General features: G+C 63.8%; 54 protein-coding genes, 2 tRNA genes and 1 riboswitch (2 of these 57 running past the window's edge). Of the genes, 20 read left to right on the forward strand and 36 right to left on the reverse strand.

The genetic code is table 11. The features are described 5' to 3' along the window. The 5 genes from ACTG4K_RS05745 to ACTG4K_RS05765 form a co-directional block, all read right to left on the reverse strand. Positions 1-480, reverse strand: the beginning of a protein-coding gene (locus ACTG4K_RS05745; RefSeq protein WP_439113241.1) for a quaternary amine ABC transporter ATP-binding protein. The gene continues 624 nt to the left of window position 1, outside the view; the window shows 480 of its 1,104 coding nt (coding positions 1-480); the start codon lies at positions 478-480; the stop codon falls past the left edge of the window. Between the two features lie 176 nt (positions 481-656). Beyond that, on the reverse strand, positions 657-1,544 hold the full coding sequence (locus tag ACTG4K_RS05750) for an ABC transporter permease (protein WP_439113242.1): 888 nt from the start codon (positions 1,542-1,544) through the stop codon (positions 657-659). A 109-nt stretch (positions 1,545-1,653) separates the two neighbouring features. Further along, positions 1,654-2,694, reverse strand: a complete 1,041-nt coding sequence (locus tag ACTG4K_RS05755; RefSeq protein WP_439113243.1) for an ABC transporter substrate-binding protein — start codon at positions 2,692-2,694, stop codon at positions 1,654-1,656. A 289-nt stretch (positions 2,695-2,983) separates the two neighbouring features. After that, positions 2,984-3,649, reverse strand: a complete 666-nt coding sequence (locus ACTG4K_RS05760) for a glutathione S-transferase family protein (RefSeq protein WP_439113244.1) — start codon at positions 3,647-3,649, stop codon at positions 2,984-2,986. 21 nt (positions 3,650-3,670) lie between these two features. Then, the gene (locus ACTG4K_RS05765; RefSeq protein ID WP_439113245.1) at positions 3,671-4,417 is read right to left on the reverse strand and encodes an HAD family hydrolase; all 747 of its coding nucleotides are present in this window, start codon (positions 4,415-4,417) and stop codon (positions 3,671-3,673) included. Between the two features lie 19 nt (positions 4,418-4,436). Here ACTG4K_RS05765 and hemH point away from each other — a divergent pair, with 19 nt between their 5' ends. Continuing rightward, positions 4,437-5,528, forward strand: a complete 1,092-nt coding sequence (gene hemH, locus ACTG4K_RS05770; protein WP_439113246.1) for a ferrochelatase — start codon at positions 4,437-4,439, stop codon at positions 5,526-5,528. 170 nt (positions 5,529-5,698) lie between these two features. Here hemH and ACTG4K_RS05775 read toward each other — a convergent pair whose 3' ends face one another. The 11 genes from ACTG4K_RS05775 to ACTG4K_RS05825 form a co-directional block, all read right to left on the reverse strand. Continuing rightward, a complete protein-coding gene (locus ACTG4K_RS05775; protein ID WP_439113247.1) occupies positions 5,699-6,175 on the reverse strand; it encodes a GFA family protein in 477 nt (158 codons plus the stop codon). A gap of 175 nt (positions 6,176-6,350) precedes the next feature. Beyond that, on the reverse strand, positions 6,351-7,223 hold the full coding sequence (locus tag ACTG4K_RS05780) for an alpha/beta fold hydrolase (protein ID WP_439113248.1): 873 nt from the start codon (positions 7,221-7,223) through the stop codon (positions 6,351-6,353). Between the two features lie 48 nt (positions 7,224-7,271). Further along, a complete protein-coding gene (locus ACTG4K_RS05785) occupies positions 7,272-8,414 on the reverse strand; it encodes a branched-chain amino acid ABC transporter permease (RefSeq protein ID WP_439113249.1) in 1,143 nt (380 codons plus the stop codon). A gap of 115 nt (positions 8,415-8,529) precedes the next feature. Next, the gene (locus ACTG4K_RS05790; protein WP_439113250.1) at positions 8,530-9,516 is read right to left on the reverse strand and encodes a branched-chain amino acid ABC transporter permease; all 987 of its coding nucleotides are present in this window, start codon (positions 9,514-9,516) and stop codon (positions 8,530-8,532) included. Then, the gene (locus ACTG4K_RS05795) at positions 9,513-10,331 is read right to left on the reverse strand and encodes an ABC transporter ATP-binding protein (RefSeq protein ID WP_439113251.1); all 819 of its coding nucleotides are present in this window, start codon (positions 10,329-10,331) and stop codon (positions 9,513-9,515) included. Before ACTG4K_RS05795 ends, ACTG4K_RS05790 begins: the two co-directional genes overlap by 4 nt. Next, a complete protein-coding gene (locus tag ACTG4K_RS05800; protein WP_439113252.1) occupies positions 10,328-11,095 on the reverse strand; it encodes an ABC transporter ATP-binding protein in 768 nt (255 codons plus the stop codon). Before ACTG4K_RS05800 ends, ACTG4K_RS05795 begins: the two co-directional genes overlap by 4 nt. Before the next feature lie 137 nt (positions 11,096-11,232). After that, positions 11,233-12,423 carry a substrate-binding domain-containing protein gene (locus ACTG4K_RS05805; protein WP_439113253.1) on the reverse strand — a complete coding sequence of 397 codons (1,191 nt, stop codon included), beginning with the start codon at positions 12,421-12,423 and terminating at the stop codon, positions 11,233-11,235. Positions 12,424-12,589: 166 nt separating this feature from the next. Next, on the reverse strand, positions 12,590-14,086 hold the full coding sequence (locus ACTG4K_RS05810; protein WP_439113254.1) for a sigma-54 interaction domain-containing protein: 1,497 nt from the start codon (positions 14,084-14,086) through the stop codon (positions 12,590-12,592). A 91-nt stretch (positions 14,087-14,177) separates the two neighbouring features. Then, positions 14,178-15,671, reverse strand: coding sequence for a tripartite tricarboxylate transporter permease (locus tag ACTG4K_RS05815; RefSeq protein WP_439113255.1), 1,494 nt, complete (start codon positions 15,669-15,671; stop codon positions 14,178-14,180). A 30-nt stretch (positions 15,672-15,701) separates the two neighbouring features. Continuing rightward, complete coding sequence (locus ACTG4K_RS05820; RefSeq protein WP_439113256.1) at positions 15,702-16,238, reverse strand: tripartite tricarboxylate transporter TctB family protein; 537 nt, start codon at positions 16,236-16,238, stop codon at positions 15,702-15,704. A 77-nt stretch (positions 16,239-16,315) separates the two neighbouring features. Next, positions 16,316-17,275 carry a Bug family tripartite tricarboxylate transporter substrate binding protein gene (locus ACTG4K_RS05825; RefSeq protein ID WP_439113257.1) on the reverse strand — a complete coding sequence of 320 codons (960 nt, stop codon included), beginning with the start codon at positions 17,273-17,275 and terminating at the stop codon, positions 16,316-16,318. Positions 17,276-17,439: 164 nt separating this feature from the next. On the opposite strand from ACTG4K_RS05825, the gene ACTG4K_RS05830 reads away from it, so the two are divergent. Genes ACTG4K_RS05830 through ACTG4K_RS05840 form a run of 3 tightly spaced genes read left to right on the forward strand, consistent with a single transcriptional unit; the run spans position 17,440 to position 20,087 of the window. After that, positions 17,440-18,129 (forward strand): response regulator, encoded by a 690-nt coding sequence (locus tag ACTG4K_RS05830; RefSeq protein ID WP_439113258.1) that lies wholly within the window; start codon positions 17,440-17,442, stop codon positions 18,127-18,129. Further along, positions 18,129-19,601 carry a sensor histidine kinase gene (locus ACTG4K_RS05835; RefSeq protein ID WP_439113259.1) on the forward strand — a complete coding sequence of 491 codons (1,473 nt, stop codon included), beginning with the start codon at positions 18,129-18,131 and terminating at the stop codon, positions 19,599-19,601. The genes ACTG4K_RS05830 and ACTG4K_RS05835 overlap by 1 nt, the downstream gene beginning before the upstream one ends. A 39-nt stretch (positions 19,602-19,640) precedes the next feature. After that, positions 19,641-20,087, forward strand: coding sequence for an RNA-binding S4 domain-containing protein (locus ACTG4K_RS05840; protein ID WP_439113260.1), 447 nt, complete (start codon positions 19,641-19,643; stop codon positions 20,085-20,087). Positions 20,088-20,092: 5 nt separating this feature from the next. Here the strand turns inward: ACTG4K_RS05840 and ACTG4K_RS05845 are convergent, their stop codons facing one another. The 3 genes from ACTG4K_RS05845 to ACTG4K_RS05855 form a co-directional block, all read right to left on the reverse strand. After that, on the reverse strand, positions 20,093-21,004 hold the full coding sequence (locus ACTG4K_RS05845) for a DMT family transporter (RefSeq protein ID WP_439113261.1): 912 nt from the start codon (positions 21,002-21,004) through the stop codon (positions 20,093-20,095). Between the two features lie 166 nt (positions 21,005-21,170). Then, positions 21,171-21,263 (reverse strand) — tRNA-Ser (locus tag ACTG4K_RS05850). Between the two features lie 33 nt (positions 21,264-21,296). Beyond that, entirely contained in the window at positions 21,297-21,635 is a 339-nt protein-coding gene (locus tag ACTG4K_RS05855) for a hypothetical protein (RefSeq protein WP_439113262.1), read from the reverse strand. Positions 21,636-21,733: 98 nt separating this feature from the next. Between ACTG4K_RS05855 and ACTG4K_RS05860 the strand changes: the two genes are divergently transcribed. Next, positions 21,734-22,132 carry a hypothetical protein gene (locus ACTG4K_RS05860; RefSeq protein WP_439113263.1) on the forward strand — a complete coding sequence of 133 codons (399 nt, stop codon included), beginning with the start codon at positions 21,734-21,736 and terminating at the stop codon, positions 22,130-22,132. A 96-nt stretch (positions 22,133-22,228) separates the two neighbouring features. On the opposite strand, the gene hrpA is transcribed toward ACTG4K_RS05860, so the two are convergent. Continuing rightward, positions 22,229-26,119, reverse strand: a complete 3,891-nt coding sequence (hrpA, locus tag ACTG4K_RS05865; protein WP_439113264.1) for an ATP-dependent RNA helicase HrpA — start codon at positions 26,117-26,119, stop codon at positions 22,229-22,231. A 90-nt stretch (positions 26,120-26,209) separates the two neighbouring features. On the opposite strand from hrpA, the gene argA reads away from it, so the two are divergent. Together argA and ppk2 are read left to right on the forward strand one after the other, a co-directional pair. Next, positions 26,210-27,550, forward strand: a complete 1,341-nt coding sequence (argA, locus tag ACTG4K_RS05870; protein WP_439113265.1) for an amino-acid N-acetyltransferase — start codon at positions 26,210-26,212, stop codon at positions 27,548-27,550. A gap of 120 nt (positions 27,551-27,670) precedes the next feature. Beyond that, positions 27,671-28,951: a polyphosphate kinase 2 gene (ppk2, locus tag ACTG4K_RS05875; protein WP_439113266.1), complete on the forward strand. Its 1,281-nt coding sequence runs from the start codon at positions 27,671-27,673 to the stop codon at positions 28,949-28,951. A gap of 18 nt (positions 28,952-28,969) precedes the next feature. Here ppk2 and ACTG4K_RS05880 read toward each other — a convergent pair whose 3' ends face one another. The 6 genes from ACTG4K_RS05880 to ACTG4K_RS05905 form a co-directional block, all read right to left on the reverse strand. Beyond that, the gene (locus ACTG4K_RS05880) at positions 28,970-29,494 is read right to left on the reverse strand and encodes a disulfide bond formation protein B (RefSeq protein WP_439113267.1); all 525 of its coding nucleotides are present in this window, start codon (positions 29,492-29,494) and stop codon (positions 28,970-28,972) included. A gap of 1 nt (position 29,495) precedes the next feature. After that, positions 29,496-30,578, reverse strand: coding sequence for a sulfate/molybdate ABC transporter ATP-binding protein (locus tag ACTG4K_RS05885; protein ID WP_439113268.1), 1,083 nt, complete (start codon positions 30,576-30,578; stop codon positions 29,496-29,498). A gap of 22 nt (positions 30,579-30,600) precedes the next feature. Then, positions 30,601-31,512 (reverse strand): sulfate ABC transporter permease subunit CysW, encoded by a 912-nt coding sequence (cysW, locus tag ACTG4K_RS05890; protein WP_439113269.1) that lies wholly within the window; start codon positions 31,510-31,512, stop codon positions 30,601-30,603. After that, entirely contained in the window at positions 31,509-32,399 is an 891-nt protein-coding gene (gene cysT / locus ACTG4K_RS05895) for a sulfate ABC transporter permease subunit CysT (protein WP_439113270.1), read from the reverse strand. Before cysT ends, cysW begins: the two co-directional genes overlap by 4 nt. Then, positions 32,400-33,398 carry a sulfate ABC transporter substrate-binding protein gene (locus ACTG4K_RS05900; RefSeq protein ID WP_439113271.1) on the reverse strand — a complete coding sequence of 333 codons (999 nt, stop codon included), beginning with the start codon at positions 33,396-33,398 and terminating at the stop codon, positions 32,400-32,402. A 106-nt stretch (positions 33,399-33,504) separates the two neighbouring features. Then, positions 33,505-34,515 carry a sulfate ABC transporter substrate-binding protein gene (locus tag ACTG4K_RS05905; protein WP_439113579.1) on the reverse strand — a complete coding sequence of 337 codons (1,011 nt, stop codon included), beginning with the start codon at positions 34,513-34,515 and terminating at the stop codon, positions 33,505-33,507. A gap of 128 nt (positions 34,516-34,643) precedes the next feature. Here ACTG4K_RS05905 and ACTG4K_RS05910 point away from each other — a divergent pair, with 128 nt between their 5' ends. Both ACTG4K_RS05910 and ACTG4K_RS05915 read left to right on the forward strand, forming a co-directional pair. Then, positions 34,644-34,922: an oxidative damage protection protein gene (locus ACTG4K_RS05910; RefSeq protein ID WP_439113272.1), complete on the forward strand. Its 279-nt coding sequence runs from the start codon at positions 34,644-34,646 to the stop codon at positions 34,920-34,922. Positions 34,923-34,952: 30 nt separating this feature from the next. Beyond that, positions 34,953-36,170, forward strand: a complete 1,218-nt coding sequence (locus tag ACTG4K_RS05915) for an FAD-dependent oxidoreductase (protein WP_439113273.1) — start codon at positions 34,953-34,955, stop codon at positions 36,168-36,170. Between the two features lie 10 nt (positions 36,171-36,180). Here the strand turns inward: ACTG4K_RS05915 and ACTG4K_RS05920 are convergent, their stop codons facing one another. Continuing rightward, positions 36,181-36,975 carry a hypothetical protein gene (locus ACTG4K_RS05920; RefSeq protein WP_439113274.1) on the reverse strand — a complete coding sequence of 265 codons (795 nt, stop codon included), beginning with the start codon at positions 36,973-36,975 and terminating at the stop codon, positions 36,181-36,183. A 179-nt stretch (positions 36,976-37,154) separates the two neighbouring features. Between ACTG4K_RS05920 and ACTG4K_RS05925 the strand changes: the two genes are divergently transcribed. From ACTG4K_RS05925 to ACTG4K_RS05975, 11 genes are all read left to right on the forward strand, one after another. Continuing rightward, positions 37,155-37,946 (forward strand): sulfite exporter TauE/SafE family protein, encoded by a 792-nt coding sequence (locus ACTG4K_RS05925; RefSeq protein WP_439113275.1) that lies wholly within the window; start codon positions 37,155-37,157, stop codon positions 37,944-37,946. A 30-nt stretch (positions 37,947-37,976) separates the two neighbouring features. Beyond that, entirely contained in the window at positions 37,977-39,746 is a 1,770-nt protein-coding gene (locus ACTG4K_RS05930) for a nitrite/sulfite reductase (protein WP_439113276.1), read from the forward strand. 22 nt (positions 39,747-39,768) lie between these two features. Then, positions 39,769-40,179 carry a DUF934 domain-containing protein gene (locus ACTG4K_RS05935; protein WP_439113277.1) on the forward strand — a complete coding sequence of 137 codons (411 nt, stop codon included), beginning with the start codon at positions 39,769-39,771 and terminating at the stop codon, positions 40,177-40,179. Between the two features lie 12 nt (positions 40,180-40,191). Further along, positions 40,192-40,938, forward strand: coding sequence for a phosphoadenylyl-sulfate reductase (locus tag ACTG4K_RS05940; protein ID WP_439113278.1), 747 nt, complete (start codon positions 40,192-40,194; stop codon positions 40,936-40,938). 19 nt (positions 40,939-40,957) lie between these two features. Beyond that, positions 40,958-41,902 (forward strand): sulfate adenylyltransferase subunit CysD, encoded by a 945-nt coding sequence (cysD, locus tag ACTG4K_RS05945; protein WP_439113279.1) that lies wholly within the window; start codon positions 40,958-40,960, stop codon positions 41,900-41,902. A 117-nt stretch (positions 41,903-42,019) separates the two neighbouring features. Then, positions 42,020-43,324, forward strand: a complete 1,305-nt coding sequence (locus ACTG4K_RS05950; RefSeq protein WP_439113280.1) for a sulfate adenylyltransferase subunit 1 — start codon at positions 42,020-42,022, stop codon at positions 43,322-43,324. A gap of 106 nt (positions 43,325-43,430) precedes the next feature. After that, positions 43,431-43,760 carry a ferredoxin FdxA gene (gene fdxA, locus ACTG4K_RS05955; RefSeq protein WP_439113281.1) on the forward strand — a complete coding sequence of 110 codons (330 nt, stop codon included), beginning with the start codon at positions 43,431-43,433 and terminating at the stop codon, positions 43,758-43,760. Positions 43,761-43,765: 5 nt separating this feature from the next. Continuing rightward, the gene (locus ACTG4K_RS05960) at positions 43,766-44,866 is read left to right on the forward strand and encodes an NAD(P)/FAD-dependent oxidoreductase (RefSeq protein WP_439113282.1); all 1,101 of its coding nucleotides are present in this window, start codon (positions 43,766-43,768) and stop codon (positions 44,864-44,866) included. Between the two features lie 102 nt (positions 44,867-44,968). Then, positions 44,969-45,071: riboswitch (TPP riboswitch) on the forward strand. 75 nt (positions 45,072-45,146) lie between these two features. Beyond that, positions 45,147-47,348 carry a TonB-dependent siderophore receptor gene (locus ACTG4K_RS05965; protein ID WP_439113283.1) on the forward strand — a complete coding sequence of 734 codons (2,202 nt, stop codon included), beginning with the start codon at positions 45,147-45,149 and terminating at the stop codon, positions 47,346-47,348. A gap of 55 nt (positions 47,349-47,403) precedes the next feature. Continuing rightward, positions 47,404-47,479 (forward strand) — tRNA-Asn (locus tag ACTG4K_RS05970). A gap of 375 nt (positions 47,480-47,854) precedes the next feature. Beyond that, entirely contained in the window at positions 47,855-48,019 is a 165-nt protein-coding gene (locus ACTG4K_RS05975) for a helix-turn-helix transcriptional regulator (protein WP_291468173.1), read from the forward strand. 235 nt (positions 48,020-48,254) lie between these two features. Here the strand turns inward: ACTG4K_RS05975 and ACTG4K_RS05980 are convergent, their stop codons facing one another. The 9 genes from ACTG4K_RS05980 to ACTG4K_RS06020 form a co-directional block, all read right to left on the reverse strand. Further along, a complete protein-coding gene (locus tag ACTG4K_RS05980; RefSeq protein ID WP_439113284.1) occupies positions 48,255-49,556 on the reverse strand; it encodes a L,D-transpeptidase family protein in 1,302 nt (433 codons plus the stop codon). Continuing rightward, positions 49,553-50,881 carry a peptidoglycan DD-metalloendopeptidase family protein gene (locus ACTG4K_RS05985; protein ID WP_439113285.1) on the reverse strand — a complete coding sequence of 443 codons (1,329 nt, stop codon included), beginning with the start codon at positions 50,879-50,881 and terminating at the stop codon, positions 49,553-49,555. Before ACTG4K_RS05985 ends, ACTG4K_RS05980 begins: the two co-directional genes overlap by 4 nt. Before the next feature lie 39 nt (positions 50,882-50,920). Next, positions 50,921-51,559, reverse strand: a complete 639-nt coding sequence (locus tag ACTG4K_RS05990; protein WP_439113286.1) for an SCO family protein — start codon at positions 51,557-51,559, stop codon at positions 50,921-50,923. A 1-nt stretch (position 51,560) separates the two neighbouring features. Then, entirely contained in the window at positions 51,561-52,253 is a 693-nt protein-coding gene (locus tag ACTG4K_RS05995; protein ID WP_439113287.1) for a DsbA family protein, read from the reverse strand. After that, positions 52,250-52,666, reverse strand: coding sequence for a disulfide bond formation protein B (locus tag ACTG4K_RS06000; protein WP_439113288.1), 417 nt, complete (start codon positions 52,664-52,666; stop codon positions 52,250-52,252). The genes ACTG4K_RS05995 and ACTG4K_RS06000 overlap by 4 nt, the downstream gene beginning before the upstream one ends. Next, the gene (lspA, locus tag ACTG4K_RS06005) at positions 52,663-53,169 is read right to left on the reverse strand and encodes a signal peptidase II (RefSeq protein WP_291096429.1); all 507 of its coding nucleotides are present in this window, start codon (positions 53,167-53,169) and stop codon (positions 52,663-52,665) included. Before lspA ends, ACTG4K_RS06000 begins: the two co-directional genes overlap by 4 nt. Positions 53,170-53,278: 109 nt before the next feature. Further along, positions 53,279-53,620 (reverse strand): hypothetical protein, encoded by a 342-nt coding sequence (locus ACTG4K_RS06010; protein WP_439113289.1) that lies wholly within the window; start codon positions 53,618-53,620, stop codon positions 53,279-53,281. Positions 53,621-53,682: 62 nt separating this feature from the next. Beyond that, positions 53,683-54,072 carry a DUF3703 domain-containing protein gene (locus tag ACTG4K_RS06015; protein WP_439113290.1) on the reverse strand — a complete coding sequence of 130 codons (390 nt, stop codon included), beginning with the start codon at positions 54,070-54,072 and terminating at the stop codon, positions 53,683-53,685. Positions 54,073-54,153: 81 nt separating this feature from the next. After that, positions 54,154-56,330: the 3' portion of a heavy metal translocating P-type ATPase gene (locus ACTG4K_RS06020; RefSeq protein ID WP_439113580.1), read on the reverse strand. 109 nt of this gene lie beyond the right edge of the window; 2,177 of the gene's 2,286 nt are visible here — the last part of the coding sequence; the start codon falls outside the window, past its right edge; it ends in the stop codon at positions 54,154-54,156.

Below are 56,330 nucleotides of genomic sequence, written 5' to 3' on the forward strand. Positions count from 1 at the left end.
TTTCTTGTGCTTGATGCCCTGCACCTGCAAGCCGTATTCGGCGTTTTCCAGCACGGTGTAGTGCGGGAACAGCGCAAAGTTCTGGAACACCATGGCCGTCTGCTCGCGCCGAAAGCGCAGCAGCTCGCGCTGGTTCATCTTCACCACGTCCACCTCGCGCCCATCCACAGGCACCAGCAGCTCGCCTGCCGTGGGGTCGATCAGGCGGTTGATGTGGCGGATCAGCGTGCTCTTGCCCGAGCCCGACAAGCCCATCACCACCTGAATGCCGCCAGACGGCATGTCGATGTTGATGTCGCGCAGGCCCAGCACATGCCCGTGCGTGTCGCGCAGCTCCTGCTTGCTCATGCCTTGCTGCACGGCCTCCAGAAACTTGTCGGGCGTGGGTCCAAAAATCTTGTAAAGATGGCGAATGGAAATGCCCGTGGGCGCAGCCGGCAGGCTGGCCGACAGCGCGGCGGTTTGAAGGGGGTTTTGCATCAACGATGGCTCCGATCAGAAAAGGGCGGGGCAGTCCAGCTGGGTGGCGCGCAGCGGCACGGGGGCACAAACGCTTCCGACGCGACATGCACCACCCAGAGACGCCGCCGGGCTGGCTTCGCCAGACGGCAGGTGTCGCCCCCTGGGGGGGTGACGCCAAGCGGCGCGGGGGGTTCTCACTGGTGCACCACCTCAAGGTGCCGCTGCAGCCGCTTGCCGTAGGCCTGCGACACGCGGTCAAAAATGATGGCGATGCCCACAATGGCCAAGCCATTGAGCACACCCAGCGTGAAGTATTGGTTGGAAATGGCCTTGAGCACCGGCTGGCCCAGGCCCTGCACGCCGATCATCGAGGCGATGACCACCATGGCCAGCGACAGCATGATGGTCTGGTTGACACCCGCCATGATGGTGGGCAGCGCCAACGGCAACTGCACCTTGCTCATTTTTTGCCAGGTGGACGCACCAAAGGCATCGGCCGCCTCCAGCAGGTCTTTGTTCACCAGACGGATACCCAGATTGGTGAACCGGATCACCGGCGGAATGGCGTAGATCACCACCGCGATGAGCCCCGGCACGCGGCCAATACCCAGCAGCATCACCACAGGAATCAGGTACACAAAACTGGGCATGGTCTGCATCACGTCGAGCGACGGGCTGATGAGCTTTTGCAGGCGGTCCCAGCGGCTCATGGCAACGCCAATGGGCAAGCCCAGCGCCAGAGCCACCAAAGTGCAAACGAAGATCATCGAAATGGTCTTCATGGTGTCGTCCCACATGCCAAACAGCCCGATCAGCAGCAGGGTGAGCACGGTGCCGGCAACAATTTTCCAGGAGCGCGAGGCCAGCCAGGCAATGAGCGCGATCACGCCGACCACGATGGGCCAGGGCGACTGGGTCAACAGCCGTTCGGAAAACAGCAGAAAGTCGCGCAGCGGATCAAACAGCCGCTCCAGCGGCTCGCCGTAGGCTCGGGTAAAGCTGCGAAAGCTGCCGTCGATGGCGCGGCGCATGGCGCTGAGCGTCTCGGAGCCCAGCGAGGGAAATTCATGGAGCCAGGACATCGTCTCTCCTAGGACTAAAGAAAAACGGCGGCGCGGCGCTTTTCAAAGCATCGGCCGCCGCATGGGCGCAGCCCGCAAAAGGAGCTGCGCCACCGGACGTGGGGCCGTTTTACAAAGCGGCCTTGATCTTTTCAGCCGCCTCGGGCGACACCCAGGTGGTCCAGATTTCAGGCTGGGTTTTCAGGAAGTGGGCGGCACCGTCGGCCCCCGTGGCCTGGTTGTCGCTCATCCAGGCCAGCAAACCGTTCACCGTGTCATTGCCCCAGGCACGCTGGTTGAGGTAGGCCACAGCCGGGCCGCCTGCTTTTTGAAAGCGATCGGTCATCACAGTGAACACTTCGGCACGGGCCCAGTCGGTCTTGACCGGGTTGTCGCATTCGGTTTTGCTGTTGCACGCCTCGAACGCAGCCTTGTCGTGCGGCACGCCGGCGTCGAGCTTCACCATCTGGTATTTGCCCAGGATCGAGGTGGGCGCCCAGTAGTAGCCCAGCCAGCCTTCTTTGCGCTCGTAGGCTTTGGCAATCGAGCCGTCCAGGCCAGCGGCCGAACCGGTGTCCAGCAACACGAACCCTTTTTCAGCCGCACCCCAGGCCTTGAAGGCGTTGCCCGTGGTGATCTGGCAGTTCCAGCCGGACGGGCAGTTGTGCACCGCACCCTTGCCTTTGTTTTCCGCCGAGGGGAACAGTTCGGGGTGCTTGAGCGCGTCGTCAATGGTCTTGATGGCGGGATTCGCATCGGCCACGTACTGGGGAATCCACCAGCCTTCGACACCACCGTCCGTCAGCGAGCGGGCCGCGTAGTGCAGCTTGCCTTCGGCCACGGCAGCGTCCAGCGGCTGCCGCACGGCGTTGATCCAGGCCTCAGGCGCCACGTCGGGCTGGCCCTTTTCCATCATGGCGGTCAGCGTGGGCATGGTGTCACCGGGTACCAGCTCCACCTCGCAACCGTAGCCTTTGGCCAAAATGATGCTGTCAATGTTGGCCAGCACTTCAGCCGACTGCCAGTTCATGTTGGCCACCGTGACCTTGCCGCAGACGGCAGACGCGGCCGATGGCTCAGCCACGGCTGGGGCTTCGTCTTTTTTGCCGCAGGCGGCCATCAGGGCCGCTGAAGCGATCAGGGCAAAAGCCAGTTGGGGGGTGGGTTTCATGGTTTTCTCCGGTGTCGGTGTGAGGAACCCACCGACGCGCGGCGCCGATGGGTGCGATAAGCACACCCAACGACCTGGAGAAAACGAACGCTGCTGCAAACAAGGTGACCAGCCGCTCAACCAACAGGGCGTTGGATTGAACTTAGCCAGCTAATATAGCTTTTCATCTAATTCGCACGCAAATACTGCGGCTTTTCATATAATGATATCCGAGTCTTTCACTCGACATCTGCCAGCCAATCCGCTAAGCAAGTGCCGGGTACAGCCGCGCTGAACCCGTATTGGGCCGTCAGGCCTGCCCCAAAGCCTTCACCGCCACTTGCGCGGGCCGCTCCATGCAGCGCACGATCCACTGGTGGGTGAGCGGGTGCGCGGTCATGAGGGCGTGGGATGGGCGCGCCCAGTTGAGCACGCTGGCCACGCACAGGTCGGCCACGGTGAAGCGCTCCGCGGCGAGGTAGGCCGCACCTGCGCCCTGCTGGCGTCCCAGGTGCTGCTCGATCACACCGAACGGAACGGCCAGGCGGCGCTCGGCGGCCTCGGCCAGCTCGGGCTTGCGCCGCTCAGCGGGCATGACCATGCGGTGCATGAGCACGGTCAGTGCGTCGGCCTCAGCTTCGGTCACCACCCAAAAGCTCCAGCGCAGGGCCTCGGCATCTTCGCGCGGGTTGGCCGGGGTGATGCTCACCCCATCGGGCTGGCCGTGGTGGCGCGCAATGTACAGCGCGCAGGCCATGCTTTCCCACACCACCACCTCGCCGCCCTGCTCGGCGGGCCGCTGGTCCACCACCACCGGAATATGGCCATTGGGGTTGAGCGCCAGAAACGCGGGCGTGCGGGTGGCGCCGCCCTGGTAAGGCAGGTTGACGTGTTGAAAGTGCAAGCCAAGCTCGGTGGCGGCCCACAGGGGGCGCACAGCGCGGGAGGCGGGAATACCGTAAATGGTGAGGCTCATGGTGGGGTCCTGAAATGAAAGTCAACCCAACTGGCGGCACAGCGCCAGCAAGTCGGCCACGGTGGTGTGCGGCTGCTGCGGCCCATGGCTCCAGGGCTGGCCTTCGCGGTTCAGCCAGGCGGCCTGCATACCGGCGTTGAGCGCGCCCACACCGTCCAGGTGGGCGTCATCGCCAATGTGCAGCACCTGCGCGGGGCTCACGCCGGCGGCTTCGGCTGCGGCGTGGAAAATGCGCGGGTCGGGCTTGCCCACGCCAAATTCGCGCGCACTCAGTGCCGCTCGAAAATGCGCGCCCAGCCCCACTCGGTGCACGTCGGCGTTGCCATTGGACACCGCAACCACCGGAAAACGGCTGCTGAGAAAGGCCAGCGCGGGCAAGGCATCGGCAAACAGTTCCACCCGCTGGCGCTCGGCAAAAAACACCTCAAAAGCCGGCTCGGCCAGCGCCGGGTCGTCGCCAGCGCGCTGCAACACCAGCCGAATCGACTCGCGGCGCAGCGCGCTCATGTCGTGCGCCAGGTCGGGCCGCGTGGTGTTCATGTGGTTGCGCACCTCGCGCAGCGCGCCCGGTGTGGCGCACAGCGCGGCGGTGGCGGGCGCGTATTCGGCCAGCCAAGCCTGCAACACGTTTTCAGCCCTGGCAATGGTGGGCCAGATGGGCCAGAGGGTGTCGTCCAGGTCGAGCGTGACGGCGCGTATGCGCGACACATCCAGCTCGACTACGGCCGAGGCGGCGGTGCTTGGGGGAGTGGCGGTGGGGGTCTTCATGTCTGCGGGAGAATAGCGCATGGCATTTCACAAAGAACCCCCCTTTTCGCATGGTCAAGCCGCGCGCACGGCCATTGTGCTGTGCAACCTGGGCACCCCCGACGAACCCACCGCCCCGGCCGTGCGCCGTTACCTGGCCGAGTTTCTGGGCGACCACCGCGTCGTCGAGATTCCCAAGCCCATCTGGTGGCTGATCCTGCACGGCATCATCTTGCGCGTGCGCCCCAAAAAGTCGGCCGCCAAATACGCCACGGTGTGGACGCCCGAAGGCTCACCGCTGAAAGTGTGGACCGACAAACAGGCCACGCTGCTGCGCGGTTACCTGGGCGAGCGCGGCCACCAGGTCACGGTGCGCTACGCCATGCGCTACGGCAACCCGTCCATTCCCGCCGTGCTCGACGAGCTGAAGGCCCAGGGCATGACGCGCGTGCTGCTGGTGCCGGCCTACCCGCAATACAGCGGCACCACCACCGCCAGCGTGTTTGACGGCGTGGCACTGTGGGGGCTGAAGGCCCGCCAGCTGCCCGAAATGCGCTTTATCAACCGCTACCACGACGACCCAGGCTACATCGACGCGCTGGCCAAAAAGGTGCAACACCACTGGCTGCACCACGGCCAGAGCGAGCAACTGGTGATGAGCTTCCACGGCGTGCCCCAGCGCACCCTGGAGCTGGGCGACCCCTACCACTGCGAATGCCACAAGACCGGCCGCCTGCTGGCCGAAAAACTCGGCCTGTCCAAAGACCGCTACAAGGTCACGTTCCAGTCGCGCTTTGGCAAGGCCAAGTGGCTGGAGCCCTACACCGAACCGACGCTGATTGCGATGGGCCAGCAAGGCGTGAAAAGCGTGGACGTGGTGTGCCCCGGCTTCACCAGCGACTGTCTGGAAACGCTGGAAGAAATCAACATGGAAGCCCGCGAGGCGTTTTTGCACGCGGGCGGCCAGCAGTTCAGCTACATCGACTGCCTGAACGACAGCCCCGACTGGATTCGCGCCCTGACCGATCTGGTGGAAAACCACCTGCAAGGCTGGCCCACGAAACAGGCCGACGACCCGATGGCGCTGAACGCCAGTCGGGAACGGGCATTGGCGATGGGTGCGAAGGATTGAGGGGGTTGGGGTGGCAGGCTCCACCCCTTAAAACCACGTATCTCAGCAAGCTGCCGAACCGATCGACAACGGTTGCGTTTGTTGACCTGATGCGGTTGGCTGACTGCTGACGGCCATCGGCTGACCTTCACGAGCAGTGATGAGTGACAGCGTCAGACGGTCAAAGAAATTTAGTTGGATGAAGTTCTCGCTGCATCATCAACGGCTGACCAAGCACAAATCAGGTCGTCAAATGAATCAGGGTTGCGGGAGTACTGCAGAGTGTCGTTGTCGATTTGAAACCACTTCTGCTTGCTCTCAACCCAAATATGCCCAGCCGGCTTCAAACGAGTAGTGTCGCGTAAGGTGCCTGGTTTGATACTCAAGAGATGCGTCTGTCCGAGAGCCTTGTGGAACAAGCGAGAACCGCAGTCGGGGCAAAACTGGCAAGACATTCGTCGCCCCGAAGGCATCGTGCGTATCCATTCTTTTGGTGCACCCGACAAAAGCTCTACCGAAGGTTCTTTGACCCAAAGTGCCATGCCAAATGCGCTACTGGATTGACGCTGACAGTCAGTGCAATGACACGCAAACAGAGTCGCAGCCACACCCGTCACTCGATAGGCCACGGCGCCGCACTGGCAGTGCCCTTCAAACGTTTGTGTCATCAAATTTTTTGATTGAATAGTTACCGAATCATGTCATTTCCAGAACGGATAGCCGGGTGTGGGAAAGAGCAGTCTCCGCACCATTGATGGCGTATTTACTCAAGTCGCAACCGACCGCTCCGGGCCGAGATGTACCCCTCAAGCGCACCGCGACGATCAGCCCTCAAACCAACCCTCACCGCCCCGTCAAAAACCGCCCTACCAGCTCCAGCTGGTCCGGCACATTCAGCGCCGGCGCGTGGCCGCAGCCCGCAATGGTGACCACCAGCGCGCGCGGGCCGCGGTAGCGCATGGCTTCTGCGGTTTCGGGCAGTAGCAGGTCAGAATCCGCACCGCGCAGGCACAGCACCGGGGCCGTGATGCGCTCGAAGTCGTCCCACAAGTCGTAGTCGGCCGGGTGGTGGGTGAACTGCATCACCATGGCCGGGTCGTAGTGCGGCGTCACGCGGCCGTTGGGCAGGCGGCGCATCGAGCTTTCGGTGAGCAGGCGCCATTGCGCATCGGTGAGGAAGCCGTAGGGCTTGTAGACGGTGCGGAAGTACTGTTCCAGCTCGCTCACGGTGTCGAACGCGGCCGGGCTGCCGGCGTAGCTGCGGATGCGGTCGATGGCCACCGGGTTGGGCTGGGGGCCGATGTCGTTGATGACCAGTCGCTCGATGCGCCCTTGCAGCGCCCCGCCCGCGCACACCATGCCGATGGCCCCGCCCATGGAGGTGCCCACCCAGTGAAACCGGGCCAGGCCCAGCTGGTCGGCCAGGGCTGCGGCCAGGCGGGCGTAGAAGGCCAGGCAGTATTCCGTTTCTGGCAACGGGCTCCATTGCGAAAGGCCGCGGCCAATGGTGTCGGGGCAGATGACGCGGTAGCCCTGCCCGGCCAGGTGGGCTGCCAGCGCGTCCATGTCGCGCCCGGTGCGGGCCAGGCCGTGCCACGCCACCACCACCGGGCAGGCCGGGGGTTGGTCCACCGCAGCGGGCGCCCAGTCCATGAAGTGGATTTCGCGGCCTTCGCAGCTCAGGTAGCGCGACTGTGGAATGGCGGGGATGTTCATGGTGTTCAGACCCGGTGACTGGAAAAAAGCCGCGTGTGAGCAAATGGCTCAGTGGCGCCGCACGGTGGGCGGCACAGCGCCGGCCGGCCCACCTGCGGGCTGGGCACGCAGCAGGCGGGCGGCCCGCTCCCTGAGCTTGCCCACCACACCGGTGGGAAAGTAATACACCGACAACACGAACAGCACGCCGAGCCAGAGCAACCAGCGATCGGGCGTGAGCAAGGCGGGCAAGAGCGGCAAGCCTTCGGCGACACCACCGGCCAGGCGCAGCAGGTCTTGCAGGTAGCTTTGCGCCAACACAAACAGCACGCTGCCAATGACCGCGCCGTACATCGTGCCCATGCCGCCGATCACGACGATGAGCAGGATGTCGAGCATGATTTCAAACGAGAGCGAGGTGTCGGGCCCGTTGTAGCGCAGCCAGATCGCCAGCAAACACCCGGCCAGCGTGGCAAAGCTGGCCGACAACACGTTGGACAGCGTGCGGTAAACGACGGTGCGGTAGCCCAGCGCTTCGGCGCGAAAGTCGTTTTCGCGGATGGCCTGCAACACCCGGCCAAACGGCGAGTTCACGATGCGCAGCAGCGTGAGAAAAATGGCGCACACCACCCCGAAGAGCAGGTAGTAGGTGATGAAGCGTCCGTTCAGGTCGACCTCGCCCAGCGGGGTTTGCAGGGGCTCTTCCATCAGCGCAAAGCCTGGGGTCAGCAGCTCGGGCACCGAAAAGCTCAGGCCGTCTTCACCGCCGGTGAAGTCGGACAACTGGGACGCCAACGTGAGGAACGCCGTGGCCACGGCCAGCGTGATCATGGCGAAAAAGATGGCTTTGACCCGCAACGAAAACAGCCCGATCACCAGCGACAGCACGAGGGACACCAGCAGCGCAGCCACTACGCCAAAGCCCAGCGCGGCCCAGCTTGGGCTCTCGGCCGCGTTGAGGGAAATGGCCACGCCATAAGCGCCGATGCCGAAAAACATGGTGTGGGCAAAACTGACGATGCCGGTGTAGCCCAGCAGCAGGTCAAAACTGGCCACCAGCGCAATGAAGATCAGCACCTTGGCGGCCACGTTGAGCGCCTTCACACCAGGGAACAGGAAGGGCGCGAAGGCCAGCCCCAGAAACAGGACCAGCAGCAGAGCCGCCAGCCAGCGGCTGCGCGGCAGGTCGTTAGAGAGCAAACGGTTCAGCATGGTCAAACCTCGGAGATCGGGGAAGCTAAGCCCAGGGCAGCCGTGGATCCGGCTTTGCCGGGCCCAGGCTGCGCCCCCTGGGGGGTGATGCCGCAGGCGGCGCGGGGGGTGTTCATCACCGGCTGGTGACCGGGTACACGCCTTGTGGGCGCCACAGCAAGATGGCCACCATGAGCGCGATGTTGGAAAACAGCGCCACTTTGGGGAACAGGAAGCCGGTGTAGTTGGCCATCAGCCCCACCAGCAGCGCGCCAATGAGGGCGCCCAGCGTGGAACCCAGACCGCCGATGATGATGACGATGAAGATGAGCACGTTGACCTGGTGCCCCATTTGCGGGATCACGGTTTCCTGGTACAGCCCCCACATCACGCCGCCCAGCCCGGCCAGTGCGCTGCCCGCAACGAACACCCCCACAAAGAGGCGCTTGATGCGGTAGCCCAGCGACTCGACCATTTCACGGTCTTGCACACCCGCCCGGATGAGCAGGCCGACCTTGGTGCGGTTGAGCGTCCAGACCATGGCGGCAAACACGGTGCCGCCGACCAGCACGGCGAGCAGCCGGTATTTGGCCACCGCCGCGTCACCCAACAAAATGGAGCCGCGCAAGGCCTCGGGCAAGGGCAAGGGAATTTGCTCGGGGCCCCAGAACACTTTGATCAGCTCTTCGCCAATGATCATGCCACCCATGGTGATGAGGATTTGCTTGAGGTGCATGCCGTACACCGGGCGGATGATCAACCGCTCGAACGCCAGCCCCAGCGCTCCCGCCACCGCCATGGCCACCAGCATGGCCGGAAACAGCGCCATCAGGTTGAGCCACAGGCTGTCGGCCGTGGTGTAGCTGCCCATACTGGCCAGCACGGTGGTGGCCACAAAGGCACCGAGCGCAATGAACACGCCATGACCGAAGTTGAGCACGTCCATCAGGCCAAACACCAAGGTGAGGCCCGAGGCAATGATGAACACGATCATGCCCATGGCCAGGCCGGCCACGGTAAGCGTGAGCCAGGTGGAGGCGCTGCCCGTGAGCGGCAACGCGATCAGCGCGAGCGCCGGCACCAGTGCCATGGGCTTCCAGTCGAGGTCTTTGAGTTGGATCATGCGTGACTCCCCAGGGAAAGGCCAAGCAAACGCGACTGCATCGCTTCGTCGGCGGCCAGCTCGGCCATGCTGCCGCTGTGGACCACACGCCCGTCGTCCATCACCGCCACCGAATCGCCCAACTGGCGGGCGAAATTGAAGTTTTGCTCCACCAGCAAGATGGTGGTTTGCGCCGCTTTGAGCTGGCGAAAAGCCTCGATCATGTTCTGGATGATGGCCGGTGCCAGGCCCTTGCTGGGCTCGTCGATCAGCAGCAGCTTGCGCGGCTCAATGATGGCGCGCGACACGGCCAGCATCTGCTTTTGCCCGCCGCTGAGCTTGCCCGCCGGGTGCAACCAAAACTTTTTCATGGCGGGAAACAGGCCAAAAATCCATTCGAGCCGGGTCGTGTCGATCTCGTTCAGGTTGCGGGCGCCGCGTGCGGCCAACAGCATGTTTTCACGCACCGACAGGTCAGAAAAGATGCCCATGTTCTCGGGCACATAGGCCACGCCGCTGTGCGCAATGTCGGGCGTGGGCTGGTGGGTGATGTCTTGGCCGTCCAGCTGCACCGTGCCCTGGCTGGCCTGCCACAGGCCCATGATGGTGCGCAGCGTGGTGGTCTTGCCCGCGCCGTTGCGGCCCAGCAGCATGGTGAGCTGCCCGGCGGGTACCTGCAGGTCCACACCGTGCAGGATGTGATAGGCCCCGATGTGGGTGTGCACCCCATCAAGCTTCAGCAAGGGCTGCGTCCGATCCGGTGCCGGGCCGCCCCAAGCCGGATCAGCTCCCTCGGGGGGCAACGACCCGCGCAGCGGTGGAGTGTGGGGGCTCATACAGTCGCCTCTTCTTTGTCTTCGGGGTTGATGCCCAGGTAAGCCTGCTGCACCACCGGTGAGGCAATCACTGTGGCCGGGTCACCATCGGCCACCAGCTCACCGTTGTGCAGCACGATGATGCGGTCGGAGAGTTCGCGCACCACATCCATTTTGTGTTCGACCAGCAAAATGGTCTTGGATTTGTCGGCCTTGAGGCGGCGGATCAGGTCCAGAATCACCGGCGCTTCGTCCACGCTCATGCCGGCCGTGGGTTCGTCGAACATGAACACCAGCGGCTCCAGCGCCATCAGAATGCCCACCTCCAGCTTGCGCTGGTCGCCATGCGGCAGGCTGGATGCCAGGGCGTCGCGCTTGTCGACCAGCGCCACGGTTTCCAGCACCTGGTCGGCGCGCTCCAGCAGGTCCTTGCGGTCGCTCCAGATGCGCCAGAGGTTGAGCCCCGCCCCCGCCTTGGCCTGCACCGCGAGGCGCACGTTTTCGCGCACCGTCAGGTTGGGAAACAGGTTGGTGAGCTGAAACGCCCTGCCCAGCCCCGCCTGTGCGCGGGCTGGCGCACCCAGGCCCGACATGTCTTGGCCACCCAGCAGCACACGCCCTGCGCTGGCCTTGATCTGGCCCGAGATCAAATTGAAATAGGTGGTTTTGCCGGCACCGTTGGGGCCGACGATGGCGGTCAGCGTGCCGGGCTGGAAAGCACAGGACACAGCGTTCACCGCCACGTGCCCGCCAAAGCGGACCGTGAGATCAAAGGTTTCAAGCATGGGATCTCCGACAGGGAGAGGCAGTTCGGTCGCGGCAAATGCCGCGACCTTCGGGAACACCGCGGAACCGGCTTCGCTGGGCCGCAGGTGTTGCCCCCTGGAGGGGGTGACGCGCCCTTGGGCGCGGCGCGGGGGTGTTACCTTTTATTCCGGATCGGAATGTTCATGTCTTCCGGCTTGATCTCGCGCACCAGCTCAGGCACGCCCCAGGCAAACGCGGGGTCCACCTTGATCTTGAAGTGGTACATGCTCTGCATGGCCTGGTGGTCTTCCTTGCGGAAGGTCATCTTGCCTTTGGGGGTGTCAAAGCTCATGCCCTCCATGGTGCTGATGAGCTTGTTGGTGTTGGTGTCGCCACCGGTTTTCTTCAACGCAGTCACCACCGCCATGGCGGCAGAGAAACCGCCGGCCGTGAAGAAGTCGGGCGGGGTCTTGAACTGGCGGTAGTGCTCGGCCACCAGCGCGTCGTTGACCGGGTTTTTGGGCAAGCCAAAGTAGTAGTAGCTGGCGCCTTCCATGCCGGGGAACTGCTTGTAAGCCGCCATGGCGGGCAAGATGTTGCCGCCGGTGGCAATCTCGATGTTGTAGCGCTTCAGTTCCAGATCAGCGATCTTGAACGGGTTGCCGGCACCGGCCCAGATGATCCAGATGACTTTGCGACCCGGCTGGTCTTTGAGCTTGTCGATCAGACGCTGAGCACCGGCGGTGAAGTCGGTGGTGTTGGTCGGCAGGTATTCCTCGTGCACGATCTTGGCGTTCTTCACCGCCTCCTTGAACGCCTTCACGCCGTCACGGCCGAACGCATAGTCTTGCGCCAGCGTGGCAATCGTGGTGCCGGCTTTGTCCAGCGCCACCGCGTTCGAAATGGCGTCTTGTGAGCTGTTGCGCCCAGTGCGGAAGATGTATTTGTTCCACTTGTCACCGGTGATGGAGTCGGCCACGGCGGGCTCCACCAACAAAATCTTTTTGTACTCTTCGGCCACCGGCAACATGGCCAGTGCCACACCCGAGCCGGTCGGGCCAATGGCAATGTCGGCCTTGTCGTCGGCGTAGGCGGCGGCCAGCTGGGCCCGGCCCACATCGGGCTTGAACTGGCTGTCTTTCTCGATCACCACCAGCTTCTTGCCATTGACCTCCATGGTGCCGGCTGTGGCGTAGCTCAGGCCCATCATCAACCCGGTGTGGGTCTGCTTGGCGTAGGCCTCCAGCGGACCGGTTTTGTCGTACACGTGGGCGATGCGGATTTCGCCCGACTTGGATTGGGCAAAGCCGAGCGTGGCCGTGCAGGCGAGCGCAATGACCGCAAGGCGGCGGGTGGTGTGTGTCATGTCTTGTCTCCTGGGTTTGAACAATCACAGCGCCGAGCGCCGCAAACCGTACCTTGCACACTTTGTGCCAGCTCGTTAAGCCATTGATTTAAAAGGGATTCGCTCTGTAATCTCTCAAAATTCGTCTGCTATTCAGACAATCCAAACCCAGCAATACGCCTGTTTTTCAGACACTTGACTGGTATTCAGACACTTCACCCATGCTCGCCAAGCGGTCGTAAAAGCTCGCCCGCGAAATGCCGAGCAGCTTGGCCGCGGCGGTGCGGTTGCCTTGGGTGTGCGCCAGCGCCGCCCGAATGGCCTGCCGCTCCAGCTCGGCAATCTGCTCGGGCAATGGGCGCGGTGCGGCAGCCGCGCCCGGGGTTTTGGTGGTGTGGGCCGTGCCGGCTTCGGGTGCCGGCAGCGCGGCCAGCGCGGGAAGGCCGGCTTCTTGCAGCACCGCGGCCACCTGCGCGGCTTCGATGTGGTGCGAGTCGCTGCGCAGGGCCAACTGCTCCAGCACATTGCGCAACTCGCGAATGTTGCCGCGCCAGGCTTGCGCCGCCAGCATGGCCTGCGCGTCGGGGGCCAGTTCGAGCTGCGGGCCGCCACCGCGCGCCGCAATGTCTTCGCCCAGCGCCTCGATCAGCAGCGCGATGTCGTCCCGGCGCTCGCGCAACGGCGGCACGCGAACCGGCAACACATTGAGCCGGTAATAAAGGTCTTCACGGAACGTGCCCTCGCGCACCATCTGCTGCAAGTCGCGCGACGTGGCCGCCACCACCCGCACGTCAAAGCGCACCAGCTTGTTCGAGCCCAGCGGCTCCACCTCGCCTTCTTGCAAGGCACGCAGCAACTTCACCTGAACCGACATGGGCATGTCGCCCAGCTCATCCAGAAACAGGGTGCCGCCGTCGGCCAGCTTGAACTTACCGTCGCGGCCCTTTTTGTCGGCACCGGTGTAGGCACCGGGGGCCACGCCAAAAAACTCGGCCTCCAGCAAGGCGTCGGGCACGGCGGCCATGTTCACGCTCACAAACGGGCGGCCCGCGCGCGGCGACGCCGCATGAATGGCGTGGGCCAGCAGCTCTTTGCCGGTGCCGGTTTCGCCCAGCAGCAGCACCGGGCTGGTCGACTGTGCCGCGCGCCGCGCCTGGCGCTTCACTTCCAGCGCAGGCGGGCTGCTGCCCACGAAGCTGGCAAAGGTGTACTTGGTGCGGCGCTGGCTGGCCAGTTCGCGCCGGGCATCGTTCAGGTCTTGTTCCAGCCGGGCAAACTTGGTGATCAGCGGCTGCAAGGTGGTTTCGGGGTGGTCAAACAGCACAATGCCCAGCACCCCGATGACTTCGCCCGCGTCGTCGCGCAGCGGGATGCGGCTGACCCCAAACGTGCCCGCCTGGTTGTCCAGCAGATCGATCAAAATCGGTTTGCCGGTGGCCAACACTTGGTGCATCAGCGTGTTTTGCACCACGCTAGAGACCGGATGGCCGACAAAATCCTCTTCCCGATCAAAGCCCAGCGCCGGCAAAAATCGGCGGTACTGGTCGTTGATCCAGACCACACGGGCGTTGCGGTCCACCAGCATCATGCCCTCGCTGGCGTTGGCAAACAGGTCAAACATGGACCTCGCAGCCAGCTCCAGAATGCTCTGCGCGTCGCGGGGGAGTCGGTTGTCGGCGTTCATGAAGGCATGGTACCCCCCGCAGCGCTGCGCGCTTACCCCCCAGGGGGCGATGCGTGTGGCCCGGCAAAGCCGGTTCCACCGCATCCTGGCTCTACGCTTTGCGGTGCCAAGCCAACAAACGTGGCGTCACCAGCACCAGCACCACAATGGCCAGCAGCGTGGCCGACATGGGGCGTTCGAAAAACACCGCCGCACTGCCCTCCCCGATCGACATGGCGTTGCGGAACTGCGCCTCGGCCAGCGGGCCAAGAATCAGACCCACGATCACCGGCGCAGTGGGAAAGTCAAAGCGTCGCAGCGCCACGCCCACCAGCGCCAGGCCGAACATCACGAATAGGTCGAAACTGCTCTGGCGCATGCCGTAAACGCCGACCGTGGCAAAGATCAGGATGCCGGCGTAGAGCGGTGCCTTGGGGATCTTCAGCAGCTTGACCCACAGGCCAACCATCGGCAGGTTGAGCACAAGCAGCATCACGTTACCAATGTAGAGCGAAGCGATCAGCGCCCAGACCAGCGCAGACGAGGTCTGGAACAGCTGGGGGCCAGCGTTGATGCCGTAGTTCTGCAGCGCGCTCAGCAAAATGGCGGCCGTGACCGACGTGGGAATGCCCAGCGTGAGCAATGGCACGAGGGTGGCCGTCACGGCCGCGTTGTTGGCGGCTTCGGGGCCGGCCACGCCTTCGATGGCGCCGGTGGTGCCGAATTCCTTTTTGTTCTCCGGGTCTGCCAGCTTGCGCTCGGTCGCGTAGCTCAGAAAGGTGGGAATCTCGGAACCGCCCGCAGGGATGGTGCCGAACGGAAAGCCAATGAAGGTGCCGCGCAACCAGGCGGGCCACGAGCGTTTCCACTCGCTGCGCGTCATGTGCGCCCGGTTCATCTTGTTCAGGCTGGCCTCGCTCTTGCCTTCATAGAGCGCGTTGTAAAGCGCCTCGGTCACAGCAAACAGACCCACCGCCACCAGCACCACTTCAACGCCGTCCATGAACTCGATGACGCCGCCGGTGTAACGCACCTGGCCGGTGATCTGGTCCATGCCCACCAGGCCCAGTGCGAGGCCGAAAAACAGCGCTGTGATGCCGCGCAGCGTGCTCTGCCCCAGCACCGCGCTCACCGTGGTGAAGGCCAGCAGCATCAAGCAGAAATACTCGGGCGGCCCCAGCTTGACGGCAAACTCGGCCAGGAAGGGCGCGAACAGCGTGACCAGAATGGTGGCGATGGTGCCGGCCACGAAAGAGCCGATGGCCGAGGTGGCCAGCGCCGCACCTGCGCGCCCGTTCTTGGCCATCTTGAAGCCTTCAAGCGCGGTCACCATGGTGCCGGTTTCACCGGGGGTGTTGAGCAAAATGGAGGTGGTCGAGCCGCCGTACATGGCACCGTAATAAATGCCAGCGAAGAAGATCATGGAGGCGGTGGCCTCCACCTGCCCGGTGATGGGGAGCAACATGGCCACCGTGACGGCCGGGCCCAAGCCGGGGAGCACGCCAATGGCGGTGCCCAGCGCACAGCCGGCCAGCGCCCACAGCAGATTGATGGGGGTGCCCGCCGTGGCAAAGCCGCCCAGCAGGTTGTTCCAGAGATCCAACATGGTGAATGCCTTTCAGGTCCGTCGTGCAGATCAGAGCCAGCCGGTACCCGTGAGGCCCGGCAGGTTGACGGCAAGGAATTTGGTGAACAGCCAGAAGGTGGGCGCCGAAATCAGCATGCCGATCACCACGTCTTTCACGGTCTGCATGGCATGGCCTGCGGGCTTGCCTTCGCTGATGCGCAAACCGCGCACCGCCAGCGTGAAACACAGCGCACAGCTCAGCACGAAACCGATCGTGGTGATGAGCGCCGCGTTGCCCAGAATGCCCGCCGACACCCAAGCCATGGCGCGCCAGTCGCCGCGGGCGGCACCCGAGGGCTCGGGCATGTTGCGAAAACCGCCGGTGCGCACTTCCCAGATCAACAACACGCCGCACAACCCCATGGCGGCCGCCACCACCCAAGGCAAGAAATTCGGGCCTACGCCGGCGTAGCCCGCGTCCGACGGGATATTGGCCGCGCCGTAGGCGAGCCCGGCGGCGAGCAACACGGCAGCCATGCCCAGGGCCAGCTGGCCCGGGCGGTGGTCTGCGCCTGCGGCTGGGTGGGGGGAACCGGTGGTGTTCATGTGCATCTCCAAAAAAACAAGGCCGCGACAACAGGTGCCGCGGCCGGTTGGCAGCGCGTTGTCAGCGCGCGGCGGCGTCAGGCCATGCCGGCGCGCACCATGGTGGCCCGCAGGCTGGAAAAATCACGGTCCACGAACTCGTCAAACGCCTTGCCGGTCAGCAGCGCGGGGGTCCAGTTGTTCTTGACCAGCGCGTCTTGCCAGGCTTTGCTCTTCGTGGCCTTGACCACGCGTGCGGTCAGCTCGTCGCGCTGGGCTGGGGTCAGGCCGGCGGCACCAAACACGCCGCGCCAGTTGCCAATCTCCACGCCAATGCCCTGCTCCTTGAGCGTGGGAACGTCGATGCCCTTGACGCGCTGGCCCGACGTGATACCCACAGCTTGCATCTTGCCCGCCTCGATGTACTGCTGGAACTCACTGAAGCCGCTGCCGCCGATGGTCACGTTGCCACCCAAAATGGCCGCAACCGCCTCACCACCGCCCCGGAACGGAACGTAGTTGATCTTGGATGCGGGCACCCCTACCGACTGGGCAATCTGGGCCGCAGCGATGTGTTCGGTGGAGCCACGCGAACCACCACCCCACTTGACGCTGCCCGGGTCCTTCTTGAGTTGTTCCACCACATCCTTCATGGTCTTGAAGGGCGAGTTGGCCGGCAGTACAAACACGTTGTACTCGGTGGTCAGACGGGCGATGGGTGTGAGCTGCGTGATCGACACAGGCGGCTTGCCGGTGATGATGCCGCCCAACATGACAGCACCCATCACCATCAGCGCATTCGGGTCGCCCTTGTTGGCGTTGTAGAACTGGGCAAGACCGATGGCACCGGCAGCACCACCCTTGTTTTCAAACGTGACCGAGTCAGCCGACTTGGCCTCGCGAAGGGCTTCGCCCAGCGCACGGCCGGTGCTGTCCCAGCCACCGCCCGGGTTGGCCGGAATCATCATTTTCAGATTGGCATTGGCCCAGGCCACATTGGGCAGGGCACCAGCGGCGGCCAGTGCGGCCAAAGATTTCAGAAAGGTATCGCGACGCATACTTGTCTCCTTGTTGAATGGACCTGTGCATCTTCCTGTCTGGCGCTGTCAATCGGCTGTCGAACGACCTGGGATAAACCCTGCTTTTCGTGCCACCCGCAGCGGCCATGCCCCGGCCCACATGCATGCTGCTGCACGCACAACCCACCGATAATTGCGCGACGATGAAACTGCTGCTCATTGAAGACAACCCGGCCATGCAGACCACGCTGCAGCGGTCGCTGGCACGCCGCGGCATTCAAGTGATTACGTGTTCCGACGGCGCCCGCGCATTGGCCCTGTGGCAGGCCAGCCTGCCCGACGCGGTGCTGCTGGACCTGAGCCTGCCTGGCCGCGACGGCTTGCTGGTGCTGGGCGATGCGCGAGCGGCAGGCCTCACCACACCCGTCATCATCCTCACCGCACGCGGCACCGTGGGCGACCGCATCATTGGCCTCAACACCGGGGCCGACGACTACCTACCCAAGCCCTTTGACCTCGACGAGCTCGAAGCCCGCGTGCGCGCCCTGGTGCGCCGCGCCAGCGGCAGCGCAGAAGCGCAAAACAGCGCGCCCGCCAAGCCGGTCGTGTGGTGCGGCATGCACCTGGACAAAGACAGCGGCGCCGCTTACTTCAACGGTGAACCGCTGGAACTCGCACCGCGCGAGCTGGCCCTACTGCGCGCGGTGCTGGGCAAACCAGGCCACGCCATTGCCAAAGAGCGCTTGTTTGAACTGGTGTTCCCAGGCCAAAGCCAGGTCCAGCCAGAAGCCATTGAGGTGGTGGCCTACCGCCTGCGCAAAAAAATTGCGCACACCGGCGCGCAGCTCGTCACGCTGCGCGGCCTGGGCTACCTGCTCAAGGCGGGGGTCTGATGGCATCGGATGGCGCTTCGGTCACTGCGCGCCCTGGCGCCGCGTGTGGAGAAACGCGGCCCAGCTCATTGCGGCGCACCCTGCTGCTGGGCATTCTGCTGCCGGTGTTCGGCTTTGTGCTGATCAACACCGTGGTGCTGTACCGCCAGGCACTGACCGCCGCCGACACCGCCTACGACCGCACCCTGCTGGCCACCGCCAAGTCGCTCGGCGAACAGCTGGAGGTGGTGAGCAACGGGGGTGAACCCCGCGTCAAATCGTCTGTGCTCTATTCCGCGCTGGAAGCCTTTGAGGCCGACAACCGCAGCCGCCTGTTTTACCGCGTCAGCGGCTTTTCAGGCGAGCTGGTGTCTGGCTTTGAAGACCTTCCCCGCTGGCGCGAAAACCTGCCCGCCCAAAAAATTTACGCGGCACTCGTGCATTTTTACGACGACGAATACCGGGGCGTGCCCGTGCGCATGGCCGTGCTGCTGCAACCGGTGTCCGGCCTGGGTGGCCAGGGCATGGCCACCATTCAGGTGGCCGAGACGCTGGAACTGCGGGAAACCCTGGCCAGACAGATTTTGCTGGACACCCTTTGGCGGCAAGCGGTGCTGGTGATCGTGATTGCCTTGGTGGTGGTGCTGGTGGTGCAGCGCGCCACGCGCCCCGTGCGTGCGCTCAGCCACGCGCTGGGTGCCCGCAGCGACAACGACCTGGCGCCTCTACCCACCGCCGGCGCACCGCGCGAATTGCTGCCACTGCTGGACGCCACCAACCAGCACATGCAGCGCCTGGCCCATTTGCTGGCACACCAGAAAAGGTTTGTGCGAGACACCTCGCACCAGTTGCGCACACCGCTGGCGGTGCTCAAGGTGCAGGTGCAGTCGGCATTGCGCGGCGACATCGGGCCCATGCAGGCCTTTGAAGAAATCGGGCACACGGTCGAACGGGCCAACGAGCTGGCCAATCAGATGCTGGCGCTGGCCAAGGTGGAGCAACTGCGCGAAGACCACACCACACCCCGCACCGATTGGGCCGACGTGGTGCGCGATGTGGCGCTCGACCTGTCGGCCCTGATCGCCGAGCGCTCGCTCGATTTTTCGCTCGACACCTCGCCAGCGCCCGTGCGCTCACACCTGTGGGCGCTGCGCGAACTGAGCCGCAACTTGCTGCACAACGCCATCAAGAACACCCCCGAAGGCTCGCGCCTGGCGGTGTCGCTGGTGCGGGACGCGCGCACCGCGGCGCTCACCATCAGCGACAGCGGCCCCGGCATTTCACCCACCCTGCGCGAGCGCCTGTTTGAGCCTTTTGCCACCGAAACAGGTGCTGGCTCGGCCAGCACCGGCTCCGGCCTGGGACTGGCCATTTGCCTGGGCATCGTGCGCTCACTGGGCGGCAGCATCGAGCTGACCAACCGCGTGGCAAACGCCAAGGTCAAAGGCCTGGACGCGACCGTGCGCCTGCCCTTGGCCCGTGAAGCTGCCTAACCCACAAGCCCAACCCAGAAACCCACCAACGCGCCCCACATGCACAGCGACAACACATCCGCCAAGGTTCGCCTCGACAAGTGGTTATGGGCGGCCCGCTTCTACAAAACACGCAGCCTCAGTGCCGAAGAGATCGACAAAGGCCGGGTCCGGCTCAATGGCCAGCTGGCCAAACCCTCACGCGATGTGAAACCCGGCGACGTGCTGGAGCTGCGCATCGGCCCGGTGGTGAGAACCGTGGTTGTGCGTGCGCTCAGCGGCGTGCGCGGCCCTGCGCCGGTGGCGGCCTTGCTCTACGAAGAAACCGCTGAATCCATTGACCTGCGGGCGGCCGCGGCCGAACAGCGGCGGCTGGCACCCGAACCCGCCCAGAGCCTGAGCCAGGGCCGCCCCACCAAACGCGACCGGCGCGACCTGGACCAGCTGAGCGACGGCAAGGCCCGAGGCGAATGGAACGCGCGCTGGAGCGCTTCGCTGGACGAATGAGCCGGTCAGGCTTTCCGCAGACCCAGCCACATGACTGTGGCCACCACGAGCAAGCCCCCCGCCACCTGCACTGGCGCAATGGTCTGACCCAAAATGGCCCAGGCCAGCACCAGCGCAAAAATGGGCTCGATGTTCATGATCGCGGAGTTGCCCACCACACCCAGGCGCGGCAGCACGGTAAACATGATGGTGAAGGCGGTGCCGTACAGCACCGTCAAACCCAACAGCCCCCACCAGCCCGGCGCGGCCACCGGCAAGTGAAAACCACCCTGCACGCCCACGCCAGCCAGCGCCAGCACAGCCACAATGCCCATGGTGCTGGCGGTGCGCAAGCGGCCATCCAGGTCGGCCGTTTCGTGCTGCGTCAGTACCAGAGCCAAGCCAAACGTGGCTGCTGCGGCAAGCGCAAACGCAACACCGGCACCGATATCACGCCAATGGCCCGAAGCGCCCAGGCCGGATGAAGCCCCCAGAACATCCAGCGCCAGTGCCAGGCCCACAAGCATCACCGGCATGGCACGCACCACCGCAACCGGTGGCCGCTGGCCGTACACCAGACGCGCCCACAGCGCGGTCCAGAGTGGATAGGTATTGAAAGCCAGCAGCGCCAGCGCCACCGGCAAGCGCGCCACCGCGGAATACAGACACAGGCTTTGCACCCCCACGAGCAAGCCCATGGCTGGCAACGCTTTGCGGTGGCGCGCAGTCAGCTTGATAGGCACGCGGTAAACGCGCAACAAGATGGCCACCACCAGCGCTGTCATCCCACTGCGAAACACCACGGCCGTGGACACATCCACGCCATGGTCAAACGCCATGCGGGCCGCCACATGGTTCGCGCCCATCATGAACGCAATCAGCAACAAGGTGGCAAACGCCTTGCCCGAGAGGGCGGCAACAGGAGATGGAGTACGCATTCGGGCATTGTCGAACAAGTGGCGAGACGACCTGTCGCGGTGGCATCAAAGCGGGGGAAGATTTCAAACCGACAGGCATCGAAGCCCGGAGAGCACCGAACCGCAACGCATGGCGGCCAAGAAAAAAACCCGTCCACATCAAAAATGTGAACGGGTTTTTAAACAGTGGCGGAGCGAGAGGGATTCGAACCCTCGATGAGGCTCTACACCCCATACTCCCTTAGCAGGGGAGCACCTTCGGCCACTCGGTCATCGCTCCGAAGCTCGTATTATGCCTCAGTTTGCAGCCGCTTCAGCGCCGCATCCCAATTGAAAAAACAGGGTAGCGCCACCCTGGGCCCAACCGAGCCACGCTCAAAGCCCGGCCGTGCGTGACAGCGAATGGTTGAGCTTTTTCACACGCCACACCCAGCGCCCTGAAAACGGCGCTTTCGCGCGATGACCAGCCCACCTTGAATACAGAGGCTGCGTCGCTGCGAACATTGAAGACCGCCACAGGCTGCTGATAAACAGCCTGTCGTTGCGTTTTGATGAAGCTCACCCCGAGTTCATTGCCCTCCACCTGCTGACCAGCTCCCGCCAACCCGCTGCTCAGCGCAGGCATGTTCTTCGCCGCAACGGGATGGATCATGGTGCTTCGGCTCTGGCCGTGGCCGTCATCGCCTGGCATCTGGGTCAACCCGCTCGGGCCTCAAGCTGGGCGAGCAAACCCAGTTTCAGATTGACGCGATGGCGGCCAAACCACAAGGCGCTGCCGGCTCGTCTGACATCAAGTCCAGCTTGCACCTGATCACCGGCGTGTTCCGCTGCGCCGGCGAAGACACCAGCAAGGCGCTGGGCAACAAGCACGAACTGAACCTGCAGCTGGCCACGACCACCGTAGGCATTCGCGGCACCGATTTCTGGAGCGTGACCGACGCCGAACACGACGCGGCGTGCGTGTTTGACGACCACGTGGCGGAGCAATGCGAAGCAAAACCCGAAATGGCCCTGAACCAACCCGGTGCGTTTTGGGTGGTCTTCACCGGTCAGCCAGGGAAGCCCTCCGGCCAGGCCTCGCCAGACCAGCTGGCCACCTGCGAAGACGCAGAAGCGTGCGGGCACGGCTGCAGGCCCACACCGATCTGAAGGTGACCCAGGGCCGGGTCGCGCTGGTGGCCGACTGAACCTCACACGCGCCAAGCGACTCCCCTCGCCCACCACTTGGCTGGGGCTGTCAAAGGATCAGCTGTTGAGCTGCGACCAAGCCTTGTCCAGCCGTTTCACGCTCACCGGCTGGGGCGTGCGCAGCTCTTGCGCAAAGAAGCTCACGCGCAGTTCTTCCAGCAGCCAGCGAAGTTCTTGCAGGCGCGCGTCTTGCACACCCTTGCGCTCCGCCACCAGGCGCCAAAAGCGTTGGTCTTGCGGGCGCAGCTCGGCCAGCTTGGCGGCGTCGCGCGCCGGGTCGGCGCGCAGCTTGTCCAGCCGCAGCTGCACGGCTTTCAGGTAGCGGGGAAAGTGCTGCAATTGCGTATAAGGCGTGCTCAGCAGAAAGCGCTTGGGCACCAGGCGTTGCAGTTGCTGGGCCACATCGGTGGCCACGTCGGCTGGCGGGCGGCTGTCTTGTAGCTTGCGGGTGGCTACGGCGTATTCGGTCAATATCAACCCGGCATTGCGCGCAATCTCGGTCGAGATCAAGGTGAGCCGGCCCCGGCCCTCGTCCACCCGCTTCTTGAACGCTGCTTCGTCGGTGGGCAGCGGTTCGGCTAAAAAGGCGCGGTCCAATGCCAGTCCAATGATCTGGCTGCGCAGCTCTTCCAGCGTGCCTCCACCCGAGCCGCTGTCGGTCTTGCCGACCTGCATGTAGGCGGTGGCCATGGTCATCAGCCCGGGCAAGTTCTTTTCCAGGTACTTCAGTGCGTCCTTGATCTGCAGCGCAAACAGGCGGCGCAAGCCTTCGCGGTGGCGCGCCATGGCCACCTCCGGCTCGTCAAACACCTCAATGGCCACGGCATCGCCCAGGTCCATGAGCGCCGGAAAGCCGATCAGCGTCTGCCCGCCTTTGCGGATCTCCATCAGCTCGGGCAGCTCGCCAAAGCTCCAGCTGGTGTAGCGCTGGGCGGCGCCAGCGGGTGCGGCTGGCACTTCAGCGGCTGCGCGGCGCGCACCGCCTGCGCTGGCTGGGGCCGGCACCGCCTTGGGCTCGGGCGGCGCCGGGCGCAGGCTCTCCAGCTTGAGCGAAGCCAGCGCCTGGAACGCACCGCGCGCCTGCCCGCCCAGTTCGGCCTTCAGCCCCGCCAGGCTGCGGCCCTGGCCCAGTTGGCGGCCATGTTCGTCCACCACGCGCAGGTGCATGAAGTGGTGCGGTGTGAGCATGTCCACCTTGATGTCGTTGCGCACGATGTCGAGTTGCGTCGCTTCGCGCACCAGCTTCAACAGCGCATCCATCAGGTTGCCGGCACCAAACACCGCGGGCTCGGTGAGCGCGGTGGCAAAGCGCTCGGCCGTGGCTGGCAGGGGGACCAGGCGCGAGCGCGGGCGCTGGTGCAGGGTTTTCAGCAGCGCCAGCAGCTTGTCTTTCAACATCCCGGGCACCAGCCAGTCGCAGCGGTCTTCGCTCACCTGGTTGAGCGCGAAGATTGGCACCGTCACGCTCAGGCCGTCGCGCGCATCGCCGGGCTCGTGCAGGTAGGTGCAGGCGCAGTCCACCCCGCCCAGGCGCAGCGTTTTGGGAAACGCTTGCGTGGTGATGCCTGCCGCCTCGTGGCGCATCAGCTCTTCTTTGGTCAGCAGCAGCAGCTTGGGGTTGAGCCGCTGGGCGTCTTTGTACCAGCGCTCAAAACTGGCGCCGCTGCACACCTCGGCCGGTATTTGCGCGTCGTAAAACGCAAAAATCAGCTCATCGTCCACCAGCACGTCCTGGCGGCGCGACTTGTGTTCCAGCTCGGCCACCTGCTTCACCAGTTTCTGGTTGGCGGCCAGAAACGGCAAGCGCGTTTCCCATTCGCCGGCCACCAGCGCTTCGCGAATGAAGATCTCGCGCGCGCCCACTGGGTCCACCCGGCCGTAGTCGGTACGGCGGTTGTGGTAAATCACCAGGCCGTAGAGCGTGGCGCGTTCCAGCGCCGTCACTTGCGCCGCCTTCTTCTCCCAATGCGGGTCAAGTAACTGCTTCTTGATCAGGTGGCTGCCCACCTGCTCCAGCCACTGCGGCTCGATGGACGCGATGCCGCGGCCAAACAGGCGCGTGGTTTCCACCAGCTCGGCACAAACGATCCAGCGCCCGGGCTTCTTGCTCAGGTTCGCGCCGGGGTGCCGGTAAAACTTGATGCCACGCGCGCCCAGGTACCAGTCCTCAGCCTCGTTTTTCTGGCCGATGTTGCCGAGCAGGCCCGAGAGCATGGCGAGGTGCAGCTGTTCATAGCTCGCCGGCTGCGTGTTGAGCGTCCACTTGTGTTCGGCCACCACGGTGTGCAACTGGGTGTGGATGTCGCGCCATTCGCGTACCCGGCGCACGTTGACGAAGTTCTCGCGCAGCAGGTTTTCGTATTGCCGGTGGCTGAGCTTGTGGTCCTTGCCATGCCCGCCTTTGGTGTCGTCCAGCCACTTCCAGAGCTTGAGGGTGCCGCTGAACTCGCTCTTTTCGTCGTCGAACTTGGCATGTGCCTGGTCGGCCTGGGCCTGTTTGTCCATCGGGCGGTCGCGAACGTCCTGCACGCTCAGGGCCGAGGCAATCACCATCACCTCGTCCAGCGCGCCGCGCCGCTGCGCCTCCAAAATCATGCGGCCCACGCGCGGGTCCAGCGGCAGGCGCGAGAGCGTCTGGCCAATCGGCGTGAGTTCGTTGGCCTCGTCCACCGCGCCCAGTTCGGAGAGCAGCTGGTAGCCGTCGACGATGGCGCGCTTTTGCGGCGGTTCGATGAACGCAAATTCTTCCACCGCGCCCAGGCGCAGCGCCTTCATGCGCAGGATCACACCCGCGAGCGAGCTGCGCAGGATCTCCGGGTCGGTAAAGGCCGGGCGGCCGTTAAACCCCGCCTCGTCGTACAGGCGAATGCAAATACCGTCGGCCACACGGCCGCAACGCCCGGCGCGCTGGTTGGCCGCCGCCCGGCTGATGGGTTCAACCATCAGCTGCTCGACCTTCTGGCGGAAGCTGTAGCGCTTCACGCGCGCGGTGCCAGCGTCGATCACGTAGCGGATGCCCGGCACGGTGAGCGAGGTTTCGGCCACATTGGTCGAGAGCACGATGCGCCGGCCGCTGTGGTCCTGGAAGATGCGGTCCTGCTCGGCCTGCGAGAGACGCGCAAACAAGGGCAGCACTTCGGCATTGCGCAGCGTCGAGATGTGGCTGAGGTGCTTGCGCAGGTGGTCCGTGGCTTCGCGGATTTCGCGCTCGCCCGGCAGAAAAATGAGAATGTCGCCGCCCTGCGGTGTGCGCCACAACTCGTCCACGCCATCGGCGATTGCGTTGTTGAGGTCGTATTCGCGACTTTCTTCAAAAGGCCTGTAACGCACCTCGACTGGAAACGTGCGCCCAGAGACCTGGATCACCGGAGCCGGGCCGCGTTTTGAGGCGAAGTACTGCGCAAAGCGGTCCGCGTCGATGGTGGCCGAAGTCACCACCACCTTCAGGTCGGGCCGGCGCGGCAGCAGCTGGCGCAGGTAACCGAGCAGAAAATCGATGTTCAGGCTGCGCTCGTGCGCCTCGTCAATGATGATCGTGTCGTAGGCGCGCAGGTCGGGGTCGGTCTGGGTTTCGGCCAGCAAGATGCCGTCGGTCATGAGCTTGACGGACGCGTCCTTGCTCAGCCGGTCCTGGAAACGCACCTTGAAACCCACCACCTCGCCCAGCGGGGTTTTCAGCTCTTCGGCAATGCGCCTGGCCACGCTGCTGGCGGCAATGCGGCGCGGCTGGGTGTGGCCAATCATCTGCGGGCGCTGGCCCGGCTTGGCGTTGAGCTTGCCGCGCCCCATCTGCAGCGCAATCTTGGGCAGCTGCGTGGTCTTGCCCGAGCCAGTTTCCCCGCAAACGATGACCACCTGGTGCTCGCGCATGGCCGCCTCTATCTCGTGGCGGCGCGCAGAGACCGGGAGGGACTCGGGAAATTCGATAAACAAAGGCGTAGAGGACAAGGGCACAACTTCAGTCAAAATCAGGCGACCGGTGATTATCCGCGCCCGACCCCTTCCCTGCCCGCCAGCCCGCCCGACCTGCCCGCCCACATGTCCAACGTCTTCAATTTCACCTTCGTGCCCTGGTTTCGCTCGGTGGCGCCCTATATCCACAAACTGCGCGGCAGCACCGTGGTGGTGGGCGTGGCGGGTGAGGCCATTGCGGCGGGCAAGCTGCCTTTGATCGCGCAAGACCTGGCGCTGATCCAAAGCATGGGGGTGGAAATTGTGCTGGTGCACGGCTTTCGGCCCCAGGTGAACGAACAGCTGCACGCCAAGGGCCACACGCCCAAATACTCGCACGGCATGCGCATCACCGATTCGGTGGCTTTGGACTGCGCCCAGGAAGCCGCAGGCCAGCTGCGCTACGAAATTGAAGCGGCATTCAGCCAAGGCCTGCCCAACACGCCCATGGCCGGCGCCACTGTGCGGGTGATTTCAGGCAACTTTGTCACCGCCAGGCCCGTGGGACTGGTAGACGGAGTGGACTTTCAGCATTCGGGCCTGGTGCGCAAGATCGACACCGAAGGCATTCAGCGCACGCTGGACATGGGCGCGCTGGTGCTGCTGTCGCCGTTTGGCTTCTCGCCCACCGGCGAAGCCTTCAACCTGACCATGGAAGACGTGGCCACCTCGGTGGCCGTGGCGCTGCAGGCCGACAAGCTGATGTTTTTGACCGAGGTCCCGGGCATCCGCGTGGACGCCATCGACCCGACCAGCGAGATCGACACCGAGCTGCCCCTGGCCGCCGCCAAAACCATGCTGGCCGCCCTGCCTGCCGCCACCCAGCCCACCGACACCGCGTTCTATTTGCAGCACTGCATACGCGCCTGCGAAGGCGGCGTGGAGCGCAGCCACATCCTGCCGTTTGCGGTAGACGGTGCGCTGCTGCTGGAGATTTACACCCACGACGGCATTGGCACCATGATCGTGGACGAGAAGCTGGAAAGCGTGCGCGAGGCCACCATGGACGACGTGAGCGGCATCGTGGCGCTGATCGAGCCGTTCGAAAAAGACGGCACACTGGTCAAGCGCGACCGCACCGAAATTGAACGCGATGCGGGCTACTACACCATCATCGAACACGACGGCGTGATCTTCGGTTGCGCAGCGCTCTACCCCTACCCCGAGGCCCGCACCGGCGAAATGGCCGCGCTCACCGTGTCGCCCGACACGCAGAGCCAGGGTGACGGTGAACGCCTGCTCAAGCGCATCGAGGTGCGCGCGAAGGCACAAGGCTTGCAAAGCATTTTTGTGCTCACCACACGCACCATGCACTGGTTCATCAAGCGCGGGTTCGTGCAGGTCAACCCCGACTGGCTGCCCGAGGCGCGCAAGCGCAAGTACAACTGGGACCGCAAAAGCCAGGTGCTGGTGAAGAAGCTGACGTAAGCCGGGCATGCAACAGGCCCTGTTGCAGGGCGCATTGCAGCGCCCACTTGATCAACATCAAACCGGTGCCCCGACCTTTGTCGATACTGGTGTGTTGTGTGACAGAAGGACGAACACCTCATGACCGAACGAGCCAGCCCCAACGCCCCCGCTGCCAACGCCGCCGCGTCAGCCACCAAACCTGCGGCCAAACCGCGTATGCAGCGTGCGGCCCAACCGGCGGCGCTTGCCCCGCGCCGGGCTGCGGCGGCTTCAAAGCCCAAACCCCAGGCGACCGCACCCAGCCTGCCGACTGAGAAGCCACGCCGCGTGGCGCTGGGCGACACCAGCGGCACCAGCCAGCCCCAAAAGATCCGGAAAAACACCGTCTCACGGGCCGTGGCTTCGCGCCAGGCCGCCCAGTTGGCCGCCGTGCAAGACATTCTTTCGCGCACCGACAACAGCCAAACATACAAAGCCGAGTCGCTGCGCGCCATTCTGGAAGGCGCCGCGCCGGACGACGCCAAAGCCATCCGCCGGCTGCTGAAGCAAGAAACGCAGGTGGTGCGCAGCGAAGCCAAGGCCCAGGTCAAGCCCGACGAGGCCCTGGCCGCCGACTGGCGCAGCGGCGCCTACCCCTACAAAAACCTGCTGTCGCGCCGGGTGTATGAGTCACAAAAATACCTGCTGCAAGTAGAACTGCTCAAGCTGCAAGCCTGGGCCAAAGAAACTGGACAGCGCATCGTGATCTTGTTTGAGGGGCGCGACGCAGCCGGCAAGGGCGGCACCATCAAACGCATGATGGAACACCTGAACCCGCGCGGCGCGCGCGTGGTGGCGCTGGAAAAACCGAGCGAGGTGGAGCGCGGCCAATGGTACTTTCAGCGCTATGTGCAGCACCTGCCCACGGCCGGCGAGATCGTGCTGTTCGACCGCAGCTGGTACAACCGCGCCGGCGTGGAGCGCGTCATGGGTTTTTGCAGCGACGACGAATACCAGGAGTTCATGCGCCAGGCACCGCAGTTTGAACGCCAACTGGTGCGCAGCGGTGTGCACCTCATCAAGTTCTGGTTTTCGGTGAGCCGCAGCGAACAGCGCCGCCGCTTCAAGGAGCGCAAGGCACACCCGCTCAAGCAGTGGAAACTGAGCCCCATTGACCTGGCTTCGCTGGACAAGTGGGACGACTACACCAAGGCCAAGGAAGCCATGTTTTTCGAGACCGACACGGCAGATTCGCCATGGACCGTGATCAAGAGCGACTGCAAGAAGCGCGCACGCCTCAACGCCATGCGCTACCTGCTGCAAAAGCTGCCCTACACCAACAAAGACCCGAAAAACATTGGCGCGCTGGACTCGCTCATTGTGGGCCGAGCCCATGTGGTGTACGAGCGCGGTGAGCGCCCAGGCAGCGCCATCCTCTGACGCCAATCGCGGTCGGCTTCAGCGCAAAGGGCGCCGAAACCACAGCACGGCGGCCAGCAGCGCAATGGCGGAGAAATACAGGAAAGACCAGTTCGCAATCGACAGGCCCAGAAAGGTCCAGTCGATTTCAGAACAGTCGCCACTGCCTTTGAAGATCATGGGAATGGCGCGTTTGAGCGGGAACGACTCGATCATGCCGAAAAAGTCGCGGCCACAGCTCAACACCTCGGGCGGGTTCCACTGCAGCCAGCTTTGACGCGCCGCCACGAAAGCGCCAAACACCGCCAAACCCGCCATGAGCCACAGCGCCGTGTGGCGCGCACCGCGCTGCGGCAGCACCGCAGCCACACCAGCCACCACCGCCACCAGAATCAGCGCATAGCGCTGCACGATGCACATGGGGCAAGGCTCTAGCCCCACCGCATGCTGCAGATACAAGCCGAAGGCCAGCATGGCGGCGCTGCCCAGCGCCACCAAGCCCAGTAGCTGGCGAGGAAAACGTTCAAAAACAGACGGGGTAACGGTCGGAATCGTGGGGATCAAGTCAGTGTCCTTGCAGGAATACGCGGGCCTTTCGCGGCGAGACGACCAGTGTCTCACCATCTTTGAAACCCATTTCTTTGAATTGTTGCGCAGGAATCTGCGCTTCAATCAAGGGATCGTGGCCTTGGGGTTGATTGTTCTCAACGGGCAAGAGTTCCAACCGCGCAATCGGGCCCACCACAATGGCCCGGCTGAGCTTGGCCACGATGCCGCTGGCACCGGGCTGGTAGCGCTGCACGTCCAGGTCGTGCGGGCGCACGTAGGCAAACGCTTGCGCATTCTGTGCGCCGGCGTGTTCGGGCGTGTCAATCGCGACACCGTCCAGATGCAGCAAGCCCTCGTGCGCACGGCCATGGAACAGGTTCACATCACCTAAAAAGCCGTACACAAACGGGCTAGCCGGGTGGTCCCACACGTCTTGCGGCGAACCGGTTTGCTCCACCACGCCCTTGTTCATCAGCACCACGCGGTCGGCCACCTCCAGCGCTTCCTCCTGGTCGTGGGTGACGAAGATGCTGGTCACATGCAACTCGTCGTGCAGGCGGCGCAGCCAGCGGCGCAGTTCCTTGCGCACCTTGGCGTCGAGCGCGCCAAAAGGCTCGTCCAGCAGCAACACCTGCGGCTCCACCGCCAGCGCACGGGCCAGCGCAATGCGCTGGCGCTGGCCGCCCGACAGCTGCGCGGGGTAGCGGTCGGCCAACCAGTCCAGCTGCACCAGGCCCAGCAGGTCGTGGACTTTTTTCTTGATCTGCGTTTCGCTCGGGCGCACACCGCGCGGCTTCACGCGCAGGCCAAAGGCCACGTTTTCAAACACCGTCATGTGGCGAAACAGCGCGTAGTGCTGGAACACGAAGCCCACGTTGCGTTCGCGCACGTGCACGTCGGTGGTGTCTTCACCGCTGAAATGGATGCTGCCGGTGTCGGGCGTTTCCAGCCCGGCGATGATGCGCAACAAGGTGGTTTTGCCGCAGCCCGACGGCCCGAGCAGCGCCAGCAGTTCGCCCGAAGCGATGTCGAGGTTCACGTCCTGCAGCGCATGGAAGCTGCCGAAGTGTTTGTTGACGTTTCGAATTTCAATGCTCATGTCGATGTTCTCTGTTCAAACCTCAAACCGCAACAGTTGCGGCAGGCGCTGTCGGGGTGGGCCGCTCGGGTGGCCGTTCTGCGACGGCCTTCATCTCGCGGTCATGGCGCCATTCAACGAGGCTCTTGATGGCCAGACTCACCAGCGCCAGCAGGGCCAGCAGCGACGCCACCGCAAAGGCGGCCACCGACTGGTATTCGTTGTAAAGCACCTCCACGTGCAGCGGCATGGTGTTGGTCTGGCCGCGGATGTGGCCAGACACCACGCTCACCGCACCAAACTCGCCCATCGCCCGCGCGTTGCAAAGAATCACGCCGTAGATCAGGCCCCATTTGATGTTGGGCAGCGTCACGTACCAGAAGGTTTGCCACCCGGTGGCACCCAACACCTGGGCCGCCTGCTCTTCGTCGTTGCCCTGGGCCTGCATCAGCGGGATGAGCTCACGGGCAATGAAAGGGAAGGTGACAAAAATGGTGGCCAGGATGATGCCGGGCAAGGCAAACACGATTTTGATGTCGTGCTCGGCCAGCCAGGGGCCCAGCCAGCCTTGCGCGCCAAACACCAGCACGTAGATCAAACCAGCCACCACCGGCGACACCGAAAACGGCAAATCGATCAACGTCGTGAGGAGCGACTTGCCCCGGAATTCGTACTTGGCGATGCACCAGGCCGCCGCCACGCCAAACACCAGGTTCAGTGGCACGGCCACGGCAGCGGTCAGCAGCGTGAGCCGTATGGCCGACCAGGCATCGGGCTCTTGCAATGCTTCCCAGTAGGCCTCCCAGCCCTTGCGCAGCGCTTCGGTAAACACCGCAGCCAGGGGCAGCACGAGAAACAGAAACATGAATGCCAGCGCGGTCCCGATGAGCACACAGCGCACCCAGGCCGCTTCTGTGGTGCCTTTGCGGGCGGTGCGCAAAGTCGGGTTACTCATGGGTTGCTACCTCCAGAACGCTTGCGCTGCCAGGCCTGCAAGCCGTTGATGACCAGCAAGAGCATGAACGAGATGACCAGCATCACCGTGGCCACCGCAGTGGCGCCGGCGTAGTCGTACTGCTCCAGCTTGCTGATGATGATGAGCGGTGTGATTTCAGACACCATGGGCATGTTGCCGGCAATGAAGATGACCGAGCCGTATTCACCCACGCCGCGGGCAAACGCCATGGCGAAGCCGGTGAGCAAAGCGGGCGCGATGCTGGGAAAAATGACCCGGCTGAAGGTCTGCCAGCGCGTGGCACCCAGGCAGGTGGCGGCCTCTTCCAGCTCTTTTTCGGTGTCTTCCAGCACCGGCTGCACCGTGCGCACCACAAACGGCAGGCCCACAAAGACCAGCGCAATGACGACGCCATTGGGGTTGAAGGCAAGCTGTATGCCGTGCGGCTCCAGGTACTGGCCAATCCAGCCATTGCCCGCCAGCAGCGCGGTGAGCGAAATACCGGCCACGGCGGTGGGCAGCGCAAACGGCAAGTCCACCAGCGCGTCCACAAACTTCTTGCCCGGAAAGTTGTAGCGCACCAGTACCCAAGCCACCAACAGGCCAAACGCCACGTTCACCAAGGCGGCAATCAGCGAGGCACCAAACGTGAGGCGGTACGAGGCCATGACGCGCGGCGAGGAAACCGCGTCCCAAAACTGCGGCCAACTCAGCGTAAAGGTCTTGAAGACCAACGCCGACAAAGGAATCAGCACGATCAGGCACAGGTAAAAAACCGTGAACCCGAGCGTGATGTTGAAACCTGGCAGGACACGCGCGCCACTGCGGCGCGCGCCACCCACCACTGCCGGTCCCGAGACCGGCAGGGATGCGAGAGCGCCCGACATTTATTGGCCCTGTGTGTACAGCTTGTCGAACTGACCGCCGTCGTTGAAGTGCACTTTTTGCGCTTCACCCAAGGAGCCAAAGTAGTCGTTCACCGTGAATAGCTTGAGGGGCTTGAAGGTGCTGGCGTACTTCTTCAGCACCGCGTCAGAGCGCGGACGGATACCGTGTTTGGCAGCAATCTCTTGCGCTTCGTCGGTGTACAAAAAGTCCAGATAGGCCTTGGCATCAGCCGCCGTGCCTTTTTTGTTCGCGGTGCGCTCGACGATGGCGACCGGGTTTTCGGCCACGATGCTGCTGCTGGGGTGAACCGCGTCCACCTTGCCGGCACCAAATTCGCGGTCAACCGACACCACTTCCGACTCAAATGTGACCAGCACGTCGCCAATGTTGCGCTGCAGAAAGATGCCGGTGGCATCGCGCCCGCCGCGCGCCAGCACCGGCACGTTTTTGTAGAGCTTGCTCACAAACTCGGCGGCCTGCGCGTCGGTGCCGCCTTTGGCCCGCACGGAGCCCCAAGCAGCCAAATAAGCCATGCGGCCATTGCCGCCCGTTTTGGGGTTGACCACGATCACCTGCACACCAGGCTTGGTCAGGTCATCCCAGTCTTTGATGCCCTTGGGGTTGCCGTTGCGCACCAGAAACAGCATGGTCGAGGTGGTGGGCGCTGCGTTGTGGGCAAAGCGCTTGTTCCAATCGGATGCCACCACGCCGCGCCCAGCCAGAAAGTCCACGTCGGTGGTGGTGTTCATGGTCACCACATCCGCTTCGAGGCCATCGGCAACGGCGCGCGCCTGCGCGCTGGAGCCCGCGTGCGACTGGTCCACCTTGATGTCTTTGCCGGTGCCTTTTTTGTAGCTGGCCACAAATGCGGTGTTCAGGTCTTTGTAAAACTCGCGCGACACGTCGTAAGACACGTTGAGCAGCGTGGTCTGGGCAGAAGCCCAGGAAGCGGCGGCCAGCGCAATGGCGCCAAGGGTCAGCTTGAAAGAAATTTGCATGGGGCGGGACTCCGATAGAGAAGATGCATCGCATTCTGGAATCGATGCCTTGGGAGACAAACGACTTTGTTTTTGTTTTCTTATATGGATTTGGAATAAAGAGCGCTTAATTCCGGGTGTAGATCTGGTCAAAGCTGCCGCCATCGACAAAGTGCACCTTGGCCGCCTGCTCCCAGCCGCCAAAGGCGTCTTCAACCTTGAACAGGTTGAGCTTGGGCAACTGCTGGGCGTACTTGGCCTGGGCCTTGGCGGAAGTGGGCCGGTAGAAGTGCTTGCCGATGATGTCCTGCGCCGTTTCGCTGTAGAGAAACTTCAGGTATTCCTCGGCCACCGCGCGGGTGCCCTTCTTGTCCACATTTTTGTCCACGACCGTCACCGCCGGTTCGGCCAGGATGGACAGCGAGGGATACACGAAGTCGACCTTGTTGCCAAACTCTTTTTCGAGCAGGTAGGCCTCGTTTTCCCAGGACAGGAACACATCGCCCTGGTTGCGTTGGGCGAAGGTGACGGACGAACCGCGTGCGCCGGTGTCGAGCACGGGCACATTGGCGTACAGCTTGGCCACGAAGGCCTGGGCCTGTGCATCACCGCCGTATTTGCGCCTGGCGAACTCCCAGGCCGCCAGGTAGTTCCAGCGGGCACCACCCGAGGTTTTGGGGTTGGGCGTGATGACCTTCACATCGGGGCGCACCAAGTCGTCCCAGTCCTTGATGTTCTTGGGGTTGCCCGCGCGCACCACCAGCACGATGGTGGAGGTGTACGGCGACGAGCCCAGGGGCAGGCGCTTTTGCCAGTCTTTCGGAATCCAGCCCCCGTTGGTGTGCAGGGCATCGGTGTCACCGGCCAGGGCAAGGGTAGCCAGGTCGGCATCGAGCCCGTCGATGATGGAACGCGCTTGCTTGCCCGAGCCTCCGTGGCTTTGCTTGATGACCACGTCCTGGCCCGTCTTGGCCTTCCAGTGCCGAATGAACGCCCTGTTGTATTCCACATACAGCTCGCGGGTCGGGTCGTAGGAAACATTGAGCAAGGTCAGCGGCGGCTGTGCCCAAGCGCTGAGGCCCGACCCTGCCAGGCTTGAGGCCAGCAAAAGGTTGATAAAGTCGCGGCGTGCTTGCATGAGGTATTTCTCCGTGGGTGGTTGAACAACGGAGCGGATCATGGAAGCGATGCGTAAATACTGGAACGACCAAGTTCTCAGTTGTTTATTACCAAAACATCTATACAAAATTCCCCAAGGAAATCAACATGGCACGCACCGTTAACTGCATCAAGCTGGGCAAAGAGGCCGAAGGCCTGGACTTTCCGCCCTACCCCGGCGAGTTGGGCAAGCGCATTTTTGAAGGCGTGAGCAAGGAAGCCTGGGCCGCCTGGCTCAAACACCAGACCATGCTGCTGAACGAAAACCGCCTGAACCTGGCCGACGCACGCGCCCGCCAGTACCTGGCACGCCAGATGGAAAAACACTTCTTTGGTGAAGGTGCTGACGCAGCGGCCGGTTATGTGCCACCGCCCGCAGAGCACTGAAACCTGAACGGTGCTCTCCCGGTTTCAACCTTGACTGATGCCAAGCACCACGCCCTGGTGATCGGTGCTGGCTTGGCCGGTGCCGCCGTGTGCGCCGCTTTGGCCCACCGTGGCTGGCGCACCACCCTGCTGGACGCCGCCAGCGGCCCGGCCCAAGCTGCGTCGGCTCTGCCCGTGGGCATGTTGAGCCCCCACGTGACGAAGGCACCAACGCCGCTGTCACGTCTGTCGGCGCTGGGCGTGGCCGACACGCGCGCCGAACTGGAGCGCCTGCTGGCGCAAGGGCACGGCTGGCAAGCCTGCGAAGTGGACAACCTGGGGCACGATCCAGGCCGCTGGCCCGCCGCCCTGGTGCGCCCTGGTGCCCTGGTGCAAGCCTGGCTGAACGAAGCACGGCAAACCGCCGGCCTGACCACAGTGTGGAACGCGCCGGTGGCCCACTTGCGCCGCTGCCAAACCGGCCACAACCCGCGCGCCCCCGACACGGCCTGGCAAGCGCTGGATGCCCAAGGCAAGCTGCTGGCCGAGGCGCCCGTGGCGGTGGTGGCCGCTGCATGGGGCAGCCTGGCGCTGCTGGAAGCCAGCGCACCCGAGTTGGGCGCAACCGCCTTGCCGCTTCGCCCTGTGAAGGGGCAAATGAGCCTGAGCGCGCAAAGCGGACCGTTGCTGGCCCCCAGACCCCAGCGCGACAACGGTGTGTTTGTGCCCCTTTACGAAGACGCCGACCTGCCCCCCCAATGGCCGCGCCGCGTGTGGACCATGGGCTCCACCTACCTGCGCGGCGAGGCCAGCACCACGCTGAGCGATGCCGACCACGAACGCAACGCACTGAGCCTACAAGGCATGGTCCCCGAAGCGGCCGAGCAGCTGCGCACCGCCGCCGCGCAAGGCGCGCTGCTGGGTTGGGCTCAGGTGCGCTGCGCTTCGCTGGACCGCCTGCCCTTGGTGGGTGCGGTACCCGATGTGGCGGCATTGCACAGCATCATGGAACAGGCAGGATCACGGCGAGGCCGGGTGGCGCTGGAAGATGCGCCGCGCTGGCCGAGCCTTTTTATGCTGGGCGCCCTGGGCTCGCGTGGCCTGACGCTGGCGCACTGGTGCGCGCAGTTGCTGGCGGCCCAGATAGACGGCGCACCGTTGCAAAGCGTGGCGCACGACCTGGTGCAGGCACTGGACCCCGCTCGGTTTGCGTGGCGCCAGGCACGCAAGCAGCCCGTGCCCCAGGCAACGCCGCCCCCGACGGCTTAGCGGCCGCCCCTTACAGCAGATCCATCCATTGGGACAGTTCGCGTGGCTGCAGCGGCCTCGCCAACAACACCGAAATACCCGCCTGGCGGGTGTGGCGCCGCACACGGCGTCGGTTCCACCAGTCGGCCAACGGGCCGGCCATTTCGCTGCTGGCCAGCGTGAGCGCCTGGGGGTAGCGCTGCGCAAACATCCGCGCCAACGACCAGACGTCCACCTGCTTGTCGTCCAGATTGAACACACCGCAGCAATAGTCGTTGCATCCCATCAGGTCCATGGTGGCTTCGGTGGTGGTGGCTTCGTCCAGTTCCACCACGCCCACCAAAGCCAGACGCGAACGCAGGTACATGCGCTCCTGTTCGTCCGAACCAACCAACAACGCGCGCTTGACCCGAACCAACGAGGGGTCAAGCTCCAGCGGTGCGGGAGTGGAGATGTCCAGGTCGATCAAGCCCGAATCGGTTTGCTTTGCGGCAAACACGGCGTCCAGGTCGTTGAGCACGTCGGCCCATTGAATGGGGCGCTGGAGCACACGCCAAACCTGTTCGGGAGCACCTGGGCCCACCCAGATCAGGCGTTGACCCGCAGGCAACGCTTTGGCATGTGACAACACAGCCTCGGCGCTTTGCCCATCCACAAGTGCCACTTCGGCAGGGGCCACCGTTCCAATGGCGCCGGGCGCGGTCATGGGCGACCAAGGCGCGTAACACAGATCACGGTCTTCAGACAGGCGAAACACGGTGTTGAGCGCGTGCCGCTCCGTGTCGGAAAACCCGACCACGCTCACAAAAATGCGCTGCTTTTGCATGGTGCAGATGTTACGCCCGTGGGCTGGCTCGCTTACTCAAGCAACGCATCGAAGATTCGAACCCTCGCCCGCTGCCTGCCGTGCCCGACCCATCACCAAGCTTCTTTATTCGATTTGGCTATATATGAATGAATAAAAATTAGTTTGAAACATAAGCAGCCTTATTTACAGTCGCGCCCATGCCTGAATTCGCCATCCTCATTGCCGGCTTTGCCGTGGGACTCATCGTCGGACTGACCGGCGTGGGCGGTGGCTCGCTCATGACGCCCATTTTGATTTTTTTCTTCGGCGTCAAGCCCTACATGGCGGTGGGCACCGACTTGCTGTTTGCCGCCTTCACCAAGCTTGGCGGCACGGTCAGCCTGGCGCGCCAGCGGCTGGTGCCCTGGCGCGTGGTGGGCCAGCTCAGCGCCGGCAGCCTGCCGGCTGCCATGATCACGCTGGCGGTGCTGCACCAGCTGGGCCCGGCCAGCGCGGCGGTGCAGTCGCTCATGACGAGCACCCTGGGTGTCGCCCTGCTGCTCACCGCCGCCGCCATGTTGTACAAAGCGGCGCGCGGCAAACAGCTGCCGCGCACCCTGGCCGACAACCAGCTGGAGGCTGCCAGCCGCGCCCGCCACTGGAGCCTGCCGGTGGCCTTTGGTGCCGTGATTGGCGCATTGGTCACGATCACGTCGGTGGGTGCGGGCGCGATTGGCGTGTCGGTGCTGCTGCTGCTGTTTCCCCTTCTTCCGCTGCCGCGCATTGTGGCGGCAGACATCGCCTATGCCGTGCCGCTGACCCTGGTGGCTGGCCTGGGCCACGCCAGCCTGGGCTCGGTGGACTGGCCTTTGCTGGGCCAGCTGCTGGCTGGCTCGCTGCCGGGCATCTGGCTGGGCACGCGGTTGATGCGCCACACACCTGAACGCCTGGTGCGCTCGGCGCTCTCTGTGTTGCTGGCCTACGCCGGCTTCAAGCTGATCGCTTTTTGACCGTCTTCTGACCTTTTTCACACCACGACGATGTACCAGTACTCCGAATTTGACCAACAGTTCGTCCAGCTTCGGGCGCACCAGTTCCGCGACCAGCTGGAGCGCTGGCAGGCTGGCACCTTGCGCGAGGATGAATTCAAGCCGCTGCGGCTGCAAAACGGCTGGTACGTGCAGCGGTTCGCACCCATGCTGCGCGTGGCCGTGCCTTACGGCGAACTCTCCAGCCCACAGCTGCGCGTGTTGGCCAAGATCGCCCGAGACTACGACCACAAAGAAGAACACGACACGTCCAAAGCCAACGCGGCTCTGGCAGAAGTGCCCACACTGCCCGACCGCTGCGGCCACTTCACCACCCGCCAGAACGTGCAATACAACTGGATTCCGCTGGCCCGCTCGGCCGACGTGATGGACCTGCTGGCCAGCGTGAACATGCATGGCATTCAGACCAGCGGCAACTGCATCCGCAACATCACCACCGACGCGCTCGCCGGCATCGCGGTGGACGAAGTGGCCGACCCGCGCCCGTTTGCCGAAATCATGCGGCAATGGAGCACGCTGCACCCCGAGTTTGCCTTCCTGCCGCGCAAGTTCAAGATCGCCATCACCGGCGCCCGTGAAGACCGCGCCGCCACACCCTGGCACGACGTCGGCCTGCGACTCTTGCGCAACGTGGACGGCGACCTGGGCTTTCAGGTGCGTGTGGGTGGCGGCATGGGCCGCACCCCCATCATTGGTGCGGTGATCCGCGAATTTCTGCCCTGGAACCAGATCCTCAACTACCTTGAAGCCGTGGTGCGCGCCTACAACCGCTTCGGCCGCCGCGACAACATCTACAAGGCCCGCATCAAGATTTTGGTGAAGGCCGAGGGCCAGGCCTTCACCGACCAGGTGGAAGCCGAGTACCGCGACATTCTGGACAAGGACGGTGCGCCACACACCATTACCCAGGCCGAACTCGACCGCGTGAGCGCTTTCTTTGTGGCGCCCCAGCTCAACTGCGACCGCAAAAGCGCCGACGCCAAGATCGCGCACATTTTGAAGGCCGCCGCCGAAGACGATGTGGAGTTCAGCCGCTGGCTGACGCAAAACGTGAAGCCGCACCAGAACCCGGACCTGCGCGCCGTGACGCTGTCGTTCAAGCGCATTGGCGCGGCCCCTGGGGACGCCACCGCCGAGCAACTGGAGCGTGCGGCCGACCTGGCCGACCGTTTCTCGGCCGGGGAAGCGCGCGTGACGCACGAACAGAACCTGTTGCTGCCCTGGGTGCGCTGCGATCAGTTGCCCGAGCTGTGGCGCGAAGCCCGCCGCCTGGGCCTGGCCAAGCCCAACATTGGCCTGCTGAGCGACATGATTGCTTGCCCCGGTGGTGATTTCTGTGACCTGGCCAACGCCCGTTCACTGCCCATCGCGCAAACGCTGCTGAACCGCTACAAAGACCTGGACGAACTGCACGACCTGGGCGAGATCGACCTGCACATCAGCGGTTGCATCAACTCCTGCGGCCACCACCACAGCGGCCACATTGGCATTTTGGGCGTGGACAAGGACGGCCAGGAGTGGTACCAGATCACGCTGGGCGGCTCCGACGGCTCGCGCCTGTCGGGCGAGGCCACGCCGGGCAAGGTCATTGGCCCGTCGTTTGCAGCCAGCGAGGTGCCCGATGTGATTGAAGCCCTGCTAGACACCTACCGCAACCAGCGCAGCAGCGGCGAGACCTTTGTGAACACGCTGCGCCGCACCGGGCTGGACGCCTTCAAGGCCGCTGCCAACGCTGTGCGCGTGAGCACCGCCCGCGCCTGAGCTGAACCGACAGGAACCCACCATGAGCACCGCCTCCATCCTTGACATTGCATTGGCCGACCACTTTGCCCCCGCCGAGCCCGAGCACCAGCGCCGTGTGCTGACCAACGACAGCGACCCACGCGAAGCCGACCTGAGCGGCATCACCGTCATTGAGCTGCAATTCCCCAAGTTCAACGACGGCCGGGCCTTCAGCCAGGCCTTTTTGCTGCGCCGCCGGCTGGGGTTTACCGGCGCCATCCGCGCCACCGGCGACGTGTTGATTGACCAGTTGCTGCAAATGCAGCGCAGCGGCTTCACCCAGGCGGTGTTGCGGGCCGACCAGAACCTGGCCCACGGCCAGGCATTGCTGACCCATTTCCCGGCTTTTTACCAAGGCGATGCGGTGCACACCGCGCCGCATTTTGTGGCACCCGTGGCCGCCCACGCCTGAGCAGGACACCCCATGAGCGCCATCGACCTTTACAACGCACCCTCCCCCACCTTTGCAGACAAGGTGGCCCACAGCGTGGCCTTGCTGCAGCGCGCAGCCGGCGAATACCCCACGCTCACCCAGGCCTCCAGCCTGGGCGCTGAAGACATGGTGGTCACACACCTGATTCACCTGGCAGGCATCCAGAGCGGCATTTTTGTGCTGGACACCGGCAAGCTGCACGCTGAAACCCTGGCGCTGGTGGGCCAGATCGAGGCGCGCTACACCCGCAGCGTGGAGGTGTACCGGCCCAAAAATGAAACGGTGGTGAAGTTTGTGCGCCAGCACGGCGAGAAAGCTATGTACGACAGCATCGACCTGCGCAAGCAGTGCTGCGACATCCGCAAGATGGAGCCTTTGGCACGCGCCCTGGCCGGCAAAGACGGCTGGATCACCGGGCTGCGCCGCGAGCAGTCCAACGCCCGCGCCGAAGTGGGCGACATCGTGCAGGAAACCGGCGCTTTCGGCACGCGCGTGAAGATCAGTCCGCTGGTGGAATGGACCTGGGGCGACGTGTGGCACTTCATCGCCCAGCACCGGCTGGACTACAACGCGCTGCACGACCAGTTTTTCCCCAGCATTGGCTGCGCGCCGTGCACCCGCGCCATCAGCGTGGGCGAAGATTTCCGCGCCGGCCGCTGGTGGTGGGAAGACGAAAAAGCCAAAGAGTGCGGCCTGCATGTGCAGTCCATCGAATCCCAGCGCCCTCTGGCCGCCTGACCCTTTTGAGCCAAACAACATGAACGCCCGTACCGACACCGCCGTGCTGCAAACCACCGAACACCACCTGAGCAACGCCCATCTGGACGCGCTCGAAGAGGAAACCATCTTCATCCTGCGTGAGGTAGCGGCCGCCTTCGAGCGCCCCGCACTGCTGTTCTCGGGCGGCAAAGACTCGCTGGTGATGCTCAAGTGCGCCGAAAAGGCCTTTGGCGCCGGCCGCATTCCCTACCCGCTGCTGATGATCGACACCGGTCACAACTTCCCTGAAGTGACCCACTTCCGCGACAGCCGTGCCGCCGAACTCCAGGCCGAGCTGATCGTGCGCAACGTCGAAAACTCGATGAAGCGCGGCACCGTGCGCCTGGCCCACCCGGGCGAGAGCCGCAACGTGCACCAGTCGGTCACGCTGCTCGAAGCGATTGAAGAATTCCGCTTCGACGCCCTGATCGGTGGCGCCCGCCGCGACGAAGAAAAGGCCCGCGCCAAAGAGCGCATCTTTTCGCACCGAGACAGCTTCGGCCAGTGGCAGCCCAAGGCCCAGCGCCCCGAGCTTTGGACGCTGTTCAACACCCGGCTGCAACCGGGCGAACACTTCCGGGTGTTCCCCATCAGCAACTGGACCGAGCTCGATGTGTGGCAGTACATCGAGCGCGAGGCCATCGCCCTGCCCTCGATCTACTACACCCACAAGCGCGAAGTGGTGGACCGCCGCGGCCTTCTGGTGCCGGTGACCGAGCTGACCCCGCCCCGGGACGGTGAGACGTTGCAGGTACGTGACGTGCGCTTTCGCACCGTGGGCGACATCACCTGCACCTGCCCGGTAGAGAGCCTGGCCGCTACCGCCGCCGACATCGTGATCGAGACCCTGGCGGCCGACGTGAGCGAGCGCGGCGCGACCCGTATGGACGACAAGACCTCGGAAGCTTCGATGGAGAAGAGAAAACGCGATGGCTATTTCTGACGAAATGGCCCACCCCCGCGCCGCCTTCGGCGTCACCCCCTCAAGGGGGCGGCGCTGGCGGCCCGGCCAAGCCGGTTCCGCGGCGCCCTTGAACAAGACACCTATCTCGGATACCCCATGAACGCTGTTGTTACCCCCTCCACCGCCGCCGACACCCGCACCGCGCTGAAATTCATCACCTGCGGCTCGGTCGATGACGGCAAGAGCACCCTGATCGGCCGCCTGCTGGTAGACAGCAAGGCCGTGCTGCAAGACCATCTGGCTGGCGTGCAGCGCCAGGGCGAAACCGACCTCGCCTTGCTGACCGACGGCCTGTCGGCCGAACGCGAGCAAGGCATCACCATCGATGTGGCCTACCGCTACTTCAACACCGAAACCCGCAAGTTCATCATTGGCGACGCGCCGGGCCACGAGCAGTACACACGCAACATGGTGACGGCCGCCTCCAGCGCCGATGCGGCCGTGGTGCTGGTGGACGCCACCAAGCTCGACTGGCAAGAAGCGGCGCTCAAGCTGCTGGTGCAGACCCGTCGTCATTCGCTGCTGCTCAAGCTGCTGCGCGTGCCGTCCATCGTGTTCGCCGTCAACAAACTGGACGCAGTCGCCGACAGCGCGCTCGCGTTTGCCCATATCCGAGCCGCGCTAGCCGCTTTCGCGGCTGAAGCCGGCATCGCCGTGACCGCCACTGTTCCGGTCTCGGCACTCAAAGGCTGGAATGTGGTGGACGCCGCTGCCGACACCACCTGGTGCGGCTACAGCGGCCCCACTCTGCTGGAAATACTGGAACACTTGCCGGTGACAGCAGCCGACACCACGCTGCCATTCGCCTTCCCGGTGCAATGGGTGGAAAAGTTCAGCAGCTCTGCCGACACCAGCCAGGGCCGCCGCGTCTTCTGGGGCCGTGTGGCCACCGGCGGCGTGCAGCCGGGTCAGCATGTCAAGGTGATGCCCAGCGGCCAGCTTGCAACGGTGGCGCAGGTGCTCGACCACGCACGCCACCCCAAGGCTGTTCTGGCCGGGCACAGCGCGGGCATCGTGCTGGACCGCGAGGTCGATGTGTCGCGTGGCGACTGGCTGCTGGCTGCCGATGGCGAAGGGAGCGCACTGGAAGGCCACCGCGAAATCCGCGCCACCGTGGCCTGGCTGGACGACGAAACCCTCGTGGCCGGACGCGTCTACTGGGCGCTGCACGGCCACCGCTGGGTCAAAGCCAAGGTCAAACGCATCGTCCACAAGCTCGATATCAACACCCTGGCCGAAGAGGACGCCACCCAGCTTGAACCCAACGCCATCGGTCACATTGAGCTCACGCTGCAAGAGCCGCTGGTCACCCTGCCGTTTTCGCAGTCGCGCGCGCTGGGCTCCCTGGTGCTGGTGGACACCGCCAGCCACAAGACCTCCGGCGCCTTGCTCGTCAACTGAACCCGCGCCGAACAACCTTAACTTATGTCAACGCAAGGGGCTTGACCCCTCCTTACACTCTGGAAAACCCTAAAATCTGGGGTTTTACCGAACAGCCCACAACACCATGACCCACGTTGTCACCGAATCCTGCATCCGCTGCAAATACACCGATTGTGTGGACGTCTGCCCCGTCGACTGCTTCCGTGAAGGCCCCAACTTCCTGACCATCGACCCCGATGAGTGCATCGACTGCGCCGTCTGCATTCCCGAGTGCCCGGTCAGCGCCATCTACGCCGAAGAAGACCTGCCCAAAGACCAGCTGCACATGACCCAGCTCAACGCCGATCTGGCCGTGCTGCCGGGCTGGAAAAGCATCACCAAGCGCAAAGAGCCGCTGCCCGACGCCGACGACTGGAAAGACCGCACCGGTAAGCTGTCCGAGCTGATCCGCTGAACGCAATGGACCCCCAGCTGAACCCCGCCGTGATGGACACCGCCGCTGCACACGACGGACCGATCGAAACCGATGCCGTCATCGTGGGCGCCGGTCCGGTGGGCCTGTTTCAGGTGTTTGAACTCGGGCTGCTGGAAATCAAGGCCCATGTGATCGACGCGCTGGCCTACCCCGGTGGCCAGCCTGTGGAGCTGTACCCCGACAAACCCATCTACGACATACCGGCCATTCCGGTCTGTACCGGTCAAGAACTCACCGACAGCCTGCTCAAGCAGATCGCTCCGTTTGGCGCCACATTCCACCTAGGCCAGGAAGTGACCACGGTGGAGCAACAAGAAGATGGGCGGTTCTTCGTCGCCACATCCAAAGGCACCCAGTTCCTCACCAAAACGCTGTTCATCGCCGCCGGTGTAGGTGCCTTTCAGCCGCGCCTGCTCAAAGTGGACGGCCTGGAGCGGTTCGACGGTGCACAGTTGTTCTACCGGGTCAAGAACCCGGCCGATTTCGCCGGCAAAAACCTGGTGATCGTGGGCGGTGGCGACTCGGCCATTGACTGGGCGCTCAACTTCGCGGCCGAAGGCCCGAACAAAGCCGAAAGCGTGATCCTGATCCACCGCCGCGACGGCTTCAAGGCCGCGCCCGCCAACGTGGCCACGATGCGCGAACTGTGTGAACAGCTGGAAATGCAGTTCATCGTCGGCCAGATCACTGGCTATGAAGAAAAAGACGGCCGCCTCAGCGGCGCCAAAGTCACCGGCGCTGACGGCGTGACCCGCGTGGTGCCGCTAGACGTGCTGCTGGTCTTTTTTGGCCTGTCGCCCAAGCTCGGCCCCATTGCCAATTGGGGCCTGGAGATTGAGCGCAAACAGCTGGTCGTGGACACCGAAAAGTTCTCCACCAGCGTTCCCGGCATCTTCGCCGTGGGCGACATCAACACCTACCCAGGCAAAAAGAAGCTCATCTTGTGCGGCTTCCACGAATGCGCCCTCGCCGCCTTCGGCGCCATGCCCATCATTTCGCCAGAGAAAAAGGTGTTTCTGCAGTACACCACCACCAGCCCCAAACTGCACAAGGTGCTGGGTGTCGAGTCACCGGTGTTCGACTGAACAACCTGTCAAATACATCCTGAGCCACCCGGGCTCATGCTCAAAGCCCTCCCCGTGGAGGGCTTTGTTTTTGCACCTACAATCCGCTCGCGCTTGAAAAAGCGCATCCGCTAGGGGTGTTGTGGCCTGAGAGGGCCACGACTGAGAAAGTCCCTTTGAACCTGATTGAGGTAATCCTCGCGCAGGGAAGCAGTCAAGCAAGCCTCGCCGCACGTTCGCTGTGCGGTGCTTGAGGTTTGTGAGAAGCCGACCTGCCATTGACGTCCACCGGACAACACACATGGCAAACAACACACTATTTCGCACATCCGCTGCCGCACCCAGTTCTTTCAAACTCAGTGGCGCAAGCCTGGCCTGCCTGCTTGCTTGTGCATCCGCAGCGCAGGCCCAAAGCACGGCACCTACGGCCAGCATGCGTGAGGTCGTCATTCAAAGCGACACGGCTATTGCCGCGCCCGATGTCAGCGGATTTGCCGACCAGCCCTTGTCCAACACGCCACTGAGCGCCACTGTGATCTCGTCGGACGAGATCGCCCACACCGGCGCCCGCCGCTTGAGCGACCTGTACCGCCTGGACGCGTCGGTCTCGGACGCCTACAACGCGGGCGGCTACTACGACTACGCGAGCGTGCGCGGCTTTGTCATCGACAACACCTACAACTACCGCCGCGAAGGCTTGCCCATCAGCGCCGAAACCGCGCTCCCGCTGGACCACTTGGAGCGCGTGGAACTGCTCAAGGGCACCAGCGGCATCCAGGCGGGCACCAGCGCGCCCGGTGGCCTGTTCAACTTGGTGGTGAAGCGCCCCACGCAAAACACGTTGCGCAGCCTGCGCCTGGAAGGGATCAGCACCGGTAATGCCCTGGTGCATGCCGACCTGGGTGGCCGCCTGGGCGAAAACGGCGACCTGGGCTACCGCCTCAACCTGCTCGGCGAGCGGTTGAACAGCCACGCGCGTGGCACCGAAGGCCAGCGGGCTCTGATGGCTCTGGCCATGGACGCCCGCCTTTCACGCGACAGCTTGCTCGAAGGTGAGTTCGAAGTCTCGCGCCGCAGCCAGCCCAGCGTGCCCGGCCTCAGCCTCCTTGGCGCCGCCCTGCCCCCGGCAGACGCCCGCATCAACATCAACACCCAGCCCTGGACCCAGCCTGTGGTGTTTCAGAACTTCAGCGGCAGCCTGCGCTACACCCAGGCCATCAACACCGACTGGAACTGGCAGGCGCAGCTGGGCACGCAGCGGCTGAAAACAGATGACAGACTGGCGTACCCCTATGGATGCTATGAACCTATTTCGGATGAATACCTTTACAGCTACTGCCCCAACGGCGACTTCGACCTGTACGACTACCGCAGCGAGAACGAACGCCGCAACACCACAGCCGCGCAGTGGCGCATCAACGGCAAGCTGAGCACGGGCGCAGTGCCACACCAGGTCAGCGCCGGAGTGGTGGCTAGCCGCTTCACCGACCGAGGCCAGCTGCAAGCCGACAACAACGCACCAGCGGGCATCGGCAACATTGACTCCCTGCCAATATTTGCTCCCGTCGCTGAATTCACCGACCCGTACACCAACCGCACCGAGCGCAGCACCGAGTTCTTCGCCACCGACGTAATTCGCTGGAACGACCAGCTACAAACCTGGCTCGGCTTGCGTCACACGCGGCTGGACCGTGCCAGCGTGCGCACCGACGGCTCGCGTTCCACCGCCTACACGCAAAACGTCACCACGCCCTGGCTGGCCGCAACCTGGCAGCTGAATCCGTCACAGATGGCCTACGCCAGCTGGGGACAAGGTGTCGAGTCAGAAGTCGCACCCGGTCGCCCCCGTTACACCAACCAGGGCGAGCCACTACCCGCACTCAAAAGCCGCCAGTGGGAGCTGGGCCTGAAGTCCGACGACGGTACCCAGCGCTGGAATGCCACGGTCTTCAATATAGTTCGCCCTGCTTCCAGCGACCTTTTCCTGGCCGGCGAATGCGATGATGATGTACCGGGCTCCTGTACCCGCATCACCGACGGCAATGCCCGCCACCAAGGACTGGAACTCGGCGGTGGCCGCACCAGCGGAGCCTGGTCATACAACACCAGCATCACCTGGATCCGCGCTGAACGCCGCAGCTCGGTGACTGCGCCCGAACTAAACGGCAAGCGCCCCACCAACGTGCCCAACTGGGTTCTGCGAGCCAACGTCAGCCATGCCCTGGCGACCGTGCCAGGCTTGCATCTGGGCGCGCACCTGTCACACGAAGGCCGCCGAGCCGTGCTGCCAGATGGCTCACTGCAGTTGCCTGCCTGGACACGTATCGACGCGTCACTGCGATATGAGACCCTTCTTCAAGGTCGACCGGCCAGCTGGACCCTGTCGATCGACAACCTGCTTGACCGCCGATTCTTTAAAGAGTCGCCATTTCAGTACGGTCACGTCTACCTGTTCCCGGCCGCACCACGGACCTTGCGGCTAGCACTCCAGACAAATTTCTGAAAAAATTCAGTCCACTTGAAAAAATGGTGAAAATGTCCCTATAATTCAAAGCTGTTCCCTGATAGCTCAGTCGGTAGAGCGACGGACTGTTAATCCGCAGGTCCCTGGTTCGAGTCCAGGTCGGGGAGCCAAGAAACACGAGAGTCAGCAGGTTAGCGCCTGCTGGCTTTTTTGCTTTCTGGGTTTGGCTGGTGCCAGTCTGGTGCCAGTTTTTGGGCTGATGAACGTAGTCCGGAGCATCGCGCACAATGTGTTGCGTACGAGCTGCATCCAGACCTCGGCAGGCACCACTGCCGAGCCCCAACCGTCGAAACCTCGTTGTCAAACGCGCTGCTCTGACAGTGAGAGTCCTGTGCGTGCGCAAGATTTGTCAGCGAATCCAGCATGCCCGAGGCGCCCGCAGCGCCCTACAGTTGCCTACATGCCTCCACCGGGAGATTGCCGTGCAACATACCTCCGCCCCACCCCCGGAAACACAGGATCAAGTATCGACCGTGTTTCTACGCATGCCATCCGTCATGCAGATGACTGGCTTGGGCCGATCCACGATCTACAGGCTCATGGCCCAACAACAGTTCCCCTGCCCGGTTCGCCTCGGTGTGCGCGCTGTGGCCTGGCGCCGCAGCGAACTGGATCTGTGGAGTCAGTCACGGCCAGCGACATCGCACTGAAACGGACAGGCTCTCTCTCAGAATACGTCGGGTTTGAAGCGACCCAAGCACCAACCTGAAGATAGCCCTCTGCAGCAGGAAAACCTGTACCCTGAGTGGCTTCAATGCAGCGTTTGCCGCCTTTCGCTGCACAGATCCGACTACCCGCTGTTTGCCATAGATCGGGCATTCACTCCAACCCAAATCCCGGACACAGTCTCAGAACCATGAATGGGCAGTAGCACGGAGATCTCCCTCAGACCGCTCCGTCGAAAAACAGGCGCCAGCGCCCTTGCTCCCGTTCCCAGTATTGGCGACGGTCGGTGCTGCGTGACGGCTTCGTGCTCACCGCGGTGTAGTTGACGATGGCCACCTCGACCCCTCGCTTCCAGCGAAAGACGGAAACCTGACGCCACTCGGCTTGCGGATCGGGTTCGCCGTTGGCACGCAGGGGCTCGGCAGCCAGGGACACCTTGCGCAGCGGGTTGCCGGCGCGCGCATTGAAGTCCTCCGTTTGCAGGGCCAGCAAGGTACGCCCATCACCACGGGCACGAGCCTCTTGCCATTGGGTGATCAAGGTGTCGAAGCTGCGCCGTTCGGCCGCCTGGTCGGCGGGGCGAACCCAGTTCACCTCGTCCGCAATCACAACCGGCGTACGCCGTGTTTGCAGCACTTCCATGAGGTAGGCCATGTCGTCGTTGGCCAGGGCGACGCAACCCTCGGTGGCGTAGGGGCTGCGCGAGTAGGTGACGCGCGGCACGCCGTGCAACCAGATGCCGCTGCCGGTGCGCCCCAGGCGGCGGTCGTACTCATTGGGGTAGTTCAGCGGCAGCGCGCCAATGCCGTACAGCTCTTCAACCTGCTGATCGTCCAGACGGCTTGTGATGAAGTACACGCCCAGCGGGGTGCGCAGGTCGCCCTCGACCCGCTTGTCAAAACCGGCCCGCCCGACAGAGGCGTAGAAGCTGCGAATCAGCTGCAGGCCGCTGGCCTGCTGTTCAAAGACATGGACCCTGGAATGGCTGGCGTCCACCACCACCACATGCCGGACATTGGGTGCCAAGCGCAGCAACTGTTCGGGCACGGTGCCGGGCGGGGGCATTTCGCTGAGCGCGTTCAAACGCCGATGGGCCTCAGCACGCAGTTTCTGTAGTTGCTCCCGAACCGCCGGGGGACCATCGGTCGCCGTGGAAAGGCCCGGGAACGAACCGCTGCGGGCGAGCAGAAGATCTGCGTAGACAAGCTGGCCCAGCTGAAACCCCGGCACGTCCCGCACCAGCGATGCCGCCATTGGCATGGCTTGCCGATCCCCTGCCGCAATGGCGCGGTAGACCGCAATCAGGCGCGCTTCGGGTGAAGAGCGCAGAGACCCGGTCAGCACAGCTTCGCCATTCAACGGGCTGCGGGCGGGTTGGCCGCTGGCTTGTGCGAACGGAAACAGCAGCGAGGTGGTCGCCAATGCAGAACCTGCGAGCAGCGCTCGCCGGGTGGGGGACGAATCGGAAGTCAGCGTCACGTATCGAGCGATCAGGGAAGAGGACTCACGTTTTCGAATCATTGCGCGCTGGCCAAGGCGACCGAGGCGGCAACACCGAGTTGTTCGCGCACGGCCTTAGCCGCCTGTTTGAAGGCAGGCAAGCTGGCCACCACGACCGTCGAAGATGCGGGCGCACTGGTGATGGTGGACGGGTTGGTGCGAACGCCCCTGACCAGGTATTCGAAGTGCAGATTCGGGCCTGTCGCCGTTCCGGTGGAGCCGACCGTGCCGATGATCTGACCTTGCTGCACGCGTTGGCCCACCCGGACATCGATGCGACCCAGGTGCGCGTAGGCGGTGGCGGCCTTGTCGGGGTGCTGGATCACGACGTAATTGCCATACCCGCCCTGGCGCCCTGCGAAGCTCACCACGCCGTCGGCCACGGTTCGAATCGGGGTTCCGGCTGGAGCGCCGTAGTCCGTGCCCTTGTGGGCTTTCTGCCCCCCAAACACCGGGTGGATGCGAGGCCCGTAGGAGCTGGTGACCCTTGAAAACGCCAGGGGTGAGGCCAGGTAGGCACGACGCTGGCTCGCTCCATCGAGGCTGACGAACTCGCCGTTCTGGCCAGCTTGCTGGAACCACATGGCCTGGTGCGTGTCTTTGCCGTTCTGAATCTCGGCGCCCAGCAACTGGCCCGTGAACAGGATTTCACCATCCAGCTCGAACGCTTCATACACAAGGATGACACGCGCACCGCGCTTCAAGTCGCGCTGAAAATCGATGTCCCCGGAAAAGGCCTCGACCGTCTGCGCAGCGACGGCATCCGGAATGCCGGCCTGGTCGGTGGACGCATAGAACGATGAGCGGATGGTCATCGAACCGAATTGCTCCAGGCGCCGTGGCGTCGGCTGTTCGAGCCGGGATCGGTAGCCACTTTCTTGTTGCTCCACCACCAGCCGGCTGACGCGCTGGCTGCTCGTGTCCTCCCAGCGCACAGACAGGGTCTTCAAGCGCCCTTGCGGCGTTCGGGTGACCGACGCCAGTTTGCCGGACGCACCGGTCAACAACAGGCTCGATGTGGCGTCGTGCGCGAGAAAGGTCTGTGCCTCGCGGTCATCGACACCCAGCCTTTTGAGCAGGGCCTGAAGGGAGTCGTCGCGGCGGGTGAGCTGCGATTGGTGGATCAGAAACTCGGGGTTCGATATCGTCGTCTCCGACACTGCCAGTGGCGTATCCGTAGTCTCTACCACTTGCCGGACCGGCCACTGCACCGCGTCGGGCAAGTCTGGGGAGACACCAAAGGCCACCATGCCCGTGCCCAGCATCAAGGTGCCCAAGACCGCCAGCACGGACCGCCGGTGGTGTTGGATCAGTGTCGTCAAACGGAGCATGTTGGTTGGGTGCATGTCAGGTCATTCGATGTCTTGACCAAGGCTTCAAACGCCTCAGGCCTTGGTCAAAAGAATCTGGATGTCCGACGCGATCGTTGCGGCGTCGGTTCCGTAGGCGGAGAACAAGCGCACCCGACCTTCGGTGTCGAAGATGTACTTCCCTGCTGAGTGGTCCATGGTGTAGGCCGTTGGCGTCGATCCGGGGACCTTCTTGTAGTAAATCTTGAAGGCCACCGCGACGTCTTTGAGTTCGTCTGGCGCGGGCCGCAGCGCGATGAAGCTCGGGTCGAAGCTCGCCATGTACTCCTTGAGCAGTGCCTGCGTGTCACGCTCGGGGTCCACCGTGATGAAGAGCACCTGCAGTCGCTCACCCTGGTCACCAAGCAGACGCTTGACCTCGGCCATGGTCGTCATGGAAGTCGGGCAGACATCCGGACACTGCGTGAAACCGAAGAAGGTGACCACGATCTTGCCCTTGAAGTCAGCCAACGTTCTCACGTTGCCGTGGTGGTCCTTGAGCCGGAAATCCTGGGCAAAAGTGGCGCCGGTCACATCGGTGCTTTTGAACGGCGCGACCTCGGGTGAGCAGGCCATCAGCACAGTCATACCGGCCACACTGGCGAGCGCCACCTGCACAATGCGCCGGCGATCTATGGACGGGTGGCCAGGTGTGGATGAAAAACGCGGGTTCATGTCACTTCCTGGCTTTGGCGACTTCTTCGGCCACGAGTGACAGCAGTTGCTGGTCACCGAAGGATGGCAGACCGCGACCATTGACAAAGAACGTCGGGGTCTTGGTCACCTCCAGTGCGGTCAGGTCCTCGATGTCTTGCTGCAACACTGCGGCGACGTCCGGTTGCTGGGCGTCTGCCTTGGCCTTCTCGATGTCCAGGCCCGCTTCCTGCGCGGCGCGATACGCCAGATCGAGATTGGGCTGGCCATGGTCGGCCCACTGCGGCTGGGTGCCCAGAATCATCTCCAGCACAGGCTGGTACTTGTTTTGCCGCTTGGACGCCTCCAGCAGTTTGACCACTTGATCGGAGCCGGCATGGAACGGGGCGTAGCGGATCACCAGGCGCACATCGTTCGGGTACTGCTTGAGGATGTCCTTGACGATGGGATAGAACGCGCGGCAGGTCTCGCACGCCGGGTCAAAGAACTCGACGATGGTGACCGGCGCATTGCTGGGGCCAAAGACCGGTGAGTGGAAGCGGACCAGCCGGTTGTCCGTCTGGCTGGCGGGCGCGCTGCTGGACTGCTGGACCGCCTGGCTGACCTTCTCGGCCTGCGAGTTCTGGACCCGCTTCTGGTAGGCGTTCATGCCGAGGAAGAAGAACACCAGGACGATGGCGACCAGGGCGACGACGGTGATTTTTTTGGAGTTCATCGGGAGGACTTTCTGAGGTAGACGACGAGAAGGAATGCCAGCGCCATGAACGCGGCCAGTGACAGCCAGGGGATCTGGACGCCGTTGAGAATTTCAAGCTTTTGGTCTGCGCAAGACACCCCGGCACTGCAAGGCACCCAGGCCTTGGGAATCAGACCTGCGACCAGCAGGGTGTGGTACCCGGCCATGGCCATCCCGCCCAGTGCCAGGGCAAGGCCATAGACGGCACCCCGTCGGTCATCGGTGAAGCAGCCGATTCCGAGGATGATGGCGATGGGGAACATGAAGATGCGCTGGTACCAGCACAGGACGCAGGGGGTCATGCCCATGACCTCACCGAGAAACAGCGCACCCAGGGTGGCGGTGGTGGCGACCAGCCAGGCCCATAGCAGCAGGGTCCAGGGCCGGGTCATGACGGGTTCCCTGAGGTTGCAACCGAAGGGCGAAAGGACATCAGAATCCAGGCGCCCGCCGCCAGAACGATGAACACATCGGCCAGGTTGAATGCCGGCCAATGCAGACCGCGCCAGTGCAGGTCGAGGAAGTCGGTGACCGCCCCGCTGGCAATGCGGTCGATGAGGTTGCCACCGCCACCCGCCACCAGCAGAGCACCCGCCACGCGGTCGAGCGGCGCCACCTGGCGAGCCAGGCAGACGAAAGTGATGGGAACGACCACCACGAAGCCGATGACGATGAAGAACACCCGCTGCCAGCCCCCGGCATCGGCCAGCAGTGAAAACGCGGCACCGGTGTTGAGCACATGGACCAGGTTGAACCAGGTCGTGACCTCGATGGCTGTGCCCAGCGCAATGGTGCTGGCAAACCAGGCTTTGCTCAGCTGGTCCAGCGCCAGGAGAAGGGCCACGGCGATGAGCCAGGCCAGACGGGGACGACCCCGCCAGGGAGATACAGACATGAAAAGACCCTGAAAGAACGGACATCACCAGCCGCGAGGGCTGGCACGCTTCACAGGGATCGGGGGGAGTGTGGCGGCAATGGGCGCCGCCAAAGAAGCCGAACCCTGGTCAGGCCAGGGTGGTCCATTGCGGCCGTTCGGGCCGCTCGACGAACAGGCCCTCGGTCCAGGAACGCGACTTCGCTTGCGTCCGGGTGCGGGTGTCGCTCATGGAAAAGGGCACGCTGGCCAGCAGGGCCAGGGCGCCAGCGTGGCAGCTTCCGCAGTGCGGGTGCTGAGCATGGGACTCACCGGCGTGGTCGGCGGCGTCAACCTGCGACGAGACATCGGCCGCGCTGGCGTGCAGGGGCGCACAGGGTTCGTGCGCACAAGGCGCGCCCGAGGCTGCGCCGGCCCACTGCAGGGGCAGGCAGAACATCAGCAACAGGGCAAACAGGCAGGCACGCATCAAGGGTGGATTGTAGGGTGAAGAAAGCAATAGAGATCGGTTGACCCGGGCAGCCCGCAGGTTGTTCAGAGAGTCGGCGGTCGCTGATGTGCGCGAATGGTGGCCAACAATTCCGGAGCGACCTGCATGGGCCGAAACGCCCCCACGTGCGAACGCCCGGTGTTGCCTAGCGGTAGCCGGCCCAGCAGGTGCCCCAGCGGCACCAGCAGCAGCCGCAACAGCTGACCATTCACCTCGGCCAGGTTCCGCGTTCGCCAGGCCAGCGCCAGCATGAGTCCGTGTGTCCGCGCATGCGGGACCAGCCGCGTCTGCCCGAGCACATGCATGGCTTCGAGCAGATGCCAGGCCTGGGCCGGGTCGCTGCGGTCGATCCGGCGGTACGCCCGCTGCAGCCGCTCGAAGGTGCCCGGGTCGAACGCCACCGTCGCAGTGGGTTCAGTGGGCGCGGTGTTCATATTCGTGTCTGCGGTTCCCATGGCGCCGTGGGCCATGGTGGTCGCCAAATGGTTTGTCGAAGACGTCCATGTTGGTTCCCTTCAGCGGCGCAGCAAGCGCAGTCCATTGCCAACAACCAGCAGACTGGCACCCACATCAGCGAAAACGGCCATCCACATGGTGCCAAGCCCCATGAGGGTGAGCACAAGAAACACGGCTTTGATGCCCAACGCCAGCGTGATGTTCTGCACCAGCACCGTGTGAGTGGTTTTGGACAGTCGGATAAAGGTGGCGATCTTCCGCAGATCATCGTCCATCAAGGCAACGTCGGCTGTCTCGATGGCCGTGTCAGAGCCCATGGCGCCCATGGCGAACCCGATGTCTGAGCGGGCCAGCGCAGGAGCGTCGTTGATGCCGTCACCGACCATGCCGACCACTCCTTCGCGGCCAAGACTTTCGATCACGCGCAGCTTGTCTTCGGGCAACTGGTTGCCATGCGCCTGGTCTATGCCCACTTGTCGGGCGATCGCCTCGGCGGTGTGCGCGTTGTCGCCGGTCAACATCACGGTCCGTACACCCAGGCGATGCAGTTCATCAATAGCGGCCCGACTGCTTTCCTTCACGGTGTCGGCCACAGCGAACAGGGCCAGCACCCGCTCCCGCTGTTCGTCGACCAGCATGACCACTGTCTTGCCTTGCCGTTCCATCGTATCGAGCCGATTTTCCAGGTCCGGGGTGCACAAGCCCAGTTCGTGGACCAGTCTGTGATTTCCCAAGCGGTAAACCGTGCCACCGATCACACCCTTCACACCGCGACCGGGCAAGGCTTCAAAGTTGTCCACGGCCTCTCGTTCGACACCCTGGGCATTCGCCGAAGCCGCCACGGCTTGGGAAACCGGGTGATCCGAGCGCCCCGCAAGGCTGGCCGCCAGTTGCAGACACCGCGCCTCGTCCAAGTCGTCAAGCCGCGCAAAATCGGTCTGTACTGGTTTGCCGTGGGTAATCGTGCCGGTCTTGTCCAGGGCCAGCCACCGCAGCTTGCGCCCTTCTTCCAAATACACCCCTCCCTTGATCAGCACACCTTGCCGGGCTGCGGCAGCCAGACCACTGACGATGGTCACAGGTGTCGAGATCACGAGGGCACAGGGGCAGGCAATGACCAGCAGCACCAGTGCCTTGTAGATCCAGTCCTGCCAGGCTCCGCCCATCAACAGCGGGGGCAGCACCGCCACGGCCAAGGCGATGGCAAACACCACGGGCGTATAGATGCGGGCGAACTGGTCGACAAACCGCTGTGTGGGCGCCCGGGCGCCCTGCGCCTCTTCGACCGCGTGAATGATGCGCGCCAGCGTGCTGTTGCCTGCTGCGGCCGTGACGCGGTAGTCAAAGGAACCGGACTCGTTGATGGTGCCGGCAAACACAGCATCGTCAACCGTTTTGTCAACAGGCAGGCTTTCTCCCGTGATGGGCGCCTGGTTGACAGTAGAACGTCCGCTGGTGATGCTGCCATCCAGCGCGATGCGTTCACCAGGGCGCACCCGTACCAGACTGCCCACCGCCACAGACTTGGCCTCCACGGACTGCCAGCTTCCATCGTTCTGCTGCACCGTCGCCTGCTCCGGCGTCAGACGCATCAGTCCCTCAATGGCGTTGCGGGCCCGGTCAAGCGACTTTGCCTCGATGAGCTCGGCGATCGTGAACAGCACCATCACCATGGCCGCCTCGGGCCACTGACCCAGCGCCAGCGCACCGGTGACAGCGATACTCATCAACGCATTGATGTTGAGATTGCCATTGCGAATCGCCACCCACCCCTTCTTGTAGGTGGTCAGACCCGACCCCAACACGGCAACGATGGCCAGCGCCGCCACGAGGGTGCCAGGAAGTCCGGCCCAGCTCGCGGCCTCCGAGGCGATGGCAGCGACACCAGCCAGCGCCAGCGGCCACCAGGGCTTGGGGGTTTCGCGGGCAGGTGTACGTGCTGCACCGGCTTCAGCCAGTTCGGGCTGAAACCCCAGCGAGCGCACTGCCTCCAGCACCGGCTCCAGCGAGCCGGGTGCGTGCACCACGGTCAGAACCCGCTGAACCAGGTTGAAGTCCAACTGGCGAACCTCGCTCATCGGACCGAGTTTTTTGCGGATCAGCGCCTCTTCGGTCGGACAGTCCATCTGCAGGATGCGGATGGCCGTGCGCACACCGTCGGAGGTGAGCTGTGGCGCACTGATTGGGCTGGTGGGGATTGGGGCGGATGCGCAGCAAACCGCCGCCCCGCCTTCTT

Origin of the sequence: Hydrogenophaga sp., assembly GCF_965657535.1 — a bacterium.
GTDB lineage: Bacteria > Pseudomonadota > Gammaproteobacteria > Burkholderiales > Burkholderiaceae_C > Hydrogenophaga.

Coding starts and splice junctions, on each gene's coding strand:
- ACTG4K_RS06000 (WP_439113288.1), bottom strand. CDS start 52,666: ATGACCCGGCCCTGGACCCTGCTGCTATGGGCCTGGCTGGTCGCCACC.
- ACTG4K_RS05750 (WP_439113242.1), bottom strand. CDS start 1,544: ATGTCCTGGCTCCATGAATTTCCCTCGCTGGGCTCCGAGACGCTCAGC.
- cysD (WP_439113279.1), top strand. CDS start 40,958: ATGAACGCCCGTACCGACACCGCCGTGCTGCAAACCACCGAACACCAC.
- ACTG4K_RS05760 (WP_439113244.1), bottom strand. CDS start 3,649: ATGAGCCTCACCATTTACGGTATTCCCGCCTCCCGCGCTGTGCGCCCC.
- lspA (WP_291096429.1), bottom strand. CDS start 53,169: ATGTCTGTATCTCCCTGGCGGGGTCGTCCCCGTCTGGCCTGGCTCATC.
- ACTG4K_RS05975 (WP_291468173.1), top strand. CDS start 47,855: ATGCCATCCGTCATGCAGATGACTGGCTTGGGCCGATCCACGATCTAC.
- ACTG4K_RS05930 (WP_439113276.1), top strand. CDS start 37,977: ATGTACCAGTACTCCGAATTTGACCAACAGTTCGTCCAGCTTCGGGCG.
- ACTG4K_RS05795 (WP_439113251.1), bottom strand. CDS start 10,331: ATGAGCCCCCACACTCCACCGCTGCGCGGGTCGTTGCCCCCCGAGGGA.
- ACTG4K_RS05920 (WP_439113274.1), bottom strand. CDS start 36,975: ATGCAAAAGCAGCGCATTTTTGTGAGCGTGGTCGGGTTTTCCGACACG.
- ACTG4K_RS05835 (WP_439113259.1), top strand. CDS start 18,129: ATGGCATCGGATGGCGCTTCGGTCACTGCGCGCCCTGGCGCCGCGTGT.
- fdxA (WP_439113281.1), top strand. CDS start 43,431: ATGACCCACGTTGTCACCGAATCCTGCATCCGCTGCAAATACACCGAT.
- ACTG4K_RS05785 (WP_439113249.1), bottom strand. CDS start 8,414: ATGCTGAACCGTTTGCTCTCTAACGACCTGCCGCGCAGCCGCTGGCTG.
- ACTG4K_RS05905 (WP_439113579.1), bottom strand. CDS start 34,515: ATGCAAGCACGCCGCGACTTTATCAACCTTTTGCTGGCCTCAAGCCTG.
- ACTG4K_RS05960 (WP_439113282.1), top strand. CDS start 43,766: ATGGACCCCCAGCTGAACCCCGCCGTGATGGACACCGCCGCTGCACAC.
- ACTG4K_RS05885 (WP_439113268.1), bottom strand. CDS start 30,578: ATGAGCATTGAAATTCGAAACGTCAACAAACACTTCGGCAGCTTCCAT.
- ACTG4K_RS05825 (WP_439113257.1), bottom strand. CDS start 17,275: ATGCGTCGCGATACCTTTCTGAAATCTTTGGCCGCACTGGCCGCCGCT.
- ACTG4K_RS05765 (WP_439113245.1), bottom strand. CDS start 4,417: ATGAAGACCCCCACCGCCACTCCCCCAAGCACCGCCGCCTCGGCCGTA.
- ACTG4K_RS05910 (WP_439113272.1), top strand. CDS start 34,644: ATGGCACGCACCGTTAACTGCATCAAGCTGGGCAAAGAGGCCGAAGGC.
- ACTG4K_RS05985 (WP_439113285.1), bottom strand. CDS start 50,881: ATGCACCCAACCAACATGCTCCGTTTGACGACACTGATCCAACACCAC.
- cysT (WP_439113270.1), bottom strand. CDS start 32,399: ATGTCGGGCGCTCTCGCATCCCTGCCGGTCTCGGGACCGGCAGTGGTG.
- ACTG4K_RS05965 (WP_439113283.1), top strand. CDS start 45,147: ATGGCAAACAACACACTATTTCGCACATCCGCTGCCGCACCCAGTTCT.
- cysW (WP_439113269.1), bottom strand. CDS start 31,512: ATGAGTAACCCGACTTTGCGCACCGCCCGCAAAGGCACCACAGAAGCG.
- ppk2 (WP_439113266.1), top strand. CDS start 27,671: ATGACCGAACGAGCCAGCCCCAACGCCCCCGCTGCCAACGCCGCCGCG.
- ACTG4K_RS05805 (WP_439113253.1), bottom strand. CDS start 12,423: ATGACACACACCACCCGCCGCCTTGCGGTCATTGCGCTCGCCTGCACG.
- ACTG4K_RS05775 (WP_439113247.1), bottom strand. CDS start 6,175: ATGACACAAACGTTTGAAGGGCACTGCCAGTGCGGCGCCGTGGCCTAT.
- ACTG4K_RS05815 (WP_439113255.1), bottom strand. CDS start 15,671: ATGTTGGATCTCTGGAACAACCTGCTGGGCGGCTTTGCCACGGCGGGC.
- ACTG4K_RS05950 (WP_439113280.1), top strand. CDS start 42,020: ATGAACGCTGTTGTTACCCCCTCCACCGCCGCCGACACCCGCACCGCG.
- hemH (WP_439113246.1), top strand. CDS start 4,437: ATGGCATTTCACAAAGAACCCCCCTTTTCGCATGGTCAAGCCGCGCGC.
- ACTG4K_RS05980 (WP_439113284.1), bottom strand. CDS start 49,556: ATGATTCGAAAACGTGAGTCCTCTTCCCTGATCGCTCGATACGTGACG.
- ACTG4K_RS05845 (WP_439113261.1), bottom strand. CDS start 21,004: ATGCGTACTCCATCTCCTGTTGCCGCCCTCTCGGGCAAGGCGTTTGCC.
- ACTG4K_RS05800 (WP_439113252.1), bottom strand. CDS start 11,095: ATGCTTGAAACCTTTGATCTCACGGTCCGCTTTGGCGGGCACGTGGCG.
- ACTG4K_RS05855 (WP_439113262.1), bottom strand. CDS start 21,635: ATGATCCATCCCGTTGCGGCGAAGAACATGCCTGCGCTGAGCAGCGGG.
- ACTG4K_RS05810 (WP_439113254.1), bottom strand. CDS start 14,086: ATGAACGCCGACAACCGACTCCCCCGCGACGCGCAGAGCATTCTGGAG.
- argA (WP_439113265.1), top strand. CDS start 26,210: ATGTCCAACGTCTTCAATTTCACCTTCGTGCCCTGGTTTCGCTCGGTG.
- ACTG4K_RS05860 (WP_439113263.1), top strand. CDS start 21,734: ATGGCGGCCAAACCACAAGGCGCTGCCGGCTCGTCTGACATCAAGTCC.
- ACTG4K_RS05755 (WP_439113243.1), bottom strand. CDS start 2,694: ATGAAACCCACCCCCCAACTGGCTTTTGCCCTGATCGCTTCAGCGGCC.
- ACTG4K_RS06015 (WP_439113290.1), bottom strand. CDS start 54,072: ATGAACACCGCGCCCACTGAACCCACTGCGACGGTGGCGTTCGACCCG.
- ACTG4K_RS05935 (WP_439113277.1), top strand. CDS start 39,769: ATGAGCACCGCCTCCATCCTTGACATTGCATTGGCCGACCACTTTGCC.
- ACTG4K_RS05925 (WP_439113275.1), top strand. CDS start 37,155: ATGCCTGAATTCGCCATCCTCATTGCCGGCTTTGCCGTGGGACTCATC.
- ACTG4K_RS05780 (WP_439113248.1), bottom strand. CDS start 7,223: ATGAACATCCCCGCCATTCCACAGTCGCGCTACCTGAGCTGCGAAGGC.
- ACTG4K_RS05995 (WP_439113287.1), bottom strand. CDS start 52,253: ATGAACTCCAAAAAAATCACCGTCGTCGCCCTGGTCGCCATCGTCCTG.
- ACTG4K_RS05830 (WP_439113258.1), top strand. CDS start 17,440: ATGAAACTGCTGCTCATTGAAGACAACCCGGCCATGCAGACCACGCTG.
- ACTG4K_RS05900 (WP_439113271.1), bottom strand. CDS start 33,398: ATGCAAATTTCTTTCAAGCTGACCCTTGGCGCCATTGCGCTGGCCGCC.
- ACTG4K_RS05940 (WP_439113278.1), top strand. CDS start 40,192: ATGAGCGCCATCGACCTTTACAACGCACCCTCCCCCACCTTTGCAGAC.
- ACTG4K_RS05790 (WP_439113250.1), bottom strand. CDS start 9,516: ATGATCCAACTCAAAGACCTCGACTGGAAGCCCATGGCACTGGTGCCG.
- ACTG4K_RS05990 (WP_439113286.1), bottom strand. CDS start 51,559: ATGAACCCGCGTTTTTCATCCACACCTGGCCACCCGTCCATAGATCGC.
- ACTG4K_RS05840 (WP_439113260.1), top strand. CDS start 19,641: ATGCACAGCGACAACACATCCGCCAAGGTTCGCCTCGACAAGTGGTTA.
- ACTG4K_RS05820 (WP_439113256.1), bottom strand. CDS start 16,238: ATGAACACCACCGGTTCCCCCCACCCAGCCGCAGGCGCAGACCACCGC.